The sequence below is a fragment of the Streptomyces sp. NRRL F-5135 genome, from assembly GCF_000719775.1.
Taxonomy (GTDB): domain Bacteria; phylum Actinomycetota; class Actinomycetes; order Streptomycetales; family Streptomycetaceae; genus Streptomyces; species Streptomyces hebeiensis.
Genome location: NZ_JOHR01000006.1, coordinates 1 through 57,426 on the forward strand (window position 1 = coordinate 1; position 57,426 = coordinate 57,426).

General features: G+C 68.9%; 47 protein-coding genes and 7 pseudogenes. 20 read left to right on the forward strand and 34 right to left on the reverse strand.

Annotated features, from left to right (window positions below; genetic code table 11):
• Positions 1-121: 121 nt before the first annotated feature.
• Positions 122-478: pseudogene (locus IG02_RS42710) on the forward strand (NTP pyrophosphohydrolase); the annotation flags it as partial.
• Here IG02_RS42710 and IG02_RS39120 read toward each other — a convergent pair.
• The 10 genes from IG02_RS39120 to ngcE form a co-directional block, all read right to left on the reverse strand.
• Entirely contained in the window at positions 478-2,397 is a 1,920-nt protein-coding gene (locus IG02_RS39120) for a glycosyltransferase family 39 protein (protein ID WP_078854371.1), read from the reverse strand. The pseudogene IG02_RS42710 and the gene IG02_RS39120 overlap by 1 nt on opposite strands.
• 342 nt (positions 2,398-2,739) lie before the next feature.
• Positions 2,740-4,227 carry an amino acid permease gene (locus IG02_RS0110645; protein WP_037802732.1) on the reverse strand — a complete coding sequence of 496 codons (1,488 nt, stop codon included), beginning with the start codon at positions 4,225-4,227 and terminating at the stop codon, positions 2,740-2,742.
• Between the two features lie 220 nt (positions 4,228-4,447).
• Positions 4,448-6,352: a 1-deoxy-D-xylulose-5-phosphate synthase gene (gene dxs / locus IG02_RS0110650; protein ID WP_030744690.1), complete on the reverse strand. Its 1,905-nt coding sequence runs from the start codon at positions 6,350-6,352 to the stop codon at positions 4,448-4,450.
• 454 nt (positions 6,353-6,806) lie between these two features.
• The gene (locus IG02_RS0110655; protein WP_030744692.1) at positions 6,807-8,114 is read right to left on the reverse strand and encodes a sugar ABC transporter permease; all 1,308 of its coding nucleotides are present in this window, start codon (positions 8,112-8,114) and stop codon (positions 6,807-6,809) included.
• A complete protein-coding gene (locus IG02_RS0110660) occupies positions 8,111-8,899 on the reverse strand; it encodes an ATP-binding cassette domain-containing protein (RefSeq protein WP_030744694.1) in 789 nt (262 codons plus the stop codon). The genes IG02_RS0110655 and IG02_RS0110660 overlap by 4 nt, the downstream gene beginning before the upstream one ends.
• Positions 8,900-9,363: 464 nt before the next feature.
• On the reverse strand, positions 9,364-10,464 hold the full coding sequence (locus IG02_RS0110665) for a substrate-binding domain-containing protein (protein ID WP_030744696.1): 1,101 nt from the start codon (positions 10,462-10,464) through the stop codon (positions 9,364-9,366).
• A gap of 155 nt (positions 10,465-10,619) precedes the next feature.
• Complete coding sequence (locus IG02_RS0110670; RefSeq protein ID WP_030744698.1) at positions 10,620-11,819, reverse strand: ROK family transcriptional regulator; 1,200 nt, start codon at positions 11,817-11,819, stop codon at positions 10,620-10,622.
• 342 nt (positions 11,820-12,161) lie between these two features.
• Entirely contained in the window at positions 12,162-13,145 is a 984-nt protein-coding gene (locus IG02_RS0110675; protein ID WP_030744700.1) for a carbohydrate ABC transporter permease, read from the reverse strand.
• Complete coding sequence (locus IG02_RS0110680; RefSeq protein WP_030744702.1) at positions 13,145-14,065, reverse strand: carbohydrate ABC transporter permease; 921 nt, start codon at positions 14,063-14,065, stop codon at positions 13,145-13,147. The genes IG02_RS0110675 and IG02_RS0110680 overlap by 1 nt, the downstream gene beginning before the upstream one ends.
• Before the next feature lie 172 nt (positions 14,066-14,237).
• Positions 14,238-15,767, reverse strand: a complete 1,530-nt coding sequence (gene ngcE / locus IG02_RS0110685; RefSeq protein WP_078854373.1) for an N-acetylglucosamine/diacetylchitobiose ABC transporter substrate-binding protein — start codon at positions 15,765-15,767, stop codon at positions 14,238-14,240.
• 564 nt (positions 15,768-16,331) lie between these two features.
• Here ngcE and IG02_RS0110690 point away from each other — a divergent pair.
• A complete protein-coding gene (locus IG02_RS0110690; protein ID WP_030744707.1) occupies positions 16,332-20,171 on the forward strand; it encodes a GH92 family glycosyl hydrolase in 3,840 nt (1,279 codons plus the stop codon).
• Between the two features lie 156 nt (positions 20,172-20,327).
• Here the strand turns inward: IG02_RS0110690 and IG02_RS0110695 are convergent, their stop codons facing one another.
• From IG02_RS0110695 to acnA, 3 genes are all read right to left on the reverse strand, one after another.
• On the reverse strand, positions 20,328-20,636 hold the full coding sequence (locus tag IG02_RS0110695; protein ID WP_051764809.1) for a helix-turn-helix domain-containing protein: 309 nt from the start codon (positions 20,634-20,636) through the stop codon (positions 20,328-20,330).
• Positions 20,633-20,992, reverse strand: coding sequence for a type II toxin-antitoxin system RelE/ParE family toxin (locus IG02_RS0110700; protein WP_051764811.1), 360 nt, complete (start codon positions 20,990-20,992; stop codon positions 20,633-20,635). Before IG02_RS0110700 ends, IG02_RS0110695 begins: the two co-directional genes overlap by 4 nt.
• A 92-nt stretch (positions 20,993-21,084) precedes the next feature.
• Positions 21,085-23,799 (reverse strand): aconitate hydratase AcnA, encoded by a 2,715-nt coding sequence (gene acnA, locus IG02_RS0110705; RefSeq protein WP_030744714.1) that lies wholly within the window; start codon positions 23,797-23,799, stop codon positions 21,085-21,087.
• A gap of 428 nt (positions 23,800-24,227) precedes the next feature.
• On the opposite strand from acnA, the gene IG02_RS0110710 reads away from it, so the two are divergent.
• Positions 24,228-25,757, forward strand: coding sequence for a helix-turn-helix domain-containing protein (locus IG02_RS0110710; RefSeq protein ID WP_030744716.1), 1,530 nt, complete (start codon positions 24,228-24,230; stop codon positions 25,755-25,757).
• A 318-nt stretch (positions 25,758-26,075) separates the two neighbouring features.
• Here the strand turns inward: IG02_RS0110710 and IG02_RS0110715 are convergent, their stop codons facing one another.
• Positions 26,076-26,864: an SDR family NAD(P)-dependent oxidoreductase gene (locus tag IG02_RS0110715; RefSeq protein ID WP_030744718.1), complete on the reverse strand. Its 789-nt coding sequence runs from the start codon at positions 26,862-26,864 to the stop codon at positions 26,076-26,078.
• Between the two features lie 121 nt (positions 26,865-26,985).
• Between IG02_RS0110715 and IG02_RS0110720 the strand changes: the two genes are divergently transcribed.
• A complete protein-coding gene (locus IG02_RS0110720) occupies positions 26,986-27,624 on the forward strand; it encodes a TetR/AcrR family transcriptional regulator (RefSeq protein ID WP_030744720.1) in 639 nt (212 codons plus the stop codon).
• 289 nt (positions 27,625-27,913) lie between these two features.
• On the opposite strand, the gene IG02_RS0110725 is transcribed toward IG02_RS0110720, so the two are convergent.
• Complete coding sequence (locus IG02_RS0110725; protein WP_199813998.1) at positions 27,914-28,699, reverse strand: creatininase family protein; 786 nt, start codon at positions 28,697-28,699, stop codon at positions 27,914-27,916.
• Positions 28,700-28,860: 161 nt separating this feature from the next.
• Between IG02_RS0110725 and IG02_RS0110730 the strand changes: the two genes are divergently transcribed.
• From IG02_RS0110730 to IG02_RS0110745, 5 genes are all read left to right on the forward strand, one after another.
• Positions 28,861-29,166, forward strand: coding sequence for a hypothetical protein (locus tag IG02_RS0110730; RefSeq protein WP_158712274.1), 306 nt, complete (start codon positions 28,861-28,863; stop codon positions 29,164-29,166).
• Entirely contained in the window at positions 29,163-29,981 is an 819-nt protein-coding gene (locus tag IG02_RS0110735; protein ID WP_030744726.1) for an enoyl-CoA hydratase/isomerase family protein, read from the forward strand. Before IG02_RS0110730 ends, IG02_RS0110735 begins: the two co-directional genes overlap by 4 nt.
• A 12-nt stretch (positions 29,982-29,993) precedes the next feature.
• Positions 29,994-30,773, forward strand: a complete 780-nt coding sequence (locus tag IG02_RS0110740; protein ID WP_051764813.1) for an enoyl-CoA hydratase/isomerase family protein — start codon at positions 29,994-29,996, stop codon at positions 30,771-30,773.
• A gap of 61 nt (positions 30,774-30,834) precedes the next feature.
• Positions 30,835-31,053, forward strand: a complete 219-nt coding sequence (locus IG02_RS41490) for a flavin reductase family protein (RefSeq protein WP_158712275.1) — start codon at positions 30,835-30,837, stop codon at positions 31,051-31,053.
• Positions 31,054-31,146: 93 nt separating this feature from the next.
• Entirely contained in the window at positions 31,147-32,973 is a 1,827-nt protein-coding gene (locus IG02_RS0110745) for an AMP-dependent synthetase/ligase (protein ID WP_051764815.1), read from the forward strand.
• Between the two features lie 339 nt (positions 32,974-33,312).
• On the opposite strand, the gene IG02_RS0110750 is transcribed toward IG02_RS0110745, so the two are convergent.
• The 5 genes and pseudogenes from IG02_RS0110750 to IG02_RS39130 all read right to left on the reverse strand — a co-directional run.
• Positions 33,313-34,878 (reverse strand): AMP-binding protein, encoded by a 1,566-nt coding sequence (locus IG02_RS0110750; RefSeq protein ID WP_030744734.1) that lies wholly within the window; start codon positions 34,876-34,878, stop codon positions 33,313-33,315.
• Complete coding sequence (locus tag IG02_RS0110755; protein ID WP_051764817.1) at positions 34,875-36,044, reverse strand: LLM class flavin-dependent oxidoreductase; 1,170 nt, start codon at positions 36,042-36,044, stop codon at positions 34,875-34,877. The genes IG02_RS0110750 and IG02_RS0110755 overlap by 4 nt, the downstream gene beginning before the upstream one ends.
• A 165-nt stretch (positions 36,045-36,209) precedes the next feature.
• Positions 36,210-37,188, reverse strand: a pseudogene (locus tag IG02_RS0110760) (ISAzo13 family transposase); the annotation flags it as partial.
• 445 nt (positions 37,189-37,633) lie between these two features.
• Entirely contained in the window at positions 37,634-38,182 is a 549-nt protein-coding gene (locus IG02_RS0110765) for a TetR/AcrR family transcriptional regulator (RefSeq protein WP_030744742.1), read from the reverse strand.
• Between the two features lie 263 nt (positions 38,183-38,445).
• Positions 38,446-38,598 (reverse strand): annotated as a pseudogene (locus tag IG02_RS39130) (IS5/IS1182 family transposase); the annotation flags it as partial.
• Positions 38,599-38,948: 350 nt separating this feature from the next.
• Between IG02_RS39130 and IG02_RS0110770 the strand changes: the two are divergent.
• Together IG02_RS0110770 and IG02_RS36190 are read left to right on the forward strand one after the other, a co-directional pair.
• Positions 38,949-39,143 (forward strand): hypothetical protein, encoded by a 195-nt coding sequence (locus IG02_RS0110770; RefSeq protein ID WP_030744744.1) that lies wholly within the window; start codon positions 38,949-38,951, stop codon positions 39,141-39,143.
• Positions 39,136-39,636, forward strand: a complete 501-nt coding sequence (locus IG02_RS36190; protein WP_030744746.1) for a flavin reductase family protein — start codon at positions 39,136-39,138, stop codon at positions 39,634-39,636. The genes IG02_RS0110770 and IG02_RS36190 overlap by 8 nt, the downstream gene beginning before the upstream one ends.
• A 75-nt stretch (positions 39,637-39,711) precedes the next feature.
• Here the strand turns inward: IG02_RS36190 and IG02_RS39140 are convergent.
• From IG02_RS39140 to IG02_RS0110790, 3 genes and pseudogenes are all read right to left on the reverse strand, one after another.
• A pseudogene (locus IG02_RS39140) lies at positions 39,712-40,586 on the reverse strand (transposase); the annotation flags it as partial.
• Positions 40,587-40,900: 314 nt separating this feature from the next.
• Positions 40,901-42,184, reverse strand: a complete 1,284-nt coding sequence (locus tag IG02_RS0110785; RefSeq protein WP_234314699.1) for a CynX/NimT family MFS transporter — start codon at positions 42,182-42,184, stop codon at positions 40,901-40,903.
• Positions 42,181-42,837, reverse strand: coding sequence for a FadR/GntR family transcriptional regulator (locus IG02_RS0110790; protein WP_234314700.1), 657 nt, complete (start codon positions 42,835-42,837; stop codon positions 42,181-42,183). Before IG02_RS0110790 ends, IG02_RS0110785 begins: the two co-directional genes overlap by 4 nt.
• 70 nt (positions 42,838-42,907) lie before the next feature.
• Here IG02_RS0110790 and IG02_RS40515 point away from each other — a divergent pair.
• A pseudogene (locus IG02_RS40515) lies at positions 42,908-43,030 on the forward strand (IS30 family transposase); the annotation flags it as partial.
• Positions 43,031-43,344: 314 nt separating this feature from the next.
• On the opposite strand, the gene IG02_RS0110795 reads toward IG02_RS40515, so the two are convergent.
• Both IG02_RS0110795 and IG02_RS0110800 read right to left on the reverse strand, forming a co-directional pair.
• Complete coding sequence (locus tag IG02_RS0110795; protein WP_030744754.1) at positions 43,345-44,121, reverse strand: GNAT family N-acetyltransferase; 777 nt, start codon at positions 44,119-44,121, stop codon at positions 43,345-43,347.
• A gap of 288 nt (positions 44,122-44,409) precedes the next feature.
• Positions 44,410-44,874 carry a MarR family winged helix-turn-helix transcriptional regulator gene (locus IG02_RS0110800; protein WP_030744757.1) on the reverse strand — a complete coding sequence of 155 codons (465 nt, stop codon included), beginning with the start codon at positions 44,872-44,874 and terminating at the stop codon, positions 44,410-44,412.
• Between the two features lie 141 nt (positions 44,875-45,015).
• Between IG02_RS0110800 and IG02_RS0110805 the strand changes: the two genes are divergently transcribed.
• Both IG02_RS0110805 and IG02_RS0110810 read left to right on the forward strand, forming a co-directional pair.
• Complete coding sequence (locus tag IG02_RS0110805; RefSeq protein WP_030744759.1) at positions 45,016-45,753, forward strand: SDR family oxidoreductase; 738 nt, start codon at positions 45,016-45,018, stop codon at positions 45,751-45,753.
• A 140-nt stretch (positions 45,754-45,893) separates the two neighbouring features.
• Positions 45,894-46,826, forward strand: coding sequence for an LLM class flavin-dependent oxidoreductase (locus IG02_RS0110810; RefSeq protein ID WP_078854375.1), 933 nt, complete (start codon positions 45,894-45,896; stop codon positions 46,824-46,826).
• A gap of 243 nt (positions 46,827-47,069) precedes the next feature.
• On the opposite strand, the gene IG02_RS0110815 is transcribed toward IG02_RS0110810, so the two are convergent.
• The gene (locus IG02_RS0110815; protein ID WP_030744763.1) at positions 47,070-47,831 is read right to left on the reverse strand and encodes a DeoR/GlpR family DNA-binding transcription regulator; all 762 of its coding nucleotides are present in this window, start codon (positions 47,829-47,831) and stop codon (positions 47,070-47,072) included.
• A gap of 69 nt (positions 47,832-47,900) precedes the next feature.
• Between IG02_RS0110815 and IG02_RS0110820 the strand changes: the two genes are divergently transcribed.
• Positions 47,901-49,142 carry an MFS transporter gene (locus IG02_RS0110820; protein WP_030744766.1) on the forward strand — a complete coding sequence of 414 codons (1,242 nt, stop codon included), beginning with the start codon at positions 47,901-47,903 and terminating at the stop codon, positions 49,140-49,142.
• Between the two features lie 104 nt (positions 49,143-49,246).
• Entirely contained in the window at positions 49,247-50,239 is a 993-nt protein-coding gene (locus IG02_RS0110825) for an LLM class flavin-dependent oxidoreductase (RefSeq protein ID WP_030744768.1), read from the forward strand.
• Here the strand turns inward: IG02_RS0110825 and IG02_RS39150 are convergent.
• Positions 50,213-50,710, reverse strand: a pseudogene (locus IG02_RS39150) (MFS transporter); the annotation flags it as partial. The gene IG02_RS0110825 and the pseudogene IG02_RS39150 overlap by 27 nt on opposite strands.
• A gap of 186 nt (positions 50,711-50,896) precedes the next feature.
• The gene (locus IG02_RS39155) at positions 50,897-51,298 is read right to left on the reverse strand and encodes a winged helix-turn-helix transcriptional regulator (RefSeq protein WP_078854376.1); all 402 of its coding nucleotides are present in this window, start codon (positions 51,296-51,298) and stop codon (positions 50,897-50,899) included.
• A gap of 42 nt (positions 51,299-51,340) precedes the next feature.
• On the opposite strand from IG02_RS39155, the gene IG02_RS0110835 reads away from it, so the two are divergent.
• Positions 51,341-52,192: an enoyl-CoA hydratase/isomerase family protein gene (locus tag IG02_RS0110835; protein ID WP_030744774.1), complete on the forward strand. Its 852-nt coding sequence runs from the start codon at positions 51,341-51,343 to the stop codon at positions 52,190-52,192.
• Between the two features lie 194 nt (positions 52,193-52,386).
• On the opposite strand, the gene IG02_RS0110840 is transcribed toward IG02_RS0110835, so the two are convergent.
• Entirely contained in the window at positions 52,387-52,629 is a 243-nt protein-coding gene (locus IG02_RS0110840; protein ID WP_030744776.1) for a hypothetical protein, read from the reverse strand.
• Between the two features lie 82 nt (positions 52,630-52,711).
• A pseudogene (locus IG02_RS38235) lies at positions 52,712-52,918 on the reverse strand (site-specific integrase); the annotation flags it as partial.
• Positions 52,919-52,993: 75 nt separating this feature from the next.
• On the opposite strand from IG02_RS38235, the gene IG02_RS42105 reads away from it, so the two are divergent.
• Positions 52,994-53,203, forward strand: a complete 210-nt coding sequence (locus tag IG02_RS42105; protein WP_199814009.1) for a hypothetical protein — start codon at positions 52,994-52,996, stop codon at positions 53,201-53,203.
• A 20-nt stretch (positions 53,204-53,223) separates the two neighbouring features.
• Here IG02_RS42105 and IG02_RS0110850 read toward each other — a convergent pair whose 3' ends face one another.
• The 3 genes from IG02_RS0110850 to IG02_RS0110860 all read right to left on the reverse strand — a co-directional run bounded on the left by IG02_RS0110850 (position 53,224) and on the right by IG02_RS0110860 (position 54,834).
• Complete coding sequence (locus tag IG02_RS0110850) at positions 53,224-53,499, reverse strand: hypothetical protein (RefSeq protein ID WP_420707736.1); 276 nt, start codon at positions 53,497-53,499, stop codon at positions 53,224-53,226.
• Positions 53,500-53,630: 131 nt separating this feature from the next.
• Complete coding sequence (locus IG02_RS0110855; protein WP_030744783.1) at positions 53,631-54,266, reverse strand: LysE family translocator; 636 nt, start codon at positions 54,264-54,266, stop codon at positions 53,631-53,633.
• Positions 54,267-54,363: 97 nt separating this feature from the next.
• The gene (locus IG02_RS0110860; RefSeq protein ID WP_030744785.1) at positions 54,364-54,834 is read right to left on the reverse strand and encodes an aminoacyl-tRNA deacylase; all 471 of its coding nucleotides are present in this window, start codon (positions 54,832-54,834) and stop codon (positions 54,364-54,366) included.
• Between the two features lie 125 nt (positions 54,835-54,959).
• On the opposite strand from IG02_RS0110860, the gene IG02_RS0110865 reads away from it, so the two are divergent.
• Both IG02_RS0110865 and IG02_RS42720 read left to right on the forward strand, forming a co-directional pair.
• Entirely contained in the window at positions 54,960-56,060 is a 1,101-nt protein-coding gene (locus tag IG02_RS0110865) for an ArsR/SmtB family transcription factor (protein WP_030744787.1), read from the forward strand.
• A gap of 164 nt (positions 56,061-56,224) precedes the next feature.
• Entirely contained in the window at positions 56,225-56,608 is a 384-nt protein-coding gene (locus IG02_RS42720) for a recombinase family protein (protein ID WP_078854377.1), read from the forward strand.
• Positions 56,609-56,753: 145 nt separating this feature from the next.
• On the opposite strand, the gene IG02_RS0110875 is transcribed toward IG02_RS42720, so the two are convergent.
• A complete protein-coding gene (locus tag IG02_RS0110875) occupies positions 56,754-57,374 on the reverse strand; it encodes a TetR/AcrR family transcriptional regulator (protein WP_030744792.1) in 621 nt (206 codons plus the stop codon).
• Between the last annotated feature and the right edge of the window lie 52 nt (positions 57,375-57,426).

Here is a 57,426-nt window from a genome sequence, read left to right on the forward strand (position 1 = left end):
ACGACTCCGACAACGCGGCAGGGGGCACCTCCCAGCGGTAGCTGGGGGAGTGCGTGCCAGGCGTCGCGAGCCAGGCGGGACTTTCGAAACACGCCCTAGGGTGCTGAGGGTGCGAACTCGGATGATCGTCGATGCGGCGAATGTGGTCGGTTCCGTCCCGGACGGGTGGTGGCGCGACCGGTACGGGGCGGCCGAGCGGCTGCGTGACGCGCTCGTGCCGTACGCCGGACAGGGAGTGGCGGGGCAGCCCGGGCCCCTGGACGTCGTGCTGGTCGTGGAGGGCGCGGCCCGGGGCGTCGGGTCCGTGCCCGGGGTGCGGGTCGAGGCGGCGGAGGGCAGCGGGGACGACCTGATCGTGGAGCTGGCGGCGCGGGCGGCGGAGGAGGGGGCCGGGTGCCTGGTGGTGACGGCGGACCGGGAGCTGCGCCGACGGGTGGCCGCGCACGGAGCGCGGTGCGCCGGCCCCCGGACCGTACGTCAGCGGCCGGGGCCGGTCGAGGCCGATGCCGATGCCGGGTCCGCCGAGGCCGCGGGGCCCGCCGACGGCGCCGGGACGGCCGGTGGGCCCGAGACTCCCGAGGCTCCCCGGGCACCGGAGGGTCCCGGGACTCCAGGCGCCGGTGGCCCCTCGGACGAGCGCGCGTAGAGCACCGCCCCGTCGACCGTGCCCGGCAGGGGTTCGTAGTGCAGGGCCAGCAGAGCGCGCAGGGTGGGCAGCCGGTCCGGGGCGAAGGGCTTGCCCCGGGAGTCGTCGACGATCAGAGCGGGGGGCCGGTCGCGCAGCTCGGCGGCGAGGACGGGCCAGGTGCCGGGCACGGCGTACGCCTCACCGACCTGGGGGCCGTCGCGGCCGCCGCTGTAGTTGGTGAGCAGTCCGGCCGTCAGATAGCGGCTGGCGGGGGCGCGGTCGGCCAGCCAGTACGTCTCGGGGTGCATGCCCCAGACGAGGATCCGGTCGGTGGCGGCCGTACGGGCCCGTACGGCGTCGGCGAGGCGCTGGGCGTGCCCGAGTTCGGGGCGGGGCGCGAGCAGGCCCCAGGCGAGGAAGACCCCGCCGGCGCAGGCGGTGGTGAGCACCGCGGACGCGATCCGGTCGGCGGGCAGCCGGTGGAGGGCGGCGGTCGCCAGCAGCACCAGCGGGGGCAGGAGTTGCAGGAAGTAGTGGCCGAAGAAGTGGAAGCCCGCCAGCACGGCGGTGGCGGAGGCGCCGAGCCAGAGCCGGAGGTCGGCGACGCCCGGGTCGGCGCGTGCCGCCGCGCGGCGCGGGTTCGCGTCCGGGTCCCGGGGGCCGCCGGTGCCGTCCGTTTCCGGGCCGGGCGGCCGGGGCGGACGGGAGCAGGCGCGCAGGACGTGGGGCAGCAGGCCCGCGCAGGCGAGGCAGAGCAGGGCGGTGTTGGCCAGGCCGCGGGCCAGGACGTGCAGTTCGGAGCCGGTGAAGGCGGCGTACGCGCCGGAGCCGGTGACCGTCCAGAACAGGAAGCCCGAGGGGCTGGTGAGCAGGGCGGCGGCGAGGACGGGCAGGACGAGCCCGGCCAGCAGCAGGGCCGTGTCACGGCCCCGGGACGCGAAGCGGGGGGCCGGCCGAGCGCCGGCCCGCTGTTCGGGGCCGGCCGGCAGGCGGCCGGCCCCGTGCCCGAGGGCGGACACGGGGTGCCCGCGCGGCGCCGTACGCGACGGTGAGGGGCGGAAGAGCAGCCACAGGACCGGGACGAGGACCGCGCCGCCCGTCTGCTTCGTCAGCACCGCGCCCGCGGCGGCGAGGCCCGCGGCGCCCCAGCGGCCCCGCCCCGCGCACCACACCGCGGCGACCGTGAACGGCAGTATGAAGACCTCGAACGTGGCGGCCTGGGTGTCCTCGGGGTTGAGGCCGATGGACACGGGCGGGTACAGCACGCCGGCGACGCGGCCTGCCCGGTCGCCCCAGCGGTCCCGGGCGACGGCCGCCAGCAGGGCGGCGGTGGCCAGCACGGCGAGGGCCGAGAGGGCCTTGACCGCGTACGGGAATCCGCCGCCGAACAGCAGCAGGGCGGCCTGGTACAGCCACGGCAGCAGGGGCGGTTTGCGGTCGACGACCGTCTCGTACAGCGCGCCGCCGTCGGCCAGTATCCGGGCCTGGACGGCGAGATAGCCCTCGTCGGGATTCCAGAGCGGGTGCCGGAGGGACGGCAGCCGGGTGACGAGGACGAGCAGCGCGAGGACGGGCAGCAGCCCGCGCCAGTACCGGGGGCCACGACCGGTCCGACGGTCCGGCGTCCGTACGGGACGGGGGCGGTGTGTCCGTACGGGACGGGCGCCGGGTGTGCGTACGGCCGGCGCACGCGCGGGGCGTGCGTCGCGGGGCCGCGTGGGACGGGGGGCGTGCGGCCGCAGGGTGGACGGCGGCGGCTGGGCGGGCATGCGGCACGGTAACCGGCCTCGTGTCCGTGTCCGGGCAGGACATACGAGGCCGGGCGAGTGAGCGGCACGACCGGACGAAACGGGTGATCCTCGCGGCACCGGCGTTGTCCGGCCGGACAGGACGGCCAGGACGGGACCGCCGGGGCAGGACCTGACGCCAGGCCGGCACCGATCCGCCCGGCACCGGCAGACCGACGCCGGCACCGCCGTGCCGGTCCTGACGCCAGGCCGCCAGGAACGGCAAGCACCGCCTCGGCCGTCTCGTCCGGCACCTCCTCGGCGAGGTCGGGCCGGGCGTCGACGACGTGCCTCGTATCGGCGGCCATGAGCCGCACCTGGGCCTCAGTCCTGCGCCCGACCGGGGACTTCCGACGGCCTCCGGTCCAGCCGGCTGTGGCCGCGTCCGTAGGCGAAGTAGACGATGACGCCGATGGCCATCCAGATGCCGAACCGGAGCCAGGTCTCCGCGGGCAGGTTGAGCATCAGCCAGAAGGAAGCGAGGACGGACGCGATCGGCAGGTAGGGCACCAGCGGGGTACGGAACGAGCGGTGCAGGTCGGGCCGGGTCCGGCGCAGGACGATCACGCCGAGCGCGACCACGACGAACGCGAAGAGCGTGCCGATGTTGACGAGTTCGGCCAGTTCCTCGATGGAGGTGAAGCCGGCGACGACCGCGACGAGCAGCCCGAGCAGCAGCGTGGAGCGGTACGGCGTGCCGAAGCGCGGGTGGACGTGCGAGAACGTCCGGGGCAGCAGTCCGTCCCGGCTCATCGCGAAGAACACCCGGGTCTGCCCGAGGAGCAGGATCATGCAGACCGAGGTGAGGCCGACGGCCGCGCCGAAGCTGATGACACCGGCCCAGAAGGGATGGCCGACGGCCTTGAAGGCGTCGGCGAGCGGAGCGTCCACCGACAGGTCGGTGTAGTGCTGCATCCCGGTGACGACGAGGGAGACCGCCACGTACAGGACGGTGCAGATGAAGAGGGATCCGAGGATGCCGCGCGGGACGTCGCGCTGCGGCAGCCGGGTCTCCTCGGCGGCGGTCGCGACGATGTCGAAGCCGATGAAGGCGAAGAAGACGACGGCGGCGGCGGTGAAGATGCCCATCACGCCGAAGTTGCTGGGCGTGAAGCCGATCATGAGCTGGATGATCGGCGCGGTGAGGCCGCTGCCGCCGGAGCTGGGCTCGGAGGGCGGGATGAAGGGCCGGTAGTTGGCGCCGTTGACGAGGAACGCGCCCACGATGATCACGAGCAGGACGACGGTGACCTTGATCCCGACGATCACGCTGGTGACCCGGGAGGACAGCTTCATCCCGGCGACGAGGACGCCGGTGAGCACGACGACGAGGAGGAAGGCGAGCAGGTCGAAGCCGAACTTCCCGTCGTGGGTGCCGGACAGGACCTCCGGCATGCTCGCCCCGGCGTTGTCCAGCAGGGCGCGCACATAGCCGGACCAGCCGACCGCGACGACGGCGCAGCCCAGGGCCAGTTCCAGGACGAGGTCCCAGCCGATGATCCAGGCGGGCAGTTCGCCGAGCGAGGCGTAAGAGAAGGTGTACGCGGACCCCGCGACCGGCACCGTGGAGGCGAACTCGGCGTAGCACAGGGCGGCCAGCGCGCAGACGACTCCGGCGACGACGAAGGAGAGGGCGGTGGCGGGGCCCGCGTTCTGCTTGGCGACGACGCCGGTCAGGACGAAGATGCCGGTGCCGATGATGACTCCGACGCCGAAGACCGTGAGATCCAGCGCGGAGAGGGTCTTCTTGAGCGCGTACTCGGGTTCCTCGGTGTCCCGGATGGACTGCTCGACGTTCTTCGTCCGGAACATGCCTCTCCCGGCAGGGCCCGGTTCCTGCTGCGTACTCACCGGCGTACCTCCGTGTGCGCGTCGTTCCGGCGGTGGCCGCCGGGCCGTCGGATGGTCCCCGCGATGAAGCGAGATGGTGCGGAGCCCGACTACCCTGCTCAGCTTTTTTTCACACATATGGGCCGGTCACTCCGCCGGGAGAGGGCGGACCGACCGGCCCATGCGCACACGTGGGGGACTCTCAGTCGCGGGCGGCCTCCGCCGCGTCGATCAGCCGGCCGTCCAGGCGGGCGACCAGGCCGGTGACCTGGCGTGCGATGTCCGGCGCGGTCAGTCCGATCTCGGCCATGACCTCCTTGCGGGAGGCGTGGTCGAGGAAGCGCGGCGGGATGCCGAAGTCGCGCAGCGGAACGTCGACCCCGGCGTCGCGCAGCGCCTGGGCGACGGCCGAACCGACGCCGCCCGCACGGCTGTTGTCCTCGACGGTGACGACCACGCGGTGCTGCTCGGCCAGCGGGGCGAGCGCCTCGTCCACCGGTTTGACCCAGCGCGGGTCCACGACGGTGGTGGAGATGCCCTGCTTGGCGAGGAGGTCCGCGATCTCCAGGCACATCGGCGCGAGCGCGCCGACGGAGACGAGCAGGACGTCCGCCGTGCCGTCCGAGGGCTTGCGCAGGACGTCCATGCCGCCGATCCGGCCGACGGCGGGGACCGCCGGGCCGACCGCGCCCTTGGAGAAGCGGACCACGGTCGGCGCGTCCTCGACCGCCACCGCCTCGCGCAGCTGGGCGCGCACCTGGTCGGCGTCGCGCGGCGCGGCGATCCGCAGCCCGGGCACGCACTGGAGGATCGACATGTCCCACATGCCGTTGTGCGAGGCACCGTCCGTGCCGGTGACACCCGCCCGGTCCAGTACGAAGGTGACCCCGCAGCGGTGCAGAGCGACATCCATCAGCACCTGGTCGAAGGCGCGGTTGAGGAAGGTCGCGTAGACCGCGAAGACCGGGTGGAGCCCGCCGGTGGCCAGGCCCGCGGCGGAGACCGCGCCGTGCTGTTCGGCGATCCCCACGTCGTAGACCCGGTCCGGGAACGTCTTGGCGAACTTGTCGAGGCCGACCGGCTGGAGCATGGCGGCCGTGATGGCGACGATGTCGTCGCGCTCGGTGCCGAGCCTGACCATCTCCTCGCCGAAGACCGAGGTCCAGTCCAGCCCGGAGGAGGCGATCGGCAGACCGGTGTCGGGGTGGATCTTGCCGACGGCGTGGAAACGATCCGCCTCGTCCTGGAGGGCGGGCTGGTAGCCGCGGCCCTTCTCGGTCAGGCAGTGCACGATGACCGGCCCGCCGAAGCGCTTGGCGCGCAGCAGCGCGGACTCCAGGGCCTCGATGTCGTGGCCGTCGATCGGCCCGACGTACTTCAGTCCGAGGTCCTCGAACATGCCCTGGGGGGCGATGAAGTCCTTGAGGCCCTTCTTGGCGCCGTGCAGGGTGCCGTAGAGGGGACGGCCGACGACCGGGGTGCGCTCCAGGAGGTCCTTGCCCCGGGCGAGGAAGCGCTCGTAGCCGTCGGTGGTGCGCAGGGTGGCCAGGTGGTTGGCGAGGCCGCCGATGGTCGGGGCGTACGACCGCTCGTTGTCGTTGACGACGATGACGAGGGGCCGGTCCTTGGCGGCGGCGATGTTGTTGAGCGCCTCCCAGGCCATGCCGCCGGTCAGCGCGCCGTCCCCGATCACCGCGACGACATGGTCGTCCTTGGCCAGCACCTCGTTGGCCTTGGCGAGGCCGTCGGCCCAGCCCAGGACCGTGGAGGCGTGCGAGTTCTCGATCACGTCGTGCTCGGACTCGGCCCGTGAGGGATAACCGGACAGGCCCCCCTTGCTCTTGAGCCGGGAGAAGTCCTGGCGGCCGGTGAGCAGTTTGTGCACGTACGACTGGTGGCCCGTGTCGAAGAGGACCTTGTCCTTCGGCGAATCGAACACGCGGTGCAGTGCGATGGTCAGCTCGACGACGCCGAGGTTGGGTCCGAGGTGGCCGCCGGTCTTCGACACCGCCTCCACGAGGAATGTCCTGATCTCAGCGGCCAGCTGCTCCAGCTGCTCGGGGCCCAGCCGATCCAGATCGCGCGGCCCGGTGACGCGGGACAGCAGCTCAGTGCCGTCTCCCGCCTCCGCGCTTGCCGGGCGCGCTTCGCGCGGCACCTGCTTCACTGTGCCTCCTTGCATGGGGAGCTGGTCGAGCTTGTCGATCCGCCGAGTCTAGTGTTCCGTTCGCGTGACGTGTCAGCGGGCAGTGCGTAGTGCGTCACCCGATCGGATGTATGGAGGTCATACCGTATGTATGTCATACAGACGGACGCCGCGGCGGTCGCCGAGGTTGCGTACGGCGCCTGACGGAGCATGAAGGAGCGCGGGGGCAGGGGGCCGGGGCCGGAGCTGGGTGACCACGGTCATACGAGGCCGAGTGACCACTGTCATACGCCGACGGTCCGGCCGGCCCAGGGCCGGCAGACCACGGCCCGGCAGCCGGCCGCCTGGTTCAGGTGCCGGGTGCCGGGCCGTGGGACGCCTCGGGTGGCGGAGTCCGAGGACCGGGCGGGACCCCTTAGGCGCGGCCCGCCGTCTTCTGGGTCTTCCTGGTGACCGAGTCGATGACGACCGTGGCCAGGAGCACACCGCCGGTGATCATGTACTGGGTCGGCGTCGCGATGCCCTGCAGGGCCAGCCCGTACTGGATCGACGTGATCACCATGACACCGAGCAGCGCGTTCCAGGTGCGGCCCCGGCCACCGAAGAGGCTGGTGCCGCCGATCACGGCCGCGGCGATGGCGTTCATCAGCAGGTCGCCGGTGCCGGCGCTCTGGTTGGCGGCGGCGATCTTGGAGGCGATGAAGAGGCCGCCGACGGCCGCGAACGTACCGGCGATCGAGTAGACCGAGACCCGGATCAGCGTGACGTTGATGCCGGCGCGACGGGACGCCTCGACGCTGCCGCCGAGGGCGAAGACCTTGCGGCCGTACGTGGTCCGGCGCAGCACGAAGTCGGTGAGGACCAGGACCGCCAGGAACACCACCACGGCCAGGGGCAGTCCCTTGTACTGGTTGAACATGAAGGCCGCGGCAAGGGCCACGACCGCGAGGGCCCCGGTGCGCAGCAGGGTCTCGTTGAGCGGCCGGGAGGGGATGCCCGCGGCGTCGCGGCGCCGGTTCTCCAGGAACGATGTCAGGAAGAACACCACGACCGCCAAGACGGCGAGCCCGTAGGCGGCCGCGATGTCGCTGAAGTAGTACGTGGTGAGCTGGGCGACCAGGCCCTCGGAGTCCAGGTTGATGGTGCCGTTGTCGCCGAGGACCTGGAGCATGAAGCCGAGCCAGAAGAGCAGGCCGGCCAGCGTGACGGCGAACGCCGGCGCGCCCAGGCGGGCGAAGAAGAAGCCGTGGATCGCGCCGATGACGGCGCCGGAGGCGATCGCGATCACGAGGGCCAGCGCCTCGTTCATCCCGTGCGTGACGCTGAGCACGGCGACGATCGCACCGGACACGCCGCTGACGGAGCCGACCGACAGGTCGATCTCGCCGAGCAGGAGGACGAAGACGATACCGACGGCGATCATGCCCGTACCGACCATGGCCACGGAGATGTTGCTGAGGTTCTCCGCGGACAGGAAGTTCGAGTTCAGGCTCTGGAAGATGGCGCAGATGACGATCAGGCCGACGACGACCGGGAGCGAGCCGAGGTCGCCGGCGCGCAGCTTGCGGCCGAACTCGGAGACGTAACCGGACAGGCCCTGCTCGCGCACCAGCAGCCGCGGGTCGACGGCGGTGACGGCGCCGTCGGCCGCGGCGGGCGCGTCCACGACGGCGGGCGCCGACGTGTCCTTGTCGAGCGACGTGGAGGTGTTGTCCGTACTCACTTCTGAACCTCCACGGTGCGCGAGGCGCGGCGGGTCACGGCGTTGTCCGTGGCGCCGGTGATGGCCGCGATGATCTCTTCCTGCGAGGTGGTCGCGACGTCGAAGACACCGTTGTTGGTGCCCAGCCGGAGCACGGCGACCTTGTCCGCGACCGCCTTGACGTCCGCCATGTTGTGGCTGATCAGCAGCACGGCGAGGCCGCGCTCGCGCAACCGCTCGACGAGGTCGAGCACTTGGGCGGTCTGTTCGACGCCGAGCGCGGCGGTCGGCTCGTCGAGGATGACCAGCTTGGGCTCGCCGAGCATGGACCGGGCGATGGCCACCGTCTGCCGCTGCCCGCCGGAGAGCGAGGCGATCGGGATGCGGACGCTCGGTATCCGGATCGACAGCGTCGTCAGCAGCTCGCGCGAGCGGCGCTCCATCTCGACCTCGTCCAGGACGCCCCACCTGCGGAGCTCACGGCCGAGGTAGAGGTTGCCGACGACGTCGATGTTGTCGCACAGCGCCAGGTCCTGGTAGACCGTCGCGACCCCCAGGTTCTGGGCGTCGTGCGGCTTGCCGATCGACACGGGCCTGCCTTCCCACTCGATGACGCCGTCATCGATGGGGTGTACGCCGGCGATGGTCTTCACCAGCGTGGATTTCCCGGCACCGTTGTCGCCGACCAGGGCGACCACTTCACCGGGGTGGACCTCAAGCTCTACGTCGGTGAGCGCCTGGACGGCACCGAATCGCTTGGAGACCCCGCGCAACGCCAGCACGGGCGTAGCGGTCACGTGAACCATCTCCTTCGCCGCCTGACCGGCGGGGATGCCGCGCCGGGGTGGAGGCGCGGTGGTTGAGGGGGGAACAGAGGAGGAGGGGGGAGGGGTACGGGGTGGGGCGGCCCCGCCGCTTCCCGCGCGGCGCGTGCCGCGGCGGCCGGGTGGGTCCGTCCGGCGCCCCGCTCCAGCCGCGGGGCGTGGACGGGCGGGGCGCCGACAGGCTTCACGGGGCCGGAGCGGTGGTGCCCCGGGGACGGCGGTAAGGGTCCCGCCGGCCGTCCCGCCGAGCGGTCACGACCACCGGGGCCCGCCCGGGTCCGCCGACGCGCCCCGCGGCGGGCCGGGGGCGAGGGCGGCGTACCCGTGCGACGGACACGGCGTGACGGCCGGGACAGGACGGGGCGGCGGGACGGACCGGACGTGCCGGTGGCGCGCAGACGGCGTACCGGCCGCGTACCGACCACGTACCCGCCACCGCCTGCCGGTTACTTCAGACCGACCGAGTCGCAGGCCGCCTTGTACGAGGCGGTGCAGATCTCACCGGCCGTGTAGATACCGTCCTTGATCACGGTCTCCTGGATGTTGTCCTTGGTCAGCGAGACGACCGGGACCAGGACCGCCGGGATGCCCTTGGTGGTCTCGCTGTCGACCGTGTCCTTGGCGATGGAGTCGAGCTTCTCGCCCTTGGCCAGCGCGACGGCCATCTCGGCGGCCGTGGCGGCCTCCTTGGGGTAGGACTTGTAGACGCTCATGTACTGCTCGCCCGCGACGATGCGCTGCACGGCGGAGAGCTCGGCGTCCTGGCCGGTGACCGGCGGGAGCTTGCTGAGACCGGCCCCCTTGAGGGCGGTGATGATGCCGCCGGCCATGCCGTCGTTGGCGGAGTAGACGCCGACGATCTTGTCCTTGCCGAGGGCGGAGATCGCCGCCTCCATGTTGGCGTTGGCGTTCTGCGGCTTCCACTCCTTGGTGTCGTACTCCTTGCCGACGTTCACCTTGCCGTCGAGCACGGAGTGGGCGCCCCGCTTGTAGTCCGCGGCGTTCGGGTCGGTGATGGCACCGTTCATCATCACGACCTGGCCCGACTTGGCCTTGCCGCCCAGCGCCTCCAGCAGGGCCTTGCCCTGCACCCGGCCGACCTCGGCGTTGTCGAAGGAGGTGTACGCGTCGATGGGTCCCTGCGCGAGCCGGTCGTAGGCGACGACCGGTATGCCCGCGTCCTTGGCCTTCTTGACCGAGCCCGCGATGGCCTTGAAGTCGACGGCGTCCACGATGAGCGCGTCGACCTTGTTGGTCACCATCGTGTCGACCTGCTGGGTCTGCAGGGTCGCGTCCTGCTTGGCGTTGGCGTAGACGACCTTGCCCTTGCCCTCGGTGAGCTCGCTGACCCGCTTCTCGATCAGCGGCTTGTCGAACTTCTCGTACCGGGCGGTCTCGTTCTCCGGAAGCAGCAGGCCGATCGTGATCGGGCCCTTGTTGTCCGCCTTGGACTCCTCCGCCTTGTCGCCGGACTCCTTGGCGCTGCCACAGGCGGCGAGGGAGACGGCCATCGCGGTGGCGACCGTGGCCACGGCGGCACGACGCATCGTTGCGTTCACTTCACTAACCTCCCTGACGAGGCCGCGTCGTTGCGGCCGAGGTGGCTGGAAGTCAACTCGGCTCCGGGGGCAGCGTCAAGGAGTAAATCCTTAACGAGATGACAACGGTGCCATTCGTTATCTAAGTGAAGGCACTTTCTTGTCTAAGTAAAGGCGGGCGCCCCGGCTGTCAGGGCACCCTCCAGCAGGGTGGAGTCACCCATCTCGCTCAGCACGAGGGCGAGCGCGCCGAGCACCTCGGCCCGGCCGCCCAGGGCTCCGGGCAACACGGTGAGCTGGCGCGCCGCGCTCGGGATGGCGTAGCGGGAGACCGACTCCCGGATGGGCGCGAGCACCAGCTCGCCTGCTTCCGCGAGGTCCCCGCCGAGCACCACCCGGCTCGGGTTCAGCAGGTTGCACAGGTTCGCCACGCCGCTGCCCACGTGGCGGCCGACGTCCGCGACGACGCGGCGGCAGCCCGGGTCGCCCTCCCGGGCCAGCTGTACGACCCGTTCCATGGTCAGGTCGGCGCCGTGGCCCGGCCGGAGGAGCGGCAGGACGTAGCGGGCCGCCGTGAACGTCTCCAGGCAGCCGCGGTTCCCGCACCGGCACACGGGGCCCGACTCGTCCAGCGTGATGTGGCCGATCTCGCCCGCCGTGCCGCCGGGGCCCCGGTAGACCCGGCCGTCGATCACCAGTCCGGCGCCGACCCCGCTGGCCACCTTGATGTACGCCAGGTCCCCGACCCCCCGGCCGCTCCCCCAGACCAGTTCGCCGAGCGCGCCGAGGTTGGCGTCGTTGTCGACGTACACCGGCACGCCGAGGCGCCGGGACAGCTCGTCGCCGGGGTTGATGCCGGTCCAGCCCGGCAGGATGGAGGTGGAGCCCAGCGTGCCGGACTCGACGTCTATGGGCGCCGGCACGCCGAGGCCGACCCCGACCACCTTCTGGCGGCTGATGCCGGTGGTGACGATCAGCCGCTCGACCATCGCCTCGGCCCGGCCGAACCCCTCGGCGGACGAGGCGTCCACGTCCAGCGGCTCGGCCTCCTCGGCCAGCACCTGGTGGGCGAGGTTGCCGACGGCCACACGCAGGTGGGTGTGGCCGAAGTCGACGCCGATGACGATGCCCGCGTCCCCGCTCAGCGAGACGCTGCGGGCCCGGCGGCCGCCCGCCGAGGTGGGGGTGACCTCGACCGTGCCGCCGTCCTTGAGCTCGCGCACGATGTTGGAGACCGTCGCCGCCGACAGGCCCGTGCTCCGGGCGATCTCCGCCTGGGTGAGCGAGCCGGCCATGCGCACCGCGCGCACGACCCGCTCGAGGTTGGCCCGGTGCAGAGACGACTGCGACCCTGGAGTCCGCACGGTTGATCCACTCCTGCCCTTGACGGACGGCACGACCACCGCCGCCGACCGGGGCCGCGCCCATGAGACCCCGATGTATCTCCAACTTGTGAACTCTAAGCTCAGCGTTCGGGGGAGCATCCCGTCAAGGGCTTGAGCGAGTACCGACCAGTAGGAACAAGGGATCGACGCGATTGGTCCGGACCAAGAGCCCCGGAGGAGGGCCTCGACGCACGGACCGGGGTGGCCGCTTGCTGCTCGGTGCTCGGTGCTCGGTGCTCGTATCAGGCTCGTATCGGTGCCTGCGTATCGGTGCCCGCACCGGTGCTTGTTCCGGTGCGGGCATCGGTGCTCGTACGACGGCTACTTCAGCGCGCCCGCCGTCAGCCCGGCCACCACCTGCCGCTGGAAGGCGATGTACGTGGCGAGCACGGGCAGCATCGCCATCACCAGGCCGGCGAACAGACCGGACCAGTCGCCCTTGTACCCCTGGCTGACGGCGAGTTGGACCAGCCCCTGGGAGAGCACCTTCTTGTCGGGGTCGGTGTTGAGCACCGTGGGCAGCAGGTACTGGTTCCACTGCCCGAGGAAGTTGAAGATGCCGACGCTGATCAGGCCGGGCTTGGCCATCGGCAGCATCACCTGGAAGAAGGTCCGGGTGTGCGAGGCGCCGTCGATCAGCGCCGCCTCCGCCACCGACGTGGGCAGCGTGCGGAAGAACGACGTCAGGAAGAAGACGGTGAACGGCAGCGAGTAGGCGATGTAGACGAGGATCAGGCCGTGGATCGTGTTCAGCAGCCCGATGTTGTTCATGACGTAGAAGAGCGGGACCAGCGCCAGCATCACGGGGAAGCTCATTCCCCCGATGAACAGGTAGTAGATGAACCGGTTCCCGGGGAAGTCGAAGCGCGCCAGCACATAGGCGGCCATCGAGCCCAGCAGCAGCGTCCCGACCAGTGAACCGGCCACCACCACGATCGTGTTGAGGAAGTAGTCGCTCATGTGCGCCTGGGTCCAGGCCCGCGACCAGTTCTCGAAGCGCAGCGTGTCCGGCAGTGACCAGGGCGAGGAGAGGATGGACGTGTCGTCCTTGAAGGACGACAGCACGGCCCACAGCAGCGGCATCACGACCAGGAAGGCCCAGACGACGAGGATGCCGTGCGAGAAGACGTTGAGGACCCCGCCGGTCCGCTCCCCCCTCGTCCCGCTCCCCCGGGCGCCGCCGCCGGGTCCCCCGCTCGCTCCCACCGCGCCCGGGGCGGTCCGCTCCTTCGCCGGGCCGACGCCGGCGCCGGGGCCGGGCGGCGGGTCCGTACCGGCCGGCGGAGGGGTGTCAGTGGTCTTCATCAGTACTCCAGCCGCTCGCGCCGGCCCAGCCGCATCACGAGGGCGGCGAAGGCCAGCGTGACCACGAGCAGGGCGACACCGATCGTGGTCGCATAGGCCGCCTGACCGTCGCGGAACGCCTTCTGGTAGACGAGCAACGTCAGGACGTTGGTGGACTCCGCGGGGCCGCCGGGCCCCACGGTCATGATCTGGACGACCGCGAAGGACTCCGCGCCCAGGGCGAGGATGCCCATGTAGACCCACCCGGACTGCACCGTGTCCCACAGCAGCGGCAGGGTGATGCGGAAGAAGGTGGTGACACGGTTCGCGCCGTCCAGCAGCGCCGCCTCGTAGAAGTCCTTCGGAATGGACGCCATGCCCGCGGAGAACAGGACGACGAAGAACCCCGTCGTGCTCCACACCAGGACGGCCATCACACACCACAGGGCGAGCTTCGGATCGCCCAGCCACTCCGGCCGCGCGTCCACGCCGAGCGCGCCGAGCGCGGAATTCACCGCGCCGCTGTTCGGGTTGTACGCGAACTGGAACAGCAGGGCGACGATCGCGATCGAGAGAACCTGCGGGAAGAAGTAGACGATCTTGTAGAACGAGGAGCCGCGGACCCCCGTGACGGCGACTCCCTTACGGCCGCGCCCGCCGACGTTCAGCATGAACGCGAAGAAGAGCGCCAGCCCGAGCACGACGACCGGCAGCAGCAGCGCGAACAGCAGGCTGTGCTGGAGCGACTTCCAGAACGTGCCGTCGTCGAGCATGCGGGTGTAGTTGTCGAAGCCGACCATCGCGAAGTCCGGGCTCAGACCGGTCCAGTCGGTGAAGGAGTAGTAGATCGACTGGACGAACGGCCAGATGACGAACAGCGCGTAGAGCGCGAGAGGGGCTGCCAGGAACCCCACGATGAAACGGTACTTGCCGTGTTGCATGTCTCCCGACCCCGAATCTCCGGCGGGTTGCGCCGTGGTGCGCCGGCGGCCCGTTGTGCCGGGCCGGGGCCGTGCGCCCCCCGGTGGGGTCCCACGGCCGCTGTGCCGGGCCCGGCCGGGCCGGCCCCGTGCGGAGCCGGCCCCGGCCAGGACCGTGATCTCGTAAGCTCCGTTACCGGTGCTTGTAGTGCTTGACGGAGCTGTCCTTGGCCACGGCGTCGGCGTACTCCTGGCACTTCTTGATGGCCTCGGCCGGTGTCATCCGGCCCGCCATCATCTCGCCGATCGCACCCGCGCCGATCTTCTCCTTCTGCAGGGCCACGTACCAGTCCTGGAGGCGCGGGTTGAGCACGTTGTCGCCCGCCTTGGCCAGCGCCTCCTCCCCGGACTTGAGCGCCGAGGAGAGGGCGAGGCCGTCCGTGCCACCGTTGAAGGAGCTCAGCGACTTCACCTTGCTGGTGAAGTTCTTCGACGACTCCTCGCTGAGCATGATGCGCAGCTGCTCCATGCCGCCGTCCGGGTTCTTCGAGTGGGCCGGTACGACGAAGGGCTCACCGCCCGACGCCCAGAGCGTGCCGAACGGCAGCTTGTCCGAGCTGTCCAGGCTGGAGGGCGCGGCCACCTTCATCTCGAAGTCCTTGGGCGTGGTGGACGCCGCCTCGTTCTCCACCCAGGAGCCGTTCGGGATGAACAGCGCCTTGCCCTCGGTCCAGGCCGTCTGCGACTGGATGTGGTCCAGCCCGGGCGTGCCCTGGAGGATGTACCCCTTCTTGAACAGCTCGTAGTACGCCTCGAAGCCGGCCTTGACGGCCGGGTGCTTCCAGGCGTTCGGCTCCAGGTTGTCGATCGCTTCGAGGACCTCGCGGCCCCCGATCTTGCCGATGAACGGGTAGAGCGAGAAGGGGACGTAGTACGGGTACTTGCCGGCGTACGTCCAGCCCGCGATGCCCTTCTTCTTGGCCTTCGCACAGAGCGCCAGCATCGCGTCCCAGGTTTCGGGGTACTCCGCGTCCAGCTTGTCGAGCGCGGTCTGCGAGTACCAGACGCCGTACACCATGTAGGCGTAGTACATGATCCACACCGGATCGCCGTCGAACTGGCCCATCTCGACGACCCCGGGCCGCAGCGTGTCGCGCACCTTCTTGGCCGGGTCGTCGTACGAGGGGGCGTCCAGCAGCGGGGTGAGGTCCGCGAGTTGCTTCTTGCCGACGAGGACGCCCATGTCCATCTGCTCGGCGCCCGAGTTGTCGATCAGGTCGGGCGGGGTGCCGCCGTTGAAGCGCGGCTGGAGCGTGGACTGGATCTTCTGGGTCGAGCTGAACGTGACCTTGGCCTTCGGGTAGGTCTTCTCGTACACCTTGACGGCGTCCTGGGCGTACTCCGTACCGAAGCCACCGTCGAACAGGACGAATTCCAGCGGCGCGGAGCCGTTCACGCCGAGGGGGTTCTTCTCGGTCTTCTCCCCCTTGTCGACCTGCTTGTCCGTACCGCCTGAGCCGCTGGCGCAGGACGCCAGGAAGCCCGTCGTCGGCACGGCGGCCAGGCCGATCGCCGCGGACCGCTTGATGACGTCGCGCCGGCCGAGCCCCCCGGTGACCGCGGGGCCCCCGTTCGCGCCACCGGCGCCGCCGATCGTTCCGGAGCCCGTGCCGTGGTCGGAACGTCCCCGGCCCTCGTCGTTTCGAGCGGTGGTGGATCCCATGCTCAAGTCCTCGCCTTCTCCAGGACTCAGGCGGTGTACCGGTCGCCCGTCCTTCTCTTCTGAGGCGAAGGGCCCCGCCACCGCGGTCAATTGAAGCCAGCGCCGCTCCTTGACGGACAAGCCTTGCCGGTCACGGCACCAGGTCGTGCAGGACAACCGCGCGGAAACTCGATGACCGTGCGGATCGCGCGCCATCACATCACTTGGGCGGACGCCGACAGGTATAGTCCACTTCCCGCCAGTGGGGCAAGATCGAAAGCGCTTCGGGGCGGCAGTCTTTCCCTAGTTGAGACCAAAGGGTGAGAACTCTCGGGCGTTCGCCGGTCCGCCGATCACGGATTCGATCGCGCCCCGACCGCGTCTTCGGCGCCCGGCGGCCCTGCGCGCCCGACCCGGCGGCCCTACGCCCCGCCCGACGGTCCGTACGCGCCCCGGCTCCCGTCCGGCGGTACCGCTCGAGTTCCGGACAACACCCTTGACACCACTGCCCACTTGGCCCCTACTGGTCCCTGCGCCCCCGTTTGACAACGTTGTCCGACTCGGTACGCAGGAGGAAGGCTCGGTATGCAGTTCAGAACCGGACCCCGGCACAGACATCGGCAGGCGGCCGCCCTGGTGGCGGCCGTTTCGCTGCTCGTCGTGACCGCACCGTCCGCTGCCCTGGCACAGTCCGCAACGTCGCCGTCGAAGAATACGAAATTCGGTTCGTCCTTCGAAGAAGGTGATCCGCAGCCCGACTGGCGCAACACCGTGGAGGTGGGACCCGACGGAGAAAAGCGGGCATCCGGTGTCGAGGGCGGTTTCAGTCAGGGAATTCCGGGCAATGTCACCGGCCGGGTGGTGGATCTGCGCGCCAGCGGCGAGAACACCGGCGGCGGTGAGACCAAGGAAAACCTGATCGACGTACAGTCGAGCACGAAATGGCTGGCGTTCGCGCCCACCGCCTGGGTCGAGTTCGACCTGGACGAGCCGGTCAAGGTCGTCCGTTACGCCCTGACGTCGGCGAACGACCACGCCGAGCGCGACCCGAAGGACTTCACGCTCCAGGGGTCGGCCGACGGCAAGGAGTGGCGGGAGCTGGACTCCCGTACGGGCCAGTCCTTCCCCGAGCGGTTCAAGACCACGTCGTACGACCTGGACAACACGACCGCGTACCAGCACTACCGGCTGAACATCACTGCCAACAACGGCGCCTCGGACGCGGTCCAGTTGGCCGACGTCCAGTTCTCCGACGGCTCCACGGACGTGCCCGGGCCCGAGGACATGCGCACCCAGGTGGACCGCGGCCCGACGGGCTCCCCCACCGCCAAGGCCGGCGCCGGGTTCACGGGCGTACGGGCGCTGAAGTACGCCGGTACGCACCGGCCGGACGGGCGCGCCTACTCGTACAACAAGGTCTTCGACGTCCAGGTGGCCGTCCGGCGCGACACCGCGCTGTCGTACCGGATCTACCCGGCCATGGGCGAGACGGACCTGAACTACCCGGCCACCCATGTCTCGGTCGATCTCGCGTTCACCGACGGCACCTATCTGAGTGACCTGGGTGCCCTCGACGCGCACGGCGGGCGGCTGACCCCCGAGGGCCAGGGCGCGGCCAAGCGGCTGTACGTCAACCAGTGGAATCAGGTCGATTCCCGGATCGGCTCGGTCGCGGCCGGCAAGACCGTGGACCGGATCCTCGTGGCGTACGACTCCCCCAAAGGCCCCGCCTCGTTCCAGGGCTGGGTCGACGACGTCTCGCTGGCCCCGAAGGCTCCGGAGAAGCGGCTGTCCCGGCTCTCGGACTACGCGTCCACGACCCGGGGCACCAACTCCAGCGGCTCCTTCTCGCGCGGCAACACCTTCCCGGCGACCGCCGTGCCGCACGGCTTCAACTTCTGGACGCCGGTGACCAACGCCGGTTCCACCAGCTGGCTGTACGAGTACGCGCGCGGCAACAACGCCGGCAACCGGCCGACGCTCCAGGCGTTCGCCGCCAGCCACGAGCCGAGCCCCTGGATGGGCGACCGGCAGACCTTCCAGCTGATGCCGTCGACCGCCGAGGGCACGCCCGACGCGTCGCGTACGGCGCGGGCGCTGCCCTTCCGGCACGAGAACGAGACCGCGAAACCGCACTACTACGGCGTGACGTTCGACAACGGCCTCAAGACCGAGCTGACGCCGACCGACCACGCGGCGATGATGCGGATCACCTATCCGGGCGAGAACGCGAGCCTCGTCCTGGACAACGTCTCCAACGCGGGCGGGCTGACCCTCGATCCGGCCACCCGTTCCTTCACCGGCTACTCGGACGTCAAGAGCGGCCTGTCAACCGGTGCCACCCGCATGTTCGTCTACGGCGTCCTGGACGCGCCGGTCACCGCGAGCGGCAAGCTGCCCGGGGGCGGTGGCGCGGACGTCACCGGCTACCTGCGCGTCGACGCGGGCCGCGACCGCACGGTCACCGTCCGGCTGGCGACCTCCCTGATCAGCGTCGACCAGGCGAAGAAGAACCTCGCCGACGAGATCCCGGCGGGCACCCGCTTCGAGCGGGTCGAGGACCGGGCGCAGGACGCCTGGGACACCGTCCTGCGACGGGTGACGGTGGAGGGCGCGGACCACGACCAGCTGACCACGCTCTACTCCAGCCTCTACCGGCTGTACCTGTACCCCAACTCGGGCTTCGAGAACACGGGGACGAAGGCGCACCCGAAGCACCAGTACGCCAGCCCCTTCTCGCCGAAGGCGGGCACCGACACGCCCACCCGGACGGGCGCGAAGATCGTCGACGGCGAGGCCTACGTCAACAACGGCTTCTGGGACACCTACCGCACGACCTGGCCCGCGTACTCCTTCCTCACCCCGAAGACGGCGGGCCGGCTGGTGGACGGCTTCGTCCAGCAGTACAAGGACGGCGGCTGGATTTCCCGCTGGTCCTCCCCCGGCTACGCCGACCTGATGACCGGCACCAGCTCGGACGTGGCCTTCGCGGACGCCTACGTCAAGGGCGTCGACTTCGACGCGGAGGCGGCGTACGACGCGGCGCTGAAGAACGCGACGGTGGTGCCGCCGAGCGCGGGCGTCGGCCGCAAGGGGATGGAGACCTCCCCCTTCCTCGGCTACGCCTCGACCGAGACGCACGAGGGCCTGTCCTGGTCGCTGGAGGGCTACCTCAACGACTACGGAATCGCCGAGATGGGCGAGAAGCTCTACCAGAAGACGAAGAAGAAGCGCTACCAGGAGGAGGCCGCGTACTTCCGCAACCGCGCCCGCAACTACGTCACGCTCTTCGACTCCAAGGCCGGCTTCTTCCAGGGCCGCAACGTGAAGGGCGACTGGCGGGTGCCCTCCGCCTCGTACGACCCGAGGGTGTGGGGCTACGACTACACGGAGACCAACGGCTGGGGCTACGCCTTCACCGCCCCGCAGGACTCGCGCGGCCTGGCGAACCTGTACGGCGGGCGCTCGGGCCTGGCGGACAAGCTCGACACGTACTTCGCGACGCCGGAGACGGCGGGGCGGGAGTTCGTCGGCTCCTACAACGGGGTCATCCATGAGATGACGGAGGCGCGCGACGTGCGGATGGGCATGTACGGCCACTCCAACCAGGTCGCCCACCACGTCACGTACATGTACAACGCGGCATCGCAGCCGTGGAAGACCCAGGAGAAGGTCCGCGAGGTCCTCTCCCGCCTCTACGTGGGCAGTGAGATCGGCCAGGGCTACCACGGCGACGAGGACAACGGCGAGCAGTCGGCCTGGTACCTGTTCTCGGCGCTCGGCTTCTACCCGCTGGTGATGGGCAGCGGGGAGTACGCGATCGGCTCGCCGCTCTTCACGAAGGCGACCGTGCGCATGGACAACGGCCGCACGCTGACGGTGAAGGCCCCTGAGAACAGCGAGAAGAATGTCTACGTCCAGGGCGTGAAGGTCAACGGCAAGACCTGGAACTCCACGGCCCTCCCGCACGAGGTGATCGCGCGCGGCGGCACCCTGGAGTTCGCGATGGGCCCGGAGCCGTCGGCCTGGGGCACGGGGAAGAACGCGGCACCCGTCTCAGTCACCACCGACGACAAGGTGCCCTCCCCGCGCACGGACGCGTTGACGGGCCCGGGCGCGCTCGCCGACAACTCCTCCCGCACGGAGGCGCCGGCCGAGTCGGTGGACCTGCCGGTCGCCTCGCCGACGAAGGCGGTCCAGTACACCCTGACCTCGGCCACGGCCGCGAAGGCCCCGACGTCCTGGACCCTCCAGGGCTCGGCCGACGGCACCACGTGGACCAACGTGGACACGCGGTCGGAGGAGTCCTTCACCTGGGACCGGCAGACCCGCGTCTTCACGGTGGCGAAACCGGGCACGTACGCGAAGTACCGCCTGGTGAGCGGGGCGACGTCGACGCTGGCGGAGGTGGAGCTGCTGCGGTAGCCCGGGCCCAGAGAAGGCCAGGGCAGGGCGGGACGAGGGGCACCGGATCACGAGGCCGGTGCCCCTTCGCCGTCCGGACGCCGCGGCGCGAGGTGGACCGTTCCCGACGTCAGCCCGTCTCGCGCCGCCTGATGCGTGCAGAGGTCCCCGCAGCGGTCAGGCGGCCCGCCCCTCGAAACGGAACTCCGGAGAAGCACGGGGATCGACCCGCGCCCCGGACTCCAGCGCCTCCGCCAGACGCTCGATGAGCTCGAGAGTGGGGTCGACCCCGCTCTCCTCGATACGGTCGATGTCCTCCTCGGCCATCCCTGCCCTGCCCGCCAGCTCAGCCGCGCTCCAGCCGAGGTCGGACCGCCGCTCGAAGACGGCCTGGGCGAAGTCCATGCGCCGCCCGGCCGCCCGGTACTCGGCGTCTTCGCGATGCTCCGGGGGCACCGACCACCTGGTGTGATATCCGCTGCTCATCCGTCCTCCTCCGCCCTACTGTAGACATCGTGGACCCCTGCGGGAGGGGGCTCGGCCTCACAGATCTTCCGTGCCTGTTGGGCTCGCACGACCTCGTTCGACTCCCGCATCCTCGTCTTCCGGAAGACAGTCAGGAGCACGGCTCTGCGCCCCGGTGCCAGCCAGTAGGTCACACGGACCGAACCGATGCGGAGTTCCCGTAATCCGTCGCCCAGATGGCTGCTCAGAGGGAAGGGCATCAAGGGGCCCTCAGCTGCCAAACGGTCGGCAAACCTCTCGGCCGCGCGATAGTCGGCGTGGTGAGCGTCCGGGGCTCCGGTGTCCGTGGTCGCGTTCCGGGCCACGGCGGACGCCATGACGCGCCGGGGGCCGTGCCTCGTACGCGTACGTACGGGACACGGCCCCCGGGGTGCCGTTCTCGGCGCCGTCGACCGGCGCCGTCGCGGGACTACTTGCGGATCAGGCTGCGCAGCACGTACTGCATGATGCCGCCGTTGCGGTAGTAGTCCGCCTCGCCCGGGGTGTCGATGCGGACGACCGCGTCGAACTCGACGCCCGTGTCCGTGGTGACCTTGACCGTGCGCGGGGTGGTGCCGTCGTTCAGTGCCGTGACGCCGGTGATGGAGAAGGTCTCCTCGCCGGTCAGGCCCAGGGCCTGGGCCGAGGCGCCCTCCGGGTACTGGAGGGGCAGGACGCCCATGCCGATCAGGTTCGAGCGGTGGATGCGCTCGTAGGACTCGGCGATGACGGCCTTCACGCCGAGCAGCGCGGTGCCCTTCGCGGCCCAGTCGCGGGACGAGCCGGAGCCGTACTCCTTGCCCGCCAGGACGACCAGCGGGGTGCCGGCGGCCTGGTAGTTCTGGGAGGCGTCGTAGATGAAGGAGACCGGGCCGCCCTCGACGGTGAAGTCTCGGGTGTAGCCGCCCTCGGTGCCCGGCGCGATCTGGTTGCGCAGGCGGATGTTGGCGAACGTACCGCGGATCATCACCTCGTGGTTGCCCCGGCGGGAGCCGTACGAGTTGAAGTCGCGGCGCTCGACGCCGTGCTCGGTGAGGTACTTGCCGGCCGGTGTGTCGGCCTTGATCGCACCGGCCGGGGAGATGTGGTCGGTGGTGACCGAGTCGCCCAGCTTGGCGAGGACGCGGGCGTCCGCGATGTCCTCGACCGGGGCCGGGTCCATCGTCATGCCCTCGAAGTAGGGGGGCTTGCGGACGTAGGTGGACTGCGCGTCCCACTCGAAGGTGTTGCCGGTCGGGATCGGCAGCGCCTGCCACTGGGCGTCGCCCGCGAAGACGTCCTGGTAGGACTTGTTGAACATGTCCTCGCCGATGGCGTTGGTCACGACGTCGTTGACCTCGGCCTCGGTGGGCCAGATGTCCTTCAGGTAGACCGGCGCGCCGTCCTGGTCGACGCCCAGGGCGTCCTGGGTGATGTCCACCCGCATGGAGCCCGCGATGGCGTACGCGACGACCAGCGGCGGGGACGCCAGGTAGTTCATCTTGACGTCGGGGTTGATCCGGCCCTCGAAGTTGCGGTTGCCGGAGAGGACGGAGGTGACGGCCAGGTCGTTGTCGTTGACGGCCTTGGAGACCTCCTCCGGCAGCGGGCCGGAGTTGCCGATGCAGGTGGTGCAGCCGTACCCGACGAGGTTGAAGCCGACCTTGTCCAGGTACGGCGTGAGGCCCGCCTTGTCGAAGTAGTCGGTGACGACCTTGGAGCCCGGGGCGAGCGTGGTCTTGACCCACGGCTTGCGGCTCAGGCCCTTCTCGACGGCCTTCTTGGCCACCAGCGCGGCGGCGACCATCACGTACGGGTTCGAGGTGTTGGTGCAGGAGGTGATCGCGGCGACGGTGACGGCGCCGTGGTCGATCTCGTACGTCGAACCGTCGGGGGCGGTGACGAGGGTGGGGCGGGTGGGCGCGCCGTCGGTGAAGGCCGGGGCGTCGGAGGCCGGGAAGGACTCCTTGCCCGCCTCCTCGTCCTCGCTGACGTAGTTGCGTACGTCGCGCTCGAACTGCTCCTTGGCCTCGGCCAGGACGATCCGGTCCTGCGGGCGCTTCGGGCCGGCGATGGAGGGGACGACCGTGGCGAGGTCGAGCTCCAGCTTCTCGGAGAAGTCGGGCTCGGCGGCCGGGTCGAGCCAGAGGCCCTGCTCCTTGGCGTACGCCTCGACGAGGGCGACCTGCTGGTCGCTGCGGCCGGTCAGGCGCAGGTACTTGAGCGTCTCGCCGTCGATCGGGAAGATCGCGGCGGTGGAGCCGAACTCCGGCGACATGTTGCCGATGGTGGCGCGGTTGGCGAGGGAGGTGGCGGCGACGCCCTCGCCGTAGAACTCCACGAACTTGCCGACGACGCCATGCTTGCGCAGCATCTCGGTGATCGTGAGGACCAGGTCGGTGGCGGTGGTGCCGGCCGGCAGCTCGCCGGTCAGCTTGAAGCCGACGACGCGCGGGATGAGCATCGACACGGGCTGGCCGAGCATCGCGGCCTCGGCCTCGATGCCGCCGACGCCCCAGCCGAGCACGCCGAGGCCGTTGACCATGGTGGTGTGCGAGTCGGTGCCGACGAGGGTGTCCGGGTACGCCTGGCCGCCCCGGACCATGACCGTACGGGCCAGGTGCTCGATGTTCACCTGGTGGACGATGCCGGTGCCGGGCGGAACGACCTTGAACTCGTCGAAGGCGGTCTGGCCCCAGCGCAGGAACTGGTAGCGCTCGCGGTTGCGGCCGTACTCCAGCTCGACGTTCTGCCCGAAGGCCTCCTTCGTACCGAACTTGTCGGCGATGACGGAGTGGTCGATGACCAGCTCGGCCGGGGCCAGCGGGTTGATCTTCGCCGGGTCGCCGCCCAGCTCCTTGACGGCCTCGCGCATCGTCGCGAGGTCCACGACACAGGGCACGCCGGTGAAGTCCTGCATGATCACGCGGGCCGGCGTGAACTGGATCTCCTGGCTCGGCTGGGCCTGGGAGTCCCAGCCGCCGAGCGCGCGGATGTGGTCGGCGGTGATGTTCGCGCCGTCCTCGGTGCGGAGCAGGTTCTCCAGCAGCACCTTCAGGCTGTACGGGAGGCGCGCGGAGCCCTCGACCTTGGCCAGCCTGAAGATCTCGTACGACTCGTCGCCCACGCGCAGCGTGCTGCGGGCGTCGAAGCTGTTCGCCGACACGACAGTCTCCTTCATCAATGTGCGCGTACTACCGCCATGCTGCCGCCACGACGACACGCCGATGCACTAAGGTAAGGCTCAGTTAGGCAACCCTTACCTTCTGGCGGCTTCGCGGTACGCCTTCGGCAGATATCTCGATGTCGAGATAACTCTAGTACATGACCGCCGCGCGGTCATGTGCGGGCAAGCCGATCCCGCACCGGAGCCGCCGATCGGGCGCCGGGGTACCGGGACGACGGGGGTCGCGCACCGGGCGCCCGGGCACCGGGACGCTGACGCACGGGGCACCGGGACTGACGCCCTCACCCGCATGGCCGCGCAACGGTTGCCGAACTCCCGGTCGGGCGCGCAGCGTGGGGCCTGAATGCCCGTCACCCCGACGGCCCCCCGACACGGCGCGTATCTCACATGTGAGTTAACCTGCCTCCATGGCAGACGACTACCTCGTACGTATCGGCAAGCTCATCCGTGACGCCCGACAGCATCGGGGCTGGACACAGAGCCAACTCGCCGAGGCCCTGGCCACCAGCCAGAGCGCGGTGAACCGCATCGAACGCGGCAACCAGAACATCAGCCTTGAGATGATCGCGCGCATCGGTGAGGCGCTCGACAGCGAGATCGTGTCCCTCGGTTACGCGGGGCCGATGCATCTGCGGGTCGTCGGCGGCCGCCGGCTCTCCGGCTCCATCGACGTCAAGACGAGCAAGAACGCGTGCGTGGCACTGCTGTGCGGTTCGCTGCTCAACAAGGGCCGTACGGTGCTGCGCCGGGTGGCCCGCATCGAGGAGGTCTTCCGCCTGCTGGAGGTGCTGAACTCCATCGGCGTGCGCACCCGCTGGATCAACGACGGGGTGGACCTGGAGATCGTGCCGCCCGCCGAGCTGGACATGGAGGCGATCGACGCGGAGGCGGCCCGCCGTACCCGCTCCATCATCATGTTCCTCGGTCCGCTGCTGCACCGGATGGACTCCTTCCGGCTGCCCTACGCCGGCGGCTGCGACCTCGGTACGCGCACGATCGAGCCGCACATGATCGCGCTGCGCCGGTTCGGTCTGGACATCGCCGCGACGGAGGGCCTGTACCACGCCCAGGTGGACCGCTCGGTCACCCCGGGCCGCCCCATCGTGCTGACCGAGCGCGGCGACACCGTGACCGAGAACGCCCTGCTGGCCGCCGCCCGCCACGACGGCGCGACCGTCATCCGCAACGCCTCGTCCAACTACATGGTCCAGGACCTGTGCTTCTTCCTGGAGGCGCTGGGCGTACGGGTCGAGGGCATCGGGACGACCACGCTCACCGTGCACGGCCTGCCGAACATCGACGTGGACGTGGACTACTCCCCCTCCGAGGACCCGGTCGAGGCGATGAGCCTGATCGCCGCCGCCGTGGTCACCGAATCCCAGCTGACCATCCGTCGGGTGCCGATCGAGTTCCTGGAGATCGAGCTGGCGGTGCTGGAGGAGATGGGCCTCGACCACGACCGCAGCACCGAGTACGCGGCGGACAACGGCCGTACCCGGCTGGTGGACCTCACCGTACGGCCGTCCAAGCTGGAGGCGCCGATCGACAAGATCCACCCGATGCCCTTCCCCGGCCTGAACATCGACAACGTGCCGTTCTTCGCGGCCATCGCCGCGGTCGCGCAGGGGCAGACGCTGATCCACGACTGGGTCTACGACAACCGGGCCATCTACCTGACGGACCTCGGCCGCCTCGGCGGCCGGCTCCAGCTCCTGGACCCGCACCGGGTCCTGGTGGAAGGCCCGACGCGGTGGCGCGCGGCGGAAATGATGTGCCCGCCCGCGCTGCGGCCGGCCGTGGTGGTACTGCTCGCGATGATGGCGGCGGAGGGCACGTCCGTGCTGCGCAACGTCTATGTCATCAACCGCGGTTACGAGGACCTGGCGGAACGGCTCAACTCGGTGGGCGCGCAGATCGAGATCTTCCGGGACATCTGATCGGCGCATGCCGCCGCACCCCGTCCGACCTGCTGCCCAGCCGGGACAGGGAAGGGTGCGGCGGCATCTCTGGGACTTCTCCGGGCTTTGGGGCCGCGGCGGGCTACGAGCCACGCTCCACAGGCTCCGCCGACCGGCCGCGGCTACGCGAAGACCGCGTCGATGGCGGCGCTGCCTCGTGCGAGGGCAACACCGACGGTGCTCGCGTGTGGGAGCCGTCCCGGGAGCATGGCTTCCACGCCCTCCGCCACTTCTATGCCTTGGAGCGCGAGCCGAGATGGGCGCCCGCGACGGCACACCCCGTACTGCGATGCCGGCTCAAGCTGCGATGTCGGATTCGGGTCGGAGTGCGGGGCCGAGCAGCAGGCCCCCGTCCAGGACGAATTCCGAGCCCGTAGCGAAAGATGCGTCCTGGGAGGTGATGAAGAGCAACAGGCGGGTGACGTCAGAGGGTTCGGCGAGGCGGGGGATAGCGAAGGGATCGGGCGAGTAGAAGTCGGCGATGGCCGGCTGGCCTGCGACGGTGGGTTCGTTGATCAGCGGTGTGGAGACGACGCCGGGGTGGATGGAGTTGACCCGGATGTTGTCCCGCCCCAGCTCCAGCGCGGCCGTCTTGGTCAGCCCGCGCACGGCCCACTTGCTGGCGGTGTAGGGGGCGTAGAAGGCGGTGCCGACGTGGGCCATGGTCGAGGCGATGTTGACGATGGTTCCGCCACCGCCCCTGCGCATCGACGGAGCCACGGCCCTGACGCCGAGGAACTGGCCGGTGACGTTGACGCTGAAGGTGTGCTCCCAGGTGCGGAGTTCGGTGTGCTCGATAGGGGCCGCCGAGTTCTGGACGCCCGCGTTGTTCACCAGGATGGTGATCGGCCCGAAGTGGCCTTCGACTTCTCGCACCGCCGCCGCCCAGTCGTCCTCGCTGGCGACATCCAGGTGAACGGACAGGGCCCGATGACCGAGCTGAGCCGCGAGATCGCGGCCGGCGTCGTCGGCGCGGCCGGCGATGACGACGTTCGCCCCCTCGGCGTGGTAGCCGTGCACATGACTGCTACCCATGCCCCCGCTGCCACCGGTGACGATGACGGTCTGGCCCTCAAAGCGTCCCATGATGCTTCCTTCCAGGCTCACATAGTGGTGAGTCGAGTGACTCACCTCCTCTCTCAAGGTAGGAGCGGAACTAGAGGTGAGTCAAGTGACTCACCTCGCAGTGAGGGGCATACTGGAGGCCATGACGGCACAGCCTTCGGAATACCACCGGCGCGTGGCAGCGCAGAAGCGGACGTCCATCATCGAGGCAGCGACGAAGCTGTTCCTCGACTCCGGCTACGACGGCACCTCGCTGGCCCGCATCGCGGAGGCGGCCGGAGTGTCGAGGGCGACTCTGTTCAAGCAGTTCACCACCAAGGCGGCCCTGTTCGAGGCGATCGTCACCGAACACTGGAAGGTCGACGACGGGGAGGCGCCCCTCCCCGAGCCGGGGAACCTCCGCGCAGGGCTTGAGGCCATCGGACGCCGATACGTGGCCCTTCTCACCCAGCCCGGCATGGCCGCCCTCTTCCGCATCGTCATCGCCGAGGTACCGCGCTTCCCCGAGCTCGGCGAGACCCAGTTCAAGCTCGGCAAGATGCCCTACTTCGAATCGGTTCGCCGCTATCTGGCAGCGGAGAGCGCCGCTGGTACGGCCCGGCTTGACGATGCGGAGATGGCGGCGACCCAATTCCTCGGGATGATCTCCAACTACGCGTTCTGGCCGCGAATGCTGCTCGCGCACTGGGAGCCTGACGACTCCGCCATCACCAACGCGGTCGACCAAGCGGTGCTGACCATGCTCGCCCGATACGGCGCGCCGGGGACCCACGGCGCCTGAGACACCGGGCCCCACCGCTCTGCGCAACTACCTGACACCTCCCGCACAGGCAGGCCCTCGATCCCGTCGATTACGCAGTCACTCACACACAGTGCCGGAGTTCCTTGGAACTGCCGCCTTCGCGATGAGCTGGGCACTCAGATCCTCCGGTTGACTCATGTGGAGCGGCGCACCCAAGGCATCAAGTGCATGGGTCGCAATCACCAGGGCGTCCTCCACTCCAGCGGCATGAAGTACGGGGAGCTGGCGCGGCGCGTCCGGCCGTAGACCGTCACGTGGACTGCCGATGTCAGTTACGGGACAGCTCTTGGGCAAGTGGCCGATAACGTGTTGTTGCGTGCGTCGCGAGCAGGTCGGCGACGGCGTTCAGGCAGGCAAAGCCCAGCTCGGAGGACATGCCGCGCGGGTTGCCGAGCACTCCGTTGGGCGCGACTGCCTTGACACCGTTGGTGAATACGCGGGCAAGCAGTTCGTCGTTCATTGACCCAGTGAAGCCTGCGGTAGCGCGATCGTTCCTCACGACGTCCGGCTGAACGGCGAGCATGATTGAGCTTTCGGCGATGTCGGCATGACCTCCGACATGGTCGGCGAGGCCGGCGACACGTTGAGCCGCGTCGCGCCATGCCTGGAGGACCGCTGCCGAGTCGGCGAACGCGATGATGTCCAGGTCGGCAGAAAGCCGTGGGGCGAGGTTCGCCTCGATCTCACTGAGCAACGGATAGTTGCCGATGTGCGCCGAGAAGATCAGCACACGTTGGAAGCCGTGCGCGGCAAGGCTTGTGCAGCAGTCGGCGACGATCGCCTCAAGCGTTTCGGGCTGCAGTGAGAGCGTTCCGGCAAAGCCGAGGTGGTGCGCGGAGCAGCCCATCCGCACCGTCGGCAGCACGAGCGCGTCACCAAGCCGCTCGGCGACAAGGACGCCCAGGCGGTCGGCGTGATCGCTGTCGACCGACAGTGGCAGGTGGGCGCCATGCTGCTCTGTGGCTCCCAAGGGGAGGACCGCCGTACGCATGCCGCTCGCGATGGCATTCGCGATGTCGGGCGAGGTCAAACGCTCAATCCGCAACTCGCTCACGTGTGATCACTCCTCTTGAAGGGCAGGCCCGGACAGTCCTCATTGTTATCAGCACCTAACGGCATCTTGGACTCTAGCGGGGCCTTGACCAGGACTGAACTACGCCTTACGTTATCGGCGAATAACATTTCAGCGGAAGGGTCGTCATGGACTTCATCCTCATGACTGAGGGGGACACCCCGGTCGGGCTCACGCGTGAGCACCGCTTCCGTCGCTCCTTCCTGGACGACGTGTTGTCCTACGTGGGCGACCATTACAAGATCCCGCCCCGCAGCCTCGTCCCCAAGCCCCTGCAGGGCCCCTGCCCGCCCCTCTTCGAACACTCCCAGGGCTTCATGGTCGGCGACCCCGACCATCGCGTCGAACCCGTCCAGCGCTACGCCGGCATGGGCGTCGACGCGCTCGTCCTGCGAGTCGACGGCCTCCCCCACCACCACGCCAACCACACCAAGGAGACCGCGCGATGAGTGACCTCTACAAGCACGGCACTGGTGACGTCCTCGTCGAACGGCGCGACGACGGTGTCCTCCTCATCACGATCAATCGGCCCGAGCGGTACAACTCGCTCACCATGCCCATGTTCGAGGAGATGAACCAGATCTGGGCCGACGTCGAGCGCGACGATCAGACCCGGGTCGTGGTTGTCACCGGAGCCGGCAAGGCCTTCTGTACCGGTATGGACGTGGCGCAGCCCGATCCCACGCCCGAGCAGACGCTCGCGATGCTGGAGACGGAGCGCAAGCGGGTTGCCACCGTCCTGCGCCTCGAGAAGCCGATCATCTCCGCGATCAACGGTCCCGCGGTCGGCTACGGCCTGTCGACCGCGCTCCTTGCCGACATCAGCATCGCCGCGGACGACGCGGTGCTGATTGAGGGCCACACCAAGGTCGGAGTGACGGCCGGCGACCACGCTGCACTCATCTGGCCACTGCTCGTCGGCATGGCCAAGACGAAGTACTACGTGCTCACCTCCGAGAAGCTGACCGGTGCCGAAGCCGAGCGGATCGGGCTTGTGAGTCTGTCCGTTCCCCGTGAGCAGGTACTGCCCCGTGCTCTCGAGGTCGCATCCCAGCTGGCGCGTGGTTCCCAGCAGGCTCTCCGTTTCACCAAGCGCGCACTCAACACCTGGCTCACCAACGCGGTGCCCCAGCACGAACTGTCCTCGGCGCTCGAGATCATCGACTTCGCCGGCGCCGACTACGCCGAAGCGCGCCAGGCCTTCCGGGATAAGCGCCCTGTGGACTTCCCCTCCGCTCGCATCGCCAGCGCCCCGGCGAACTAACCGGAGACGAGCATGACCGCGGGTTCGAACAACGTAGCGCTCAGCTCTGTCCACACGTCCGACGAAGCGGACGGCGTGGTTGTCATCACTCTGAACCACCCGCCCGCAAACGCGCTCAGTAACTCGCTCATCAGCGACCTGACGGCGAAGCTGGAAACCCTCGCCAAGGGCCCTGATGTCCCCGCCCTGGTTCTGACGGGTGCCGGCGAGCGCTTCTTCTGCGCGGGTGGCGACATGAAGGAAGCCGTCGACTTCGACGCCGATGCGATGGCCGGGCGGATGAAGTCGTTCCACGCGCTGCTCCGCGCACTGGAGAACTATCCCCGGCCGCTGGTGTGCGCGGTTAACGGCTGGTGCGTGGGTGGCGGTATCGAGATGGCGCTGTTCGCTGACGTGGTGTACTCGTCGACTACAGCGCGTTTCGCCTTCCCCGAGATCAAGCACGGAATGCTGCCGGCCGTAAAGGGAATCGCTCACGTGCGTGAAATCCTTGGTGACCGCGCAGCCCGGCGACTCCTGCTGGGCGGAGAGCCCATCGATGCGTTCGATGCGAAGGCGATGGGCATCGTCGACCAGGTGGTCGACCAGGACGATCTGCTCTCGACTGCGCTGGCGGATGCGCGCAAGGCAGCAGCGAAGCCGCCGGCCGTGTTCGCAGCGCTCAAGCGGGCTCTTTGCTCAGGGACTGCCGGTTGGCCAGACGAAGAACAGCTCCGCGTCACGGTTGCCGACGCGCGCACGGTCTTCCTTGACCCTGCCGCCCGAGCTGCCCGCGAGGGGTTCAATCGTTGATCAATTTCAAGGACCGGACTGGACCCGGCTGCCTTTCGACCAAGCACTTCGTCGTGAACACGTGACGGGCACACACGCAGAATTGGCAATAAAATTCGCGACAAAGGGTGAGAATAAATTCGATTACGGCAACTTCGAATTCGATGAGGCAGGTCATCCGCTGCTGTCCGATGCGGCGGCGGTCATCCGGTGCGAACTGGAGCAGGCCGTGCCCGGCGGAGATCACGTGATCCTCATCGGTCGGGTGCACGACGCCGGACAGGCAGCGGCAAGCCGGTGACCTGGTACAGAGGCGGCTTTCTCCCTCTTGGGGAAAGTGCGGCATGAATCTCATCGGGCCCGGGCTTGTCAGCTCTGTAAGAGAGGCCGTCTCATGGATCTGACCAGTTTCCAACCGACCCGGACGCTACCGGGGCTGCTGCTCGATCGCGCGAGCCGAGAACCTGACACCGTTGCGCTGCGCTACTGGCGTGATGGTGCTGCGCAGGCGGTCACGTGGCGGTCGTACGCGGACCAGGTGCGCGATCTGGCACTCGGTCTCTCCGCGCAAGGTGTGAAGCACGGTGATCGCGTCGCGGTGTTGAGCAGCGCCCGCCCAGAGTGGGTGTTCGCCGCTCTGGCCGTGCAGAGTGTCGGCGGCGTCGTGATCGGCGTATATCCGACCAACTCGCCCGCCGAGATCGAGCAACTCCTCGTGCACAGCGAGGCGGTCGCCTTCGTCGGCGAGACAACGACAGACCTCACCAAATTAGCGGGGATCGCCGCGCGTACACCGAAGCTGCGGCTCGTGGTCGGAATCGACGACGCCCCGCCGGCGCTGCCCCAGACGATCAAGGGGACAGGGTGGGAGGCGCTGCGGGAAGAAGGAGCACGGTACCCCGACGGCCCGGATCGCCTGTCCAAACTGGTTTCTGCGGGCTCTCTCGACGATGCCGCCGTGCTCTTCTATACGTCGGGGTCCACGGGAGCACCGAAAGGCGTCACCCACTCGCACCGCACTCTTCAGCACTCGATTCAGACCGTCATCGGACTCTACCCACAGCTGATCAGCCGCGATCACGATGTGGTGGGCTTCCTGCCACTGGCCCACGTGGCGCCAGCGGTGGTTTCGGTTTTCACGCCGCTGCTCTCACGGCTGGTGGTCACCTACTGCGGCATCCCTGACTACGAGGATGTCCTGCGCGCGGTACGGCCGACCGTGGTGCTCTGGCCGCCGCGCTTCTACGAGAAGATCGCCGGCGAACTGATCGCACGGCCGGCATCCTGGCCGCGACTCCGCCGCTACGCCTATGACGCCGCGATGTGGGTGGGCCGCAAGGTGGCCGAACTCCGCTGGTCTCGTCGCCGGCCCTCACTATTGCTGCGGATCGCGTACGCTGCCGCCTTTCGCGGAGTGTTCCTGCCGCTACGGGCAGCAGTCGGAATGGATCGCGTCCGGATCGCCTACACCGCATCTGCCGCGATGCCCGAGAGCGTCCTCGCGATTTGGCAGATCTGGGGGCTCGACCTTCGCGAGTGTTACGGCCTCACCGAGACCGCCGGCACTCCCATCGCGCACTTCAGTCAGCAGTTCCCTCGGCCAGGCTGCATCGGCAAGGAGTTTTCGGACCCGCGCTTCCAGGTGAAGGTCGCGGACGATGGTGAAATGCTGCTCCGCGCGCCGCTGCTCTTCGACGGATACTGGCGCGACCCTGCGGAGACCGATGCTGTTTTCCAGGATGACTGGTTCTGCACCGGGGACCTGATGGAGCGCACACCCCAGGGCGACATCCGGCTCATCGGCCGCAAGAAGGATGTGATCATCACTCGCGGCGGCAAGACGATCAATCCTCAGCCCATTGAAACCCGGCTGAGGGAAAGCTCGCTGATCAACGAGGCCATCGTCGTCGGTGACGCCCGCAAGTACCTCACCGTTCTGTTCGAGCCGAGCACAACTGTGGACGCGCAGTCGGCAGAAGCGCTGGCCGAACGCCTGCGAGCGGAGGTGGATCGGGTCAACGCAGACCTCGCCCGCGTAGAGCAGTTGAAGGACTTTCGCATCCTGCCGCGGCCCCTGCAGGTCGAGCACGGAGAGCGGACTGCGAACGGCAAGATGAAGCGCAATGCCGTCGTGCGCTCGTTCGCAACGCTGATCGACGAGATGTACGGCGCGAACGATGACGCGGCGATCGCGAACCACGTGCGCTCTAAGCCGAACTAGCGTCGGTCTTGCATGAGGACCCGTCAGCTTGCTGACGGGCCCTCATGCAAGACCGAGGCCCAGAGCCAGTATGGCGCCCGACCCGCCGGCTGGTACACGCCACAAAGGTGTGCACGGTCCAGTCCGGACCGCCCCGAGGGTCGGAGCGCGGGCGGGGAGCAGAGCCTCCTCCCAGATCTCCTGGATGGCCTGCCGTACCGGGTCGCTGTCAGCGTCCAGGTATCCAGTGACGCTGTGCCACAGGCCTGCGTCATGCTGGACAGATCCACCGCGCTTGAACAACCCGATGCGCCCTCGCCACATGAAGCGACCTTGCCGACCGCCGTCGCTGCTGTTGCTTCACCGGATGCGTTTTTCGCTCCCGGCCCAGGCCTTCTCACGCAACACGAATTTCTGGATCTTCCCCGTGGAAGTCCTCGGAAGCTCTGTAAACGTGACCGTTTTCGGCGCCTTGAACCGCGCCAATCTGCCCTTTACATGCTCGATGATCTCCGCCTCAGTGGCCGTGGCACCGTCCTTCAAGCACACATAGGCGGCGGGGACTTCACCCCAGCGCTCGTCCGGAACGGCGATCACCGCGGCCTCCAACACCGCTGGATGATCCTCGATCGCCTGCTCCACCTCGACTGACGCGATGTTCTCTCCCCCGGAGATGATCACGTCCTTCGAGCGGTCACGCAGTTCAACGTACCCGTCAGCGTGCACGACGCCGATGTCACCGGTCCGGAACCACCCGTCCGGCACCGCTGCCAGGGTGGCCTCCAGGTCGTCGAGGTAGCCGAGCATGAGGTTGTTGCCGCGCAATGCGATCTGTCCCGTGGTGACACCGTCAGCAGGAACGTCGGTGCCATCGTTCGCGATCACCCGCGGCACGCACGAGATCATGTTCCCGACGCCCTGGCGCGACTTGAGCCGCGCCTTCGCGTCTGCGTCGCGGTCGTTCCACTCCGGGCGCCAGTCGCACAGCATCGCCGGGCCGTAGGTCTCGGTCAGCCCGTACAGGTGTGTGACCTCGAACCCGAGCTCCGCCGTCCGACGCAGGATTGCCGGCGACGGCGGCGCCCCACCAGTCGCGATGCGCACCTTGCGGTCCAGCGGCGCGGACTCATTGGCGTCGGCGATCATCGACAGCACCGTCGGCGCCCCATTGAGGTGCGTGACACCCTCTTCCTGGAGCAGTCGCCAGATCTCCGCCGGGTCCACCTTCGGCAGGCAGACGTGCGTCGCGGCCGCCGCGGTCACCGCCCACGGGAACGTCCATCCGTTGCAGTGGAACATCGGCAGCGTCCACAGGTACACGCTCGACGGCGTCAGTCCTGTGTGCCCCACCATGGCCACGGCCTGCAGGAACGCCCCCCGGTGGTGGTACATCACGCCCTTGGGGCGACCTGTGGTCCCGGAGGTGTAGTTGATCGACAGCAGAGACCGCTCGTCGGCCGGGGTCAGGTGCAGCGGCTCCGAATCAGCCAGTAGATCCTCGTACTCCTGCCCCGACCGGATCCGGTGTGGCGGAGCGTCCAGCCGGGTGAGGACCTCGTCCACCAACCCGTCGAACGACGGGTCATGGATCAGCACGGCGGCCTTGGAATGCTCCAGGATGTAGGCAACGTCGTCTGCTGCGAGCCGCGTGTTCACCGCGACCAGCGGCGACCCCGCCCACGGCACCCCGAAATGCGCCTCCAACGACACATGGTTGTTCGGCGACAGCACCGCCACCGGGCGGCCTTCGGCCAGCGGTGCCAACCCACCTGCCAACCGCTGACACCGATCACGCAGCGCCGCATAGGTCCACCGGGACTGCCCATCCACCACCGCGACCCGGTCTCCGTGCGCCGCCGCGGCACGATCCAGATACGACGTCGGGGTCAACGGCTCGAAGGACAAGGAGTCCACGTCGAGGGTCACCGCGCGGTCTCCTTGGTGTGGTTGGCGTGGTACTGGCGGAGTGCTTCTTCGTGGGCGGGGCGTGCGGCGCGGATGTCGGCGAGGACGTCGTCGGCTGAGCGGACCACGTTGCGGGGGTTCTTGAAGCGGGGGATGACGTACTTGCCGAAGAGTTCGATGGAGCGCATGAGCTGGTGGTGGGGGAGGCTGTCGACTCGCAGGACGAGTGCGTCGACGCCCATGTCGGCGTAGCGCTGGACGTGTTCGACGCAGTGGTCGGGGTCGCCGACCATGAAGCCCTGGGAGCGTTCGAACATGTACTCCTCGTCGTTGAAGTCGATGTCCTTGACGGCGCCCATGTAGGCGTAGTCCTTCGACAGCTTGGAGAGGCGTTCGTAGGCGTCGGTGGAGAGCTGGGCCATCTCGAACAGGGGCTTTGCTTCGGTGCGGGCCTGTGCGGTGGTCTCGGCGCAGTGCATGCCGCCGGCGACGGCGACCATCTTGCGCGGGGTGATCGGGTAGGGGTGGTCGGTGGCGGCGAGGGTCTTGTCGTAGAGCTTCACCATGTTCTCGACGAGGTCGTAGCCGAGGTAGAGGCCGCCCATGATGGCGCCGATGCCCATGGAGGCGGCGGTCTCGACGGAGCTCGGGCTGCCGGCGGCGGCCGAGATGGGCGGGTAGGGGCCCTGCAAGGGCTTCGGGACGAGGCTGCGGGGCGGGATCTTGTAGTGGTCGCCCACGTAGGAGAACACGTCGTCCAGGAAGGCGCGGCGGATCAGCTCGATGCCTTCGCGCCATTGGGCCTTGTTCTCCGAGGGGTCGACCTCGAACGCGCGCAGCGCGAGTGTGGTGTTACCGCGGCCGGTGCCCAGTTCAACGCGGCCGTTGGACAGGATGTCCTCGGTGGCGACGCGTTCCGCGACCCGCAGGGCGTGGTTCATCCGGGTCGGCAGCAGCGTCACGAGGTGGATGAAGCGGATCCGGCTCGTGAGGGCCATCAGGTAGGGGTAGAGCACCTCCGGAGCCGAGACCGAGGCCGTACCCAGGGCGACGTGCTGCTCGGAACTGCCGAAGGCATCGAAGCCCACCCGCTCCGCCAGCAGCACCTCCTCGATCAGCTCCCGATAGCGGTGCTCATGCGTGAGCCCGACCGGGGTGTCCCCCTCAGTCATGAGGATGAAGTCCATGACGACCCTTCCGTCGAAAATGTTAATCATCAATAACGTAGAAGATAGCCCACCCCTGGTCAAGGCTCCAACAGCAGGCATGCAGCGTTAGTTGTTGGTAACAACGAGGGTCGGGCTGAGCCATGCATCGCCGACCACGCCGGGGGGCGTACCGACGTCGACGAACCGGTGCTCGATCTTGTTCCACTTCGATGTGCCCGGCGGCAGGTGGCACACGGTGATCGTCAGTCCTGTTCCGGCTGCGAGCCGGGCGAGTTCGAGCTTCCGGGCCCGGGTGCGGTAGCCGTTCGAGCCGCCCGCGTCGGCGGTGATGAGCAGTCGCGTCGCCTGCGGGTAGGCGGCCCGGCCCTGGCCGGACCACCAGCGGCGGATCGATTCCACCGCGAACGCGGCGGTGTCGTGATCGGTGCCCACGTTGACCCAGCCGGTGTTCGCCGTCAGATCGTAGATCCCGTACGGGACGGCCTTGCCCAGCTGGGGGTCGACGAAATCATGGACGTTCACCAGCACCGGATCAGCCGCAGGCCGCCACTGGCGGCCGTTGTTCTTGAACTCGCCGACGAGTTCCTTCTTCTTGGTGTCCACGCTGATCACCGGCTGGCCGGCATCCCGGTGATCACGGGCCTGCTCGTTGAGATAACGGAACTGGGCATCCCGTTCGGTATGTTGGCTTCCCTCGATGGTCTTGGCGTTGGCCTGCAGACTGAAGCCTTCCTCCCGCAGCAGGTCCGCGATGGTGTCCGCACTGACTTTGCGCCCGGTCCGGGCCAGCTCCCGCGCCAGCGCGCGGGTCGACTTCACCGTCCACCGCAGCGGCGACATCGGACCGCCCCGCCCTTCCGGCTCGACCAGCGCCAGGAGGGCCGGCCGCAGCCCCGGATCGAGCTCTGCGACCCCCTTGCGGCCTCCGCCCGGCCGCCGCCACCCGCCCCAGAGGCTCCTCGCCGGCCTCCAGCTCGGACACGCCCTTGCGGACCGTGGTCTCACTCACCGAGGCCGCCCGCGCGACGGTCCGAACACCGCCGTGTCCCAGGACACGGGCCTCTGCGGCCATCAGCAGCCGTCGCTGCCGCTCATCCAGATGCGGGAACAACACCGGGAACTTCATGGCGAGTTGGGCGCAGATCTCGTCCGGGATACGCATACCACACCAACGAGCGATGGGACGGGAAGCAACACCTTGATGATCTGCAAGCCCTTAGCTGGGCCAGTGGAAACGGCTGCGCTACTGAGGGTTTCCTCAAGATTGCGGACGGTGAACCATCACGTGCCTACTCGTTGACGAGACGATCGGTCACAGCCGGGGTGACGTGCTGGCGGCGTCTGCGGGACTGGACCGAGGCCGGTCCATGGCCCCGCCTGCACGCCATTCTTCTCGCGGAACTTCGAAAGGCGGGTCTGCTGTGCATGAACAACGCTGCGATCGACGGCTCGCGCGTCCGGGCCTCTTATCACTTCGGCCCCGCCCCAGGGCCCCCCATCGCCACAAGGCTGCGCGGCCACGACCACACCTGGGATGTGGTCGCCATGGCGGCGCTGATACCAAGCACGGCCACCCATCGAGGCGACTACACACCTGCGCTCTCGTGTCAGATGGTGTCTGCTGGGATGAGCAGTGCGTTGATGGCGGCGGTGCGGATGGTGGTTGCTACGGCCTCGGGGTCGAGTCCGCTGTTGAATTGCGGGACGGCGTTGATCATCGAGAAGACGGCGTGGGTCAGGACGCGGGTCTGGGCGTCTGACAGATCGGGCCGCAGCCGTGTGAGCAGGCCGCTCCACTCCTCGGCGTACAGGCGCATCATGCGTCGCATGCGATGGCGTTCGTCGTCGGGGACATTGTGTTCGTTCTTCAGGAACACCAGCGTGGACGGCACGTTGTCGAGGGTGCGTCTGACGTGGTAGTCGATCATCGCTTCGAGTGCCCGGCGTGGATCCGAGATCTCGGCTGCCGTCCTGCGCGCGTTCTCCAGCAGCTCGTTCAACGGATCCTCAAGCACGGCGATGAGCAACGCCTGCTTGCTGGGGAAGTGCCGGTAGAGGGCGGGGCCGGTCACGCCGGCGCGGGAGCCGATCATCTCCGTGGTGACCGCATCGAAGGCACGCTCGTTGAACAGCTCGCCGGCGACCTTGATCAGCACCTGCCGACGTGTCGCGCGCGGAGATGCAGTACGAGGAGAAGGTGAGCTAGTCATGTACGAAGCTTACGTGAGTTGCCGATAACGTATCGCTGCGTGCGTCGTGAACGGGCTGGCGACGGCCTTCAGGCAGGCAAAGCCCAGCTCAGAGGACGTACCGCGCGGGTTGCCGAGCACTCCGTCGGACGCGACGGCCTTGACGCCGTCGGTAAATAACCGCGTCAGAAGTCGGCGCCCCGAGATCAGCAGGCGGCTCAGGTGGCTTCCGGTGGTCTGTCGCGTCGCAGTCGGTGGACGCGTTGGTCCGCCGGGACAGGGATCACGGCACGGATGCCGCGTCGGCGCAGGGGCTCGCGGATCGCGCGGGACGAATACACCTTGTCCGCCAGGACCACCTCCGGTCTGGTGCATGGCCGGCCACGCGGCCGGTTGTAGACGCCTCGCCAGTCGCCGCACTTCTCCGGCAGATACACCCACTGCGTTCCGGTCGGGAACTTCGAAGCCCCCTAGGGTTCTAGTCACCGGCTTGGCAGCACCGTGCTGCTCCGTGGCGCATAGCGGCAGGACCGCGTACGCATGCCGCTCCCGAGACGTCCGCGATCTCGACGAGCCCGGACGCCCGCGACTCGCCCACGTGTGGTTACTCCTTCCTGGCCGACCCTCTCGTTGTTATTGGTGTCTAACGCAAATTGGCTCACCGGTGGCTGCTTGACCTGGATTGAACTACCTTATATGTTATTGAAGATTAACATTCGATGGAAGGGTCGTCATGGACTTCATCCTCATGACTGAGGGGGACACCCCGGTCGGGCTCACGCATGAGCACCGCTGTCAGGAGCTGATCGAGGAGGTGCTGCTGGCGGAGCGGGTGGGCTTCGATGCCTTCGGCAGTTCCGAGCAGCACGTCGCCCTGGGTGCGACTTCGGTCGCCGCACACACTGCCCGGGAGGTGTGGAATGGCTGATCAAGTCCAGGGTCTGGATGTGGCCGCCTTCCGCTCGGCACTGGCTCAGTTCCCTTCAGGCGTAACGATCGTGACGACCCGAGGCGCTGGCGGCACGCCGTACGGATTCACCGCGAGTTCCTTCGCGGCCTTGTCGCTTGACCCGCCACTCATTCTTGTTTGTCTGGACCAAGGGGCGGACTGCTTCCCTGCCTTCGTCGCGGCTGAGCAGTTCGTGGTGAACATCGTGACGCCCGGACATGCGAAGTTGGCGATGAAGTTCGCCACGAAGGGCGAGAACAAGTTCGCACACGGGAGCTTCGAACCCGACGAAAATGGTCATCCGATACTGCCCGATGCCGCCGCGGTCATCCGCTGCGAGCTGGAGGAAGCAGTACCCGGAGGAGACCACGTCATCCTCATCGGCCGAGTACACGACGCCCGGATAGGTGGTGGCAGGCCGGTCACGTGGTATCGAGGCGACTTCCTCCACCTCGGGGAGAGCGTTGCATAAACCACATCAGGCCCGGATCGACAGTCGTCACACTACTGGCGCTGAGTGATTTCGAGCGGATCCCTGCTGATTCTCCAGCCAGATCTGGCTCCGGGCGGTGCGGTGCAGAGAGAGATTCCGCAGGCCGGTGGCCCGGGTGGTCCGGATGCGGTCCTCGGCCCGGGCCCGCAAGCGGTGACGGAACTCGAGCTCTGCGATCGATCGGCCGGCCGGCCGGCCGGAGGTGTTGGTGGCGAAACAGATCAACCGCATGCCGTCCGTCCGCGAGCCTCAACTGAGCCCCAGGGTACGGCCCTTTTTTTCCTGATGGTCAGCCGCATGCCCTTCGGCCAGCCGTCCAGGACATCGCCGGTGAGTTCGGCGCCCCAGGCGCCGTCACGGATCTCGCCCTCGGCCTCGACGGCGGGCGTCCAGGCGGATTCCGGAACCTTCAGCACCTGCTGGTGGATGGTGTCCGTGATCACCATGCCGGCCGAGTAGGACAGCCGCCGTCCTCGCTGAGCGAGCCAGGCGACGAAGTCGTGGGTGCCGCCCCGCGGGGTCGGTGCGTATCAGGGTCTGACGTCTGCGCCAGCACTTCTTCGGCAGTTGAGTCAGGGCCAGTTGGGCGGCGGTGATGTGGTCGGCCGCCGTGTTCGAGCTGCCCGAATCGGGCGCTTTCCCGTCGGCCAACTGCCCGGCCCGCTCGCGCGTTTCGGCCCGCGCAGCACGGACCGCCCGAAGGGACTTCTCCCCGGAGGCGGCAAGGGGCTCGACCATGCGGGAGACCGTCGGGTCGGAGGCGACCGGCCCGAACACAGCCGGCTCGCCCGCAACATGCCGACATCGGCCAGGCAGTCTCCGCCCAACGCGACCGTCAGCGCGGCGTCCAGCAGGACCTTCCCGGGATCATGGACAGCTCGCGGCTTCCGCCACGGCGCCAATGCCACGGATATTGCCTGGTCGAGGCCGAACCGGCCTTCGAGACCACTTGGCGGCCGCACCCTGGCTCGGACTCCCGGTCTGTCAGCCGAATGCAGCTGCCGCGATGCCTGGTGTCAGCACGTCCAGACCGGATGCGCTGCCGAACGGCCCGGTGGAGTAGTCCACCGGGTCGTGATTGCGTCGGTGACCAGCTATGCAGCTGGTCGAACACCCGCAGCGTGATCAGGCAGGAGCTGGCGAGTTCCTCAGCAGGTAGTTGATGGTGCACGGCACCGGTGCTGCGTGGGCTGTCCGAAACCCGGCTTCTGAGCACAGGTGCGGAGCGCGGTCATCAGCGTGGTTACTGACGCCGATGATGCCTGATGACCGTCGACACGTGAACGTGGCGGTCGCGTCCAGCACCGTAACCGGCCGCGGCCATGACCAGGCTCAACGCGATGAGGAGGATGAGAGCACCAGTCCAGCTGTTGGTGGTGTCGTGGAGGATGCCGAGAAGAAGGGGCCCGGCCGCCGCGACGAGGTAGCCGATGGACTGAGCCATCCCGGCCAGGGCTGTGGTCTCGCTGGTGCCACTGGCGCGATGGCTCTGGAAGCTCAGGGCGAGCACGAGGCAGACACCGGCACCCAACCCGAGAAGAGTGCACGCCGCGACTGCCAGGGATGGAAGAAGGAGGAGAATCGCGAAGCCCCCAGCGACGAGCAGTGATCCCGCAGCAGCAACGAAGCGCTGGTCGTGACGGCCTCGAGTGATCAAAGGCAGCAACATGCTCGTGATCAGTGCGACGAGCTGGTAGTGAAACAGCATCCAACCAGCAGTTGTAGTACTCATGCCCTGCTTGCTGAGGATGCTGGGCAGCCAAGCGACGGCGGTGTAAAAGGCAAGGGATTGCAGGCCCATGAAGAAGGACACCTGCCATGCCAGCCAGGATCGCCACGGGGTGGGAGCGTGTGTTCCGTCAGACTGAGCGCCGCCCTCCGCCCGGGCCCCGCGCAGTCGAGGCAGCCACACCGCGAGAGCAGCGAGGGCGACGACCACCCCCCAGGCCAGAGCCGAATGCCAGGTGCCGGGGAGGGCGCCTGCAAGGGGGACGGAGATGCCGGACGACAAGGCAGCGACCAATCCCATAGCGGTGACGTAGAGGGCGCTGACGGTATGAACCTTCGGGCCAGGCACATGTGTACGAATCACCGTGGGCAAGAGGACATTGCCCACGGCGATCGCCCCCGAGAGGATCACGGTTCCGGCAAACAGGCAGGCAATCGAAGGAAGGGACCGGATAACGGTGCCCGCTGACAGCACCGCGAGAGAAGCCACCAGGAGTCGGGTGGTGCCGAACCGGTGCGAGGCCCGTCCGACGAAGGGCGAAGTCGCAGCGAACACAAGCAGCGGCAGCGTACTCAGTACGCCACCCGCCGACGCAGACAACCCGGTGTCCTGCTCGATGGCGGGCAGTAGTGTGCCCACACCCGTCAGGGTCGCGCGCAGGTTCGCCGCCACCAGAAGAACAGCGATCAAGAGGCCAGCTGAAAGGGCAGGCGTAGGATTCGGCTTCTTCACGGTCGGGGCCTGATCGCCCTGTACCACCGCGGTGAGGCCGACGGGGGAGTTCCTTGAGGTGGTCACTGCTGCCGTTCCGTTCCGGTCTCGGTGAGCTTCACGATTTCGGTGGCGCAGTAGCGTGCGCCGAGCTCGTCCTGGGCAGCGATCGCCTCCACAAGACGCCTATGCAGAAGGGTGTGTTCTGAGGCTGTCTCGCTGGGCCAGAGTGTGCCGCCGATCTGCTCGGTGACCGCGACGCGGAGGACGTCGTACACCTCGGTGAGCAAGGTGTTCCCACTGGCACTCACTACGGCCTGGTGGAAGCGGGTGTCGGCCTCCGCGATGGCGGCCATCTCCTCTGAATCCGCGGTCTCCTCGGCCTCGCCGAGGAGGCGCCGAAGGTGAAGCAGGTCATTCTCGGTACGTCTCAACGCGGCCTGGCCGGAGGCGTACTCCTCCAGGACTGCACGCAGTTCCAGTACGTCGCTCCGCCTCGAAGTGTTGGCACGTCTCATCAGTACCGAGTGCATTTCGCTCGATGTCCGGACGTACGTCCCGTCGCCCTGGCGAGCCTCCAGAAGGCCCAGATGCACCAGCGCACCGATCGCTTCCCGGACCGTCGTGCGCCCGACGCCGAGCTGCTTGACCAGCTCATGTTCGGGCGGGACCCGCATTCCTACCGGCCATGCGCCGGATGTGATCTGTTCACGGAGGGTGTCCACCAGTTGCGCCGACAAGTTCGCGACACGGCGCGGCGCTCGGAGATCTTTCATAAGGTGACCCTAACATCGAATGTCTGACATCTGCGCAGTGCGCCGGCCCCATCGCCACTCAGCACGCCGCAGGAAGCGGTTCCCCCACCCGATGGTCATGATCAGCGAGCGGCCCGCAGAAGTCGCAGACCGCGCTGTTCCCGGGCATTGGGGAGGGACGGCACCCTGACCGGCCCGGACAAGGAGCACGCCGAGACGTCGGTGCTCGCGCTGCACCTGCTCCAGTCCGCGCTCGTCCACGTCAACATGGCCCAAGAAGGTCACGCCCGAGGACCGGCGCGGCCTGACCGCGCTGTTCTGGTCGAACGTCAACCCGTACGGCACGTTCCGGCCGGACATGGATAAGCGGCTCGACCCGGAGTTCGTGGTGCTCCACCCCCGCACCCCGGCGGACGCCGCCGACCGATCGAGCACGGAGACACGATGAAGGACTTCGCTGACCTCACCGACCCTCGAACAAAGGGGTGTCGGCTACGGCTTGTGCACGTACGGGGTCGTGGTGCTCAGAGCGGCAAAGCCGAGCCGCTGCAGGATCGGGCGGCTCTCGTCGGAGGCGTCCACCTGCAGGTAGCGGTAGCCGTGCTTGGCGGCGATCTTGGCGCGGTGTGCAACCAGCGCCCGGTAGATACCCCGGCCGCGCCAGGCGGGTACAGTGCCGCCGCCCCAGAGGCTGGCGAACTCGGTGCCCGGGTGTAGTTCCAACCGCGCCCCGCAGACCGGCATGTCGTCGGCCATCGCGACGACCATACTGACTGTCCCCGGGCTCTCGACCAGCATGTCGAGCAGGCTCGGCCGCAGCCAGTCCGCAGTCGTCTCGAACGCTCCCTCGTGCGCGGACAGCATGAGCTCCACGTCGGCCGGGGTGGTCACCGGGTGCAGCCGGACACCCTCGGGCAGGCCGCCGCCATCGGGCACGTCCGCGATCCGGGCGATCATCAGGGCCTCGTCGGGCTCAGCCTCGAACCCGGCCGCCAGCAGCAGCTCGCCGAGATTCTCCGGCTGGTCGTGCGAGTAGTGCTTCCACTCGAACTCGCGGCCCAGCTCGGTGAAGTACCGCACCTGCTCGGCGATCGCCGACCGCGCCGTGGCCTGGTCCAGGCCGGACCAGACGACCGCGCTCCAGCCGCCCTTGGCACCGACCTGCCGCACCACCTTGCCGACCCGCTCGATCCGGGCGCCGGGCGCGTCGGCGAGGGTATCCCGCCGCATCTGACGGTCGAAGAGGGCGAGTACGTCCGAGGTATCCATCCGCGCATTTCAGCACGGGCGAGAGGGCTCACCAAGCGGATTTCCGCCCACCCGGAGGGAAGAGCCACCGCCCCAACCGCCGCATCGCGACGGACATCGCCACCACGGTCGAGTCCGGCCGCTGCGCTGCCTCGCTGTCCGACCTCGCCACCGAACTCGAACCTCACCGCGCTGCCCGTCCTGTGCGTCGGTGACCGGCGTCAGCGGCGCCGCAACGCGTCCTCGCACAGCACCGTGCCCCGGCACGAGCCCGCCGCTTCGGGCAACCCACCTCGCGAAAGCCCGAGGCTAGTCGGATCGAGCGCCATCGGTGTCCGTCGCGCTGCGCCGGGCTATGAGTTCATCCTCGATACGCCGGAGCGTGGCATTGACGATCTCGATGGTGGCGGGGTCGTCGATGATGCCCCGGAGGGTCCGGTCCCAGTTGTCGCGGAGGATCTGGTGATTCTGGTGGGCCTTGTCGGTGGGGTACAGGCGCACGCCTCGGGCGTTGCGGTCGTCCACGACGCGATCCACGAGCCCCCTCGTCTCCAGGCCACGCAGTACCCGGCTGAAGTTGCTCGACGGAAGCAGGGTCGCCTCCGACGCGGCTCGCGCGGACGTGCCGGGGTGTTGGTGGATGAACCGCATGACGCTGATCTCGATCGGCGTGCACGGCTCGAAGGCGGGGTCCGCCGGGGGCCGAAGCTGCCGCCCCACGGCGAAGACCAGGTCGGCCAGCTCGTGGAGACTGGCGGCTTCGACGTCGCTCATGCCACGAGGATACCTTCCTATCACTTGACAGCTATCAATTGATAGTTGTCAAGTGATAGCATTGAAGGGCGGACGCCCCCGCGCCCCGAAGGCCGTGGCGCCGCTCAGGCAATCCACCGACTCATGGATGAGGAATCCCCTATGGACATCAGCGGAGCCGTAGTACTCGTGACCGGAGCGTCGTCAGGTATCGGAGGGGCCACCGCACGCGCCGCCTCCCGCGCCGGTGCGCGCGTGGTGCTCCTCGCTCGCCGCGAGGAACGCATCCGACAGCTCGCCAAGGAACTCGGCGAGTCCGTGGCCCTGGCCGTGCCATGCGATGTGACGGACCGGGTCCAGGTCGAGGCGGCCGTGGAAGCCGCGATCGAGAAGTTCGGGCGGATCGACGTCCTGGTGAACAACGCGGGCCAGGGGCTGCAGGCGACCGTCGACGCCATCGATCCCGAGGACTTCCGGGCCGTCCTCGAACTCAACCTTGTCGCACCCCTGACAGCGACGCAGGCCGTCCTTCCGCAGATGCGCAAGCAGGGAGCCGGGGCCATCGTGAACGTGGGCTCCGGGATCATCTGGTCGTCGCTGCCCGGATCCGGCGCATACTCCGCCTCCAAGGCCGCCCTCGCCAAGCTCTCGGCCATCGCCCGCGTCGAGCTCGCCGACGACAACATCGCCGTGTCGATGATGTTCCCGTCGATCACCGAGACCGAGTTCGTCAGGACGGTTCGCGGCGACGTCGCGGGCGCGCTGAAAATGGAGGGCTCCAGCGGCTTGGTACCCCAGTCGCCCGAGGGCGCCGCCGACACAATCCTCGATCTGATCAGGAGTGGCGCCGAGCAGGCCGACCTCGTCCCGGAGGAGTACGGCGGCACGCTCAAAAGCTGAGCCACCGAAAACTGAAAATACCCCGACGCACGTCATGAGGCCGGGCGGGCAACGCCTTCCGCCGCTGTCGACGAAGCACAGGCGGCAGTGGTGGAAGGACACGCACCACCCGGTCCGTTATCGAGGAAGAGACACGGCAAATGGAGATAGGCGTAGGGCTGCCGGGTCATGTCACCGGAGTTGAGGAGCGTACGTTGGTGACGTGGGCGCGGCGGGCCGAGGAGCGGGGATTCGCCTCGCTGATCGCCGGCGACCGCCTGGCCTGGTCCACTCCGGAACCCCTGATCACACTGGCCGCGGCTGCCGGGGCCACCGAACGCATCCGGTTGGTCACGAGCGTGCTGCTGGCCCCGCTGCACACCAACCCCGCATTGTTCGCCAAGGCCGCGGCGACCTTGGACCGGATCGCGGGCGCCGGACGGCTGCATCTCGGTCTCGCTCCCGGAGCCCGCGAAGACGACTACCGGGCGAGCCACCTGGACTTCCGTACTCGAGGGCGTGCCCTGGACACACTGGTGGAACGCGTCACCGCCATCTGGCGGGGTGAAGAGGAGGTGGGTCCGGACCCGGTCACCCCCGGAGGGCCGCCACTGTGGTTCGGCGGCGCGTCGCAGGCGACGCTGCGGCGTATCGCCTCCCACGGCACCGGATGGATCGCCGGAACCGGCGGAGACATCGACGCGTTCATCACATTCGCCACCCGTCTCAACAGCCGCTGGAAGGAGGCCGGCAGGCAGGGACGTCCGCGCACCAGGGCCACGGCGATGTTCGCCCTCGGCGGCCACGCACACCGATCCCTCGCCCACGCCGTCAACGACTACTACGCCTTCGCCGGCCCCGACTACGTCCGGACCGTCATCGACGCAGCGGCCACCACCGCCGACGTGATCCACGCAACCGTCACTGTGCACGAAGCAGCCGGACTCGACGAACTCGTCTTCGTGGGCAACGACACCGACCCGAGGCAGATCGACCTGCTCGCCGACATCCTCGGGGACAAACTCACCTCCCCGAGCAGCACAACCAGGGCGCCGGACCGCGCATCGACGAAAGCCACATCGCATTCCTCGTGACCGACGAAGAGTCCGACGCGAACCTGGCCCGCCTCAAGAAGAACTCCGTCCCCTTCTGGCCGAACCCGTCAAGATCCGCGAAGGCGAGATCAACCACCTGTTCGGCGGGCGCGGCCTGTACACACTCGACCCCGGCGGCACGGTCCTGCCGAGTTCCCGGGCCACAGAGCTGCGGCTCCGGCCGGTGCGGGTTGCTGGTGGTTCCGGCTGTCAGAACCTGCGGAATGCCACCGTGTTCCCTGGTCAGATGATCTTGACGATGGTGCCGGCGCTTTCGAGTGCGGTGACTTCGTCGGCGGGTGCGGTGGTGTCGGTGACGAGGGTGTGCAGGAGCGTGGCGGGGCCGACGTAGGCGTAGGCGGTGTGGCCCAGTTTGCTGCCGTCGGAGGCGACGACGGTACGGCGGGCGGAGGCGATGCTCGCTTTCTTCACCATGGCGTCGTCGAGGTCGTAGGCGGTGAGGCCGTCGGCCGCGCTCAGTCCGCAGCAGCCGATGACGGCGGTGTCGAAGCGCAGGGCTGCCAGGGAGGCAAGGGTGAGGGGGCCGGTGAGGGCGCCCTCGGCGGCGCGGGGCTGTCCGCCGGGCACGACCAGTGTGGCCGGTCCGGCTGTCTCGCCGAGCAGGTGGATGGCCTGGAGGGACAGGGGCATTACGGTGACGGGCCGCTCGCGCAGGAGTCGGGCGATCTCCAGGCAGGTGGTGCCGCTGTCCAGCAGGATGCTCTCGCCGTCGGCGATGAGTGCGGAGGTCTCGGCGGCGATCCGGCGTTTGGCGTCGACCGCCTCGTGGGCACGCAGCGCGAAGGGCGGTTCCTCGCCTCGGAGCAGCAGGGTGCGCGCCCCGCCGCGGACGCGTTCGAGGACGCCCTGAGCGGCCAGGGTGTCGAGGTCGCGCCGGATGGTCATCTCCGAGGCGCCGGTCAGCTCGGCGAGTTCCTGGACCGTGGCGCCGCCGGAGTCCCTGACGGCCTTCGCGATCAGTCCGTGCCGGTCTGCGTTGCTCATACCGCGATTGAACACCACCCGAAAACAAACAATCAACGTGTTCACAATCTGGGCTTTCGAACATGAGCCATGTTCGTTACGGTGGGCGGCGTGGAACGTTCGCTTCGAGCCGCCCGTGTGGCGACCTATGTCTTCTTCGTCCTCTGCGGCACCCTGATGGGCACCTGGGTGGTGCACATCCCCGCGATCGAGGAACGCCTGGGCATCAGTCACGCCACGCTCGGCGGCCTGCTGGTGCTGCTCGGGCTCGGGGCCTTCATCGGGATGCAGGTGGCCGGTCGTCTGACCGACCGCCTCGGCTCCCGCATCGTGGTCCCCGCCGGCGGCATACTCTGCGGCGCGGCCCTGGTCCTGCCCGGTCTCGCCCGGGATCCGTGGACGCTGGCCGGCGCGCTGCTGGTCTTCGGGTTCTGCAACGGCTGCCTGGACGTGAGCATGAACGCCCACGCCGTGCACGTGGAGAAGGCGTACGGCCGGCCCGTCATGTCGGGCTTCCACGCCACGTTCTCCATCGGCGGTGTCCTGGCCGCGCTCGCCGGAGCGGGCACTGCGAGCGCCGGCCTGAACCCGGCCGCGGGCATGGCCGCCATGGGAACCGCGGGCATCGTGATCACCCTGGCCTCGGCGCGTGCCCTGCTGCCTGCCGCCCTCACCGCCGACAGCACCGGCGCCGATTCCGGTTCCTCGACGGAGACCGAGACGGCACCGGCCGGCAAGCAGCGCAGCACCACGGGACGTGTCCGGCTCCTGGCCGTCCTGGCGCTGATGGTGATGCTGTGCGAGGGCGCCGCCAACGACTGGAGCGCCCTGCACCTGAAGGACGTCCTCGGGGCCCCGGCCGGCACCGCCGCCTTCGCGTACGGCACCTTCGCGGCGGCCATGACCGTCGGCCGGCTGCTCGCGGACCGCTTCGTCGCCCGGTTCGGTTCCATGGCGATCCTGCGCTACGGCGCCGCCACGGCCGCCGTCGGTATCACACTCGTGGCCCTCGGCCCGTGGATGTGGGTCGCGTTCACCGGCTGGGCACTGTTCGGCCTGGGCCTGTCCGGCAGCGTCCCCCAGCTGTTCAGCGCGGCCGGGCACACCGACCCCTCCGCCGCCGGCGCCAACGTCTCCCGCGTCGCCGGACTCGGCTACGTCGGTATGCTCGCCGGCCCCGCCGTCATCGGCTGGCTGACCCACCTCGTCGCCCTCAACCACGCCTTCGCCCTGCTGACCCTGCTGTGTGTAACCACCGCTGTGGGCGCCCGGGTCCTGCGCACCGGATCCGACCACGCCCGCGAGAGCGAGATGGCACCCAGCGGCCACTGACCGCTGGTACGGCACGGACCTGACCCCGTGCCGTACCAGCCCTACACCTCCCCGGCCGCCAAGGTCCGGGAGGCAAACCCCCGCCGCCCCCGAAGGAGCCCTTGATGCCCGAGCCCCACGCCCAGCCCACCCGCGGCCGTACCGGAATCATGCTGCCCCGCGATCTCCCCGCCCGTGACGTGCTGCCGTACGCGCGGCGTGCCGAGGAGCTGGGGTTCGAGCAAGTCTGGGTGGTGGAGGACCTCGGCTGGCGCGGCGGCATCGCCCAGGCGGCCACCGTCCTGGCCGCCACCACGAACCTCACCGTCGGAGTCGGCATTCTGCCCGCCGGTGCCCGCAACGTGTGCTTCGCCGCGATGGAGCTGGCCACCCTCGCCCAGTTCCACCCCGGCCGCCTCATCATCGGCATCGGTCACGGCATGCCCGACTGGATGCGCCAGGCCGGCTCCTGGCCCGCCAGCCCCCTGACGCTGATCAAGGAGTACACAAGCGCGCTGCGCCGGCTCCTCGCCGGTGAGCCCGGCCCCGCCAACGGCCGCTACGTGCGCTGTGAAGGCGTCGTCCTCACCGAGACCCCCGACAGCGTCCCGCCGGTCGTCCTGGGCGTCCGCGGCCCCCGGTCGCAGGAAGCCGCGGGCGAGGTCGCCGACGGACTCCTCCTGGCCGAACCCGCCGCCCCCGCCTACATCACCGCCTCCCTGCGCCACCTCGGCGCCACCGCCACCACGGAGCACCCGGAGATCGTCACCTACGACGCCGCGGCCGTCGACGACGACGAGGAGGCCCCCCTCGCCCGCGTCCGCGCCGGGCTGGAGGCGATCGGCGAGCCGGGCTGGGCCGCACACCTCGACCCCCTGCCCTTCGCCGCCGAGCTGCGCGCATACCGTGCCGCCTGCTCCGACGGCCGGGAGTTCGCCCGGACCATGCCGGCCGCCTGGGTCCGTGAACTGAGCATCGCCGGCACACCCGACCAGGCCCGCGCGGCGATCACCGCCCGCCACGCCGCCGGCGCGACCAGCGTCGTCCTCGCCCCCGCCGGCCCCGACGCCCTGGCATCCCTCAACTCCCTCGCCCGCGCCCTGCCCCACCGCCCCTGACACCCACCAGCGGACCTGGCGGAACCCTCGCCAGGTCCCCCCGCCGACCCATCGTGCTGTTCGACCTCTTCCAGGTTCACCCGCTTCGACCACGCCGAAGGTGAACAGCAGCGGGCAGGCGGTCAGCAGCAGCGCGCCGGGAAGGTCCATCGGCCGCGTGTCCTCGGCCACGGGTCGGTCACCCTCGACCAGGAAGACAGCGGCCAGCAGCACGACCAGGATGAACGGGACCGAGACCAGGAAGATCCACCGCCACCCCAGGTGCGCGGTGATGATTCCGGACAGGGCGAAGCCCAGCACGAGGCCGCAGCTGGCCACCGCCGCCCACACGCTCAAGGCCCGCGACCGGCGCGGGCCTTCGGGGAACATCAAGACGATGGTGCCCATCGCTGCAGGCAGCGCGACGGCCTCACCGGCGCCCTGCAGCAGGCGCGCGACCACCAGAAGGGCAAACGTCGCGGCCAGTCCTGCCCCGCCGCTAGCGGGACGTCCTGGTCACCGCGGCACAAGCGGCCGCGCACGAAGCGGCAGACATGCCGTGACCGCTACCAGGGAGGGCGCACCCGGGTAGGCATCTACCCATCCCCGAGGATCCGTTCGTCGGAGCTCCCTGGGTACGGGGAGTTCGTCGTCGCGGGTCACCTGTCCGCGCGACCTCTAAAGGGTGTCCGAGCCTTCGTCAAATGCAGCCCTGTGTCGTTCGACTTCGGGGAGGTGGTCGGCGGTCCAGGCGTGCAGGATCGAGAAGGGCTCCTCAAGCGTGCGACCCAGCGGCGTGATCCGGTACTCCACGGCAACGGGGCGTTGCGTCAGTACCCGGCGTTCGACGAGGCCGTTGCGTTCCAACCGCCGCAGTGCCTGCGTCAGCGATTTTTGAGTGACCCCGTCGAGCTCTCTCTTGAGCTCGTTGAAGCGTCGCGGCTGCTGGCACAACGCGGCCAGCAGGAGTTGACCCCACTTGTCCAGCAGCTGATCCAGGAGCTCGCGCTGCGGGCCGACGATGGTCTCGTGACCGGCCCGATCTTCGCGGATACCAGGTTGCGTTGAAGTACCTGTCATGCGCCAGGTATACCAGAGATACCGTCAAGCCAAAGGAATCTCATGACCGAACAGGCCCTGCCCAGCCTCAATGTCAAGCGCCAGGACGGAGTGCTATGGGTCTCGATTGATGTTCCGCCCGTCAACCTGATGACGGCGCAGCTCTTGCTCGACCTGGACGCCGTCGCCGCATCGGCCGAGAATGATCCCGATCTGCACGTCATCGTGGTCCAGAGCACCAATCCGGAGTTCTTCTTGGCGCACGGCGACCTGTCATTCGTGGAGGACCCCGCGACCTACGCCGCCCTCCCGATCGCGGAGGAGACGCTTGTCGGGACGGGCCCGATGATGCGGCTTCATGAACGCTGGCGGCGTCTGCCTCAGACCACCATCGCCAAAGTCGCGGGACTCGTCCGTGGCGGTGGATCCGAGCTGGTCTCCAGCCTGGATCTGCGATTCGCGGCCCTCGAGACCGCGGCGTTCGGCCAGTTCGAGGCACTGATCGGCATCGTCCCTGGAGCCGGCGCAACTGCCCATCTACCCCGCCTCGTGGGTCGCGCTCGCGCTCTCGAGATCGTGCTGACAGGCGGGCTCGTCGACGCGGCGACTGCCGAGCGGTGGGGATGGGTGAACCGAGCTCTGCCCGCCGCAGAACTGGACGCATATGTTGAGTGGGTCGCACTGACCATCGCGACTCTGCCCGACGGTGTCCGCGCCGCGGCTACCGAAGCAATCGACGCGGCCGACGGCACGCTCGAGGACGCACTGCGCGCGGAAGACCGCCTGCTCGGCGAAACGTTCACCCCCGCGTCTGGAGAGCTTGCCCGGGCAGCACTCGCGGCCGGGGTTCACACGCGCGAGGTGGAGTTGGACATCGAAGAGGTGCTGCGCGCGAACCTCGTCCGACATTCGTAACGAGTCGCCCTGCACGGGTGGAGTGCAGACGTTGTCCATACGGTCCTATTGGTAATTCGGGTCGAATGACCGTACGGCCGCCTCCAACTCTGTGAAGCACCCCACGTGAGAGGTCACACTCGCCTCTACTGATCTTTTCGTAAGTTCGGTGGGTGTGGTGGCTGTGTGGGTGGGAGGCTGTCAGGGTCACGAGCTCAGCCCAGTCGGCCTGGTCGGTGGCCCCCCATCAGGTCGTCGATCCAGTCACCGTCGTCGGTGCGCTGCAGACGCGGCCGCGCGAGTCGTGCCGCGGCGGTCAAGACCCCGATCGCCTCCGGCAACTTCTCGCGGGCGTCCCGCCAGGCGGCCGCGGCCGGCGTCGCTCGTGGGCTGTCCCCGTGCCCGTTGCTGGGCCCTTCACCGGGTGCGGTGCTCATCGTCGTGGTCCTCTCGGTCACGGCCCGGAGTTTCCATTCGCCGGCTGCGGAGCCTGCCGGGCCTGGGGTGAGCGCCCGGTCCCGGCTGAGTCGCAGCGGCCGGTCATCGGCGGCTGTCACCGGGCGCGAGCAGGCTGGTGACCTCGGCGATGGCCTCCGGCGACGGCTTGGAGCAACGACGGAGACTCTCCGGCTTCTTGTGCCTCGACCTGGCCATCAGCATCAGCAGACTCGCCCCGGCCTCGCCGAGGTGCGTCAGGGCGGAGTGGCGGCATTCGTGCAGGTCCCACCCAGTGCCCTGCCCGCCAACGCCCCTGCCATCAACCAGGATTCCCCCTGACTCTTCCCCGGCCGCCGCCCGAGCCAGCCGATGAATCCCGGCACTTTGCGCGACGCACTGCGGGAACTCGGCGTCCCGACCGAGAAAGGCCGCACCTCCGCCATCCGCCAGCTCGTCCTCCAGGCCCCGGCGCCCGTCATAGCCCAGGCACTGGGCTACCACAGGAGCACCACCCGTATCGCCACCGAAGCCGGAGCCCCCTGGAAGAACTACGCGCCCGGCGACCACAACCGGCGATCTCCACGGCTCCGGTGAGGCACCGGCCGACCTTGAGGTTATGCCTGCAGGCGCTTGATCCAAGGGTGAGGTCCGTACGTCTTGGAGATCGCCTCGACGAGCCAACGTCGTTGCTGATCCGTGAGCACGGGCAGCGCAGCGCCGAAGTCCTCTTCATCCTTGGGCCGCGGCGCCTTGGCCTTGTAGTAGAGCTGCACGTCCGGGGCGAGAAAGGGAACACCGTCAGCCGAGACCATCCCCAGCGTGCTGATCGGCCTACGCACCCGAGGGTCACGCCGTGACACCCACTCCTGGCCGAGGGACTCGTCGATCATGATCTGAACGCGCCAGGGATCGTCGGGCTCGGGTCGGCACCAGATGTCATGAACTTCCAGCGACAGGACCTCGTCCGACGCCCACGGACGCAGGCTTCCCGGTGGATCGGCGGCCCACCATTGCAGCGGGGTCAGTGGCGGGTGGTGGCGACGGCGAGCCCGAGGCCGATCAGTGCGATGCCGCCCGCGCCGCCGATCATCGACAGCCGCCGGTCGGAGCCGGCGAACCAGGTTCGGGCCGCCGAGGCACCCAGGCCCCAGACGGTGTCGCAGACCAGGCCGATCCCGGCCGGGATCAGGCCAAGGACCATCATCTGCAACGGGATGTTCCCCGCGTCGTGGTTCACGAACTGTGGCAGGACCGCGGCGAAGAAGACCAGGCCCTTGGGGTTCGTGGCGCCCACCAGCAGGCCGTCCAGGACGGTGCGCAGATCACCGCGCCGTTCGCCCTCCCCGGTCGTCAGATCGGCGCGCAGCCGGCCACGGTGGCGGTACGCCCGGACGCCGAGGTGGACGAGGTACACGGCGCCGGCCAGCTTCACGGCGGTGAACACGGTGGTCGAGCTCTGGACCAGGGCGCCGACGCCGAGTGCGACGGCGAGGACGAGGGCGTAGCAGCCCAGGAGGTTGCCCAGGACGGTGGCGAGCGCGGTGCGGCGGCCGTGCGCGAGGGCGCGGCCGACGACGAACAGGACGCTCGGGCCGGGGATCGCGATCACGACGAGGGACATCGCGGCGAACGCGAGAAGGCCTTCCGTCTTCACCATGAGCTGAGACTTCCTGATCTGTGCCGCGCGACCGGCGAAGGGCAGTGCGGTGGTGTGAGCAGTGACGAGGGGTGGGCCCGGCGCGCAGGTGGGACGGCTACCGAGAGAGGGCGCCCACCCGGGCGCGTGGGAGGCGGGCCAGGTCGGCGGAGTTGATCTGGAGGGTGCGGTCGGCCGATCCGGCACCGCAGTAGACGGGCCGGCCTGGGTTGGCGACCGCGGCATCGATCAGGCACGGCACCCCGGGCCGGTGGCTGACCGGAGGCACGCCACCGGGCACCAGGCCCTCCGCGGCGAGCAGGTCGGCGTCCGCCGCGCGCAGCCGGGAACGACTAGTGCCCGAAAGAGCCGCCAGACGGGCGAAGTCCACCCGATCCTCCGCCCGCAGCACCACGAGCAGCAGCGGGAAGTCCGACGTAGCGAAGGCGAGCGTCTTCACCGCCTGCGACCAGGGGAAAGGCAGGGCTTGGCGCTCGGCGACAGTGTGCGCGGCGGCATGCTGGTGGACGGTGTACGGGCAGCCGTCAGAGTCCAGTACGGCCTGCCAGGGCGCTTCGGGCGTACTCATGGAGTCACCTGCGGCCTTTGCTCGAAACGGAGGGGAGTCGACCTGCGGCCGGACGGCGCGCGATCCGCTCCTGAGCCTGACCGGGACGACCGGTTCCGATCAACTGATTGTGAAATCCTGCAATCGTGATCACCCTGCGCTTCGCCGAGACGGCCGAGGAGGACATCGCCTTCTCCGTCTCCCCCCTGCTCGAAGCCGTCCACTCCTGGCACGTCCTCACCGACCCCGGCCACCACGCCCTGCACGTCCCCTGGGTCAGGCGGTGCCGCCGCCTGCCCGCCGCCCTGCGCCGGCGGATGCGCGGGCACGACTTCGTCGTGGCCGACTACATCCCCGCCCTCTTCGAAAGCCGCACCGGTGATCACGACGCCGGCTTCGCGGACCAGCTCGCGGCCGTACGGGGCCTGCCGCCCGCTCTGCTGGCCGCCGAACTCGCCCGAACGCTCGTCGACACCACCCGCCACACCGGCGACGACCTCGTCGACGACCGCGCCACCCGCGACGCGGTACTCACCGAGTACCGCAACAGCGACCCAAGCCGGGCGGCACGCCTGGAGGGCATCCTCACCGACCCCCTCTCCGTCCTCGACGACGCGCTCACCGTGCTGGAGGACTACTGGGACGCCGCCTTCGCCCAGGAGTGGGAGCGCATCGAGCCCTCCTTGTACGAGTCGATCACCCGCTCAGGCGCCCGGATCGCCCACCACGGCCTGTTCCCGATGCTCCGCACCCTCGCTCCCCAGATCCGCGTGGACCCCGGCCGCCGGACCCTGCGCCTCGACCGTCCGCACGACCACGACATCTCCGTCACACGCGACCGCCCCGTGACGTTCACCGCCAGCCACTACGTCTGGCCCCACGTCCGCGTCACCTGCGACGCCCCCTGGCCCCTGCGGATCACCTACCCCGCTCTGCCCCTCGCGCCCGCCTCGACCGCCCGCCCCGCCAGCCAGGAAGACACCCTCACCGCGCTCCGGGCTCTGGCCGCCGCCCCACGCCTGCGGATCGTCACCCACCTCGCCGCCCAGAGCCGCACCACGCACGAACTCGCCTCTCTCCTCGGCCTGTCCCCCTCCGTCACCTCCCGCCACCTCCATCAGCTCACCCAGGCAGGACTCACCACCACCCAGCGCGAGGGCTACTACGTTCTCTACGCCCTCGCCCCTGCCCGCCTCGGCCAGATTGCCACCGCCCTCATCGCCCTCGCCCCCAGGCCCGAGGACTGAGCGAACGCTGTTGCAAGCCCCCGCGGGCATCGTCAGAAACAGGCCCTGTGTCGGCAACGATCGAATGACGACAGGTGCGGCGGGCGTCCCATGCACCCGGACTTTCCGGAGCCTGATGCGGATCAGATCCAATGAGATCCGATGAAGGCTGACGACAGGGTTTGATGACACCAAGGGTCCGATGCGGCGACAGAAGCGGGGACAGCGCGGCCAATCTCGTCTACAAGCGGGTGTCGACCGGCCAGCAGTCGACCGACCGTCAGAACCTCGTACTCGACGAGGCCGGCATCGGGGACCCGATCGTCTTCGAGGAAGATCGCAGTACCTCCAGCCGCCTCCACCCACTGGAGCGGCCGAAGTTCGGCAAGCTGCTGGAGTACGCGCGGCCGGGCGACACCCTGTGCGTCAGCGCCGTCCCGGCGGTACACCGCCAACTCCTCGACCGCAGCCAGCCTCTCGATGGTGCCCCGGCCATCCCTGCACGGCGCAAGGCCCGCCGCGCGTACGAGAACCGCGTCAACTCCCTCGTAGCTGACGCTCGGCGCTGATAGACCGCCGAGACCGCAGCCCAGAACGCTGCACAGGGCTACACGCCACCTGGCCGTAGCTATACGAGGACAGGGCCGTATGGGCTGCGGTATGGCGCAGTGCGCAATGCCTCTCGTGCAGCAAGCACAGTCAGCATTCGGCGGTTCAGTCGGTGGCGGGTCTCGTGGGGGTGGCCGCGACTGCCGCTGCTGTCATCTGCCGTGCGGTGGTCGCGAGGCCGGCGATCGCGTCGTCGGGGGTCAGGCCACAGAGGTCGATCAGGGCGAACAGCGACTCAGCGCTGATCACGAGGGCGAGGCCGCGGACCAGTTGTTCCACGTCCGCGCGCTGCTCGGAGCCGCACCTTTCGGTCCACGGGGCCAGAGCGTGCTCGATGAGTCCGAAGCGGTGGGCGGGACGGTCCTTGGATGTCGAGGGTTTCGCGATGGTCGAGGCGACAACCACCCGGACGGCACCCTGCCTGCGCAGCACTGCCCGGCCGAGGATCTCCGCGGCCTGGCCGATCCGTTCGACCGGATCGTCGCTGCGCGTCGCCGATCGCAGGACCGCGACCAGATCTTCCGTCATCACGGCGGCGCGCAAGAGTGAGAGGAGGTCGGGGAAGTAGCGGTAGGCGGTCGCTTCGGAGACCCGTGCCTCGGCCGCGACTGCCGGCATCGTGATCTCCGCTCCGGTGTCGGCGAGATCGCGGGCGGCCCTGACGATCGCCGACCTGGTGCGTTCCATCTGGTTACTGAGCCCGCTCGGGCGACTCCGCTCAGCCATGACCATCCTTCCGTGCCGACCGAAAGCATATCGAGCGAGGCCACCGAATGAG

Bases quoted from the DNA above. Each gene is read 5' to 3' on its own strand.
- IG02_RS39120 (WP_078854371.1), bottom strand. From the start codon at position 2,397: ATGCCCGCCCAGCCGCCGCCGTCCACCCTGCGGCCGCACGCCCCCCGT.
- IG02_RS0110645 (WP_037802732.1), bottom strand. From the start codon at position 4,227: ATGTTCCGGACGAAGAACGTCGAGCAGTCCATCCGGGACACCGAGGAA.
- IG02_RS0110660 (WP_030744694.1), bottom strand. From the start codon at position 8,899: ATGGTTCACGTGACCGCTACGCCCGTGCTGGCGTTGCGCGGGGTCTCC.
- IG02_RS0110665 (WP_030744696.1), bottom strand. From the start codon at position 10,464: ATGCGTCGTGCCGCCGTGGCCACGGTCGCCACCGCGATGGCCGTCTCC.
- IG02_RS0110675 (WP_030744700.1), bottom strand. From the start codon at position 13,145: ATGAAGACCACTGACACCCCTCCGCCGGCCGGTACGGACCCGCCGCCC.
- IG02_RS0110680 (WP_030744702.1), bottom strand. From the start codon at position 14,065: ATGCAACACGGCAAGTACCGTTTCATCGTGGGGTTCCTGGCAGCCCCT.
- ngcE (WP_078854373.1), bottom strand. From the start codon at position 15,767: ATGGGATCCACCACCGCTCGAAACGACGAGGGCCGGGGACGTTCCGAC.
- IG02_RS0110690 (WP_030744707.1), top strand. From the start codon at position 16,332: ATGCAGTTCAGAACCGGACCCCGGCACAGACATCGGCAGGCGGCCGCC.
- IG02_RS0110695 (WP_051764809.1), bottom strand. From the start codon at position 20,636: ATGAGCAGCGGATATCACACCAGGTGGTCGGTGCCCCCGGAGCATCGC.
- IG02_RS0110700 (WP_051764811.1), bottom strand. From the start codon at position 20,992: ATGGCGTCCGCCGTGGCCCGGAACGCGACCACGGACACCGGAGCCCCG.
- IG02_RS0110710 (WP_030744716.1), top strand. From the start codon at position 24,228: ATGGCAGACGACTACCTCGTACGTATCGGCAAGCTCATCCGTGACGCC.
- IG02_RS0110715 (WP_030744718.1), bottom strand. From the start codon at position 26,864: ATGGGACGCTTTGAGGGCCAGACCGTCATCGTCACCGGTGGCAGCGGG.
- IG02_RS0110720 (WP_030744720.1), top strand. From the start codon at position 26,986: ATGACGGCACAGCCTTCGGAATACCACCGGCGCGTGGCAGCGCAGAAG.
- IG02_RS0110730 (WP_158712274.1), top strand. From the start codon at position 28,861: ATGACTGAGGGGGACACCCCGGTCGGGCTCACGCGTGAGCACCGCTTC.
- IG02_RS0110735 (WP_030744726.1), top strand. From the start codon at position 29,163: ATGAGTGACCTCTACAAGCACGGCACTGGTGACGTCCTCGTCGAACGG.
- IG02_RS0110740 (WP_051764813.1), top strand. From the start codon at position 29,994: ATGACCGCGGGTTCGAACAACGTAGCGCTCAGCTCTGTCCACACGTCC.
- IG02_RS0110745 (WP_051764815.1), top strand. From the start codon at position 31,147: ATGGATCTGACCAGTTTCCAACCGACCCGGACGCTACCGGGGCTGCTG.
- IG02_RS0110755 (WP_051764817.1), bottom strand. From the start codon at position 36,044: ATGGACTTCATCCTCATGACTGAGGGGGACACCCCGGTCGGGCTCACG.
- IG02_RS0110770 (WP_030744744.1), top strand. From the start codon at position 38,949: ATGGACTTCATCCTCATGACTGAGGGGGACACCCCGGTCGGGCTCACG.
- IG02_RS36190 (WP_030744746.1), top strand. From the start codon at position 39,136: ATGGCTGATCAAGTCCAGGGTCTGGATGTGGCCGCCTTCCGCTCGGCA.
- IG02_RS0110795 (WP_030744754.1), bottom strand. From the start codon at position 44,121: ATGGATACCTCGGACGTACTCGCCCTCTTCGACCGTCAGATGCGGCGG.
- IG02_RS0110800 (WP_030744757.1), bottom strand. From the start codon at position 44,874: ATGAGCGACGTCGAAGCCGCCAGTCTCCACGAGCTGGCCGACCTGGTC.
- IG02_RS0110805 (WP_030744759.1), top strand. From the start codon at position 45,016: ATGGACATCAGCGGAGCCGTAGTACTCGTGACCGGAGCGTCGTCAGGT.
- IG02_RS0110810 (WP_078854375.1), top strand. From the start codon at position 45,894: ATGGAGATAGGCGTAGGGCTGCCGGGTCATGTCACCGGAGTTGAGGAG.
- IG02_RS0110815 (WP_030744763.1), bottom strand. From the start codon at position 47,831: ATGAGCAACGCAGACCGGCACGGACTGATCGCGAAGGCCGTCAGGGAC.
- IG02_RS0110820 (WP_030744766.1), top strand. From the start codon at position 47,901: ATGTTCGTTACGGTGGGCGGCGTGGAACGTTCGCTTCGAGCCGCCCGT.
- IG02_RS0110825 (WP_030744768.1), top strand. From the start codon at position 49,247: ATGCCCGAGCCCCACGCCCAGCCCACCCGCGGCCGTACCGGAATCATG.
- IG02_RS39155 (WP_078854376.1), bottom strand. From the start codon at position 51,298: ATGACAGGTACTTCAACGCAACCTGGTATCCGCGAAGATCGGGCCGGT.
- IG02_RS0110835 (WP_030744774.1), top strand. From the start codon at position 51,341: ATGACCGAACAGGCCCTGCCCAGCCTCAATGTCAAGCGCCAGGACGGA.
- IG02_RS0110850 (WP_420707736.1), bottom strand. From the start codon at position 53,499: ATGATCGACGAGTCCCTCGGCCAGGAGTGGGTGTCACGGCGTGACCCT.
- IG02_RS0110855 (WP_030744783.1), bottom strand. From the start codon at position 54,266: ATGGTGAAGACGGAAGGCCTTCTCGCGTTCGCCGCGATGTCCCTCGTC.
- IG02_RS0110860 (WP_030744785.1), bottom strand. From the start codon at position 54,834: ATGAGTACGCCCGAAGCGCCCTGGCAGGCCGTACTGGACTCTGACGGC.
- IG02_RS42720 (WP_078854377.1), top strand. From the start codon at position 56,225: ATGACACCAAGGGTCCGATGCGGCGACAGAAGCGGGGACAGCGCGGCC.
- IG02_RS0110875 (WP_030744792.1), bottom strand. From the start codon at position 57,374: ATGGCTGAGCGGAGTCGCCCGAGCGGGCTCAGTAACCAGATGGAACGC.